53 protein-coding genes (2 of these 53 only partly in view) are annotated in these 56561 nt (G+C 61.3%); 32 read left to right on the top strand and 21 right to left on the bottom strand.

The features are described from left to right. From atpA to glmS, 7 genes are all read left to right on the top strand, one after another. Window positions 1-227 carry the final stretch of a F0F1 ATP synthase subunit alpha gene (atpA, locus tag LOY37_RS27310; protein WP_010222735.1) on the top strand. It extends 1318 nt beyond the left edge of the window, so 227 of the gene's 1545 nt are visible here — the last part of the coding sequence; its start codon lies beyond the left edge, outside the window; the stop codon is at window positions 225-227. Between the two features lie 50 nt (window positions 228-277). Then, a complete protein-coding gene (atpG, locus tag LOY37_RS27305) occupies window positions 278-1138 on the top strand; it encodes a F0F1 ATP synthase subunit gamma (RefSeq protein ID WP_045199412.1) in 861 nt (286 codons plus the stop codon). A 27-nt stretch (window positions 1139-1165) separates the two neighbouring features. Next, complete coding sequence (gene atpD, locus LOY37_RS27300; RefSeq protein WP_045199413.1) at window positions 1166-2542, top strand: F0F1 ATP synthase subunit beta; 1377 nt, start codon at window positions 1166-1168, stop codon at window positions 2540-2542. 44 nt (window positions 2543-2586) lie between these two features. Beyond that, on the top strand, window positions 2587-3006 hold the full coding sequence (locus LOY37_RS27295) for a F0F1 ATP synthase subunit epsilon (protein ID WP_045199415.1): 420 nt from the start codon (window positions 2587-2589) through the stop codon (window positions 3004-3006). 123 nt (window positions 3007-3129) lie between these two features. After that, window positions 3130-4497: a bifunctional UDP-N-acetylglucosamine diphosphorylase/glucosamine-1-phosphate N-acetyltransferase GlmU gene (gene glmU, locus LOY37_RS27290; protein WP_258716084.1), complete on the top strand. Its 1368-nt coding sequence runs from the start codon at window positions 3130-3132 to the stop codon at window positions 4495-4497. 187 nt (window positions 4498-4684) lie between these two features. Further along, a complete protein-coding gene (locus LOY37_RS27285; protein ID WP_045199419.1) occupies window positions 4685-5464 on the top strand; it encodes a DeoR/GlpR family DNA-binding transcription regulator in 780 nt (259 codons plus the stop codon). Further along, entirely contained in the window at window positions 5464-7299 is a 1836-nt protein-coding gene (glmS, locus tag LOY37_RS27280; protein WP_093377784.1) for a glutamine--fructose-6-phosphate transaminase (isomerizing), read from the top strand. Before LOY37_RS27285 ends, glmS begins: the two co-directional genes overlap by 1 nt. A gap of 159 nt (window positions 7300-7458) precedes the next feature. Here the strand turns inward: glmS and LOY37_RS27275 are convergent, their stop codons facing one another. Further along, window positions 7459-8262 carry a helix-turn-helix domain-containing protein gene (locus LOY37_RS27275; RefSeq protein WP_258716083.1) on the bottom strand — a complete coding sequence of 268 codons (804 nt, stop codon included), beginning with the start codon at window positions 8260-8262 and terminating at the stop codon, window positions 7459-7461. Between the two features lie 109 nt (window positions 8263-8371). On the opposite strand from LOY37_RS27275, the gene LOY37_RS27270 reads away from it, so the two are divergent. From LOY37_RS27270 to hcnC, 7 genes are all read left to right on the top strand, one after another. Further along, window positions 8372-8560 (top strand): DUF1656 domain-containing protein, encoded by a 189-nt coding sequence (locus LOY37_RS27270; protein ID WP_123567012.1) that lies wholly within the window; start codon window positions 8372-8374, stop codon window positions 8558-8560. A 10-nt stretch (window positions 8561-8570) separates the two neighbouring features. Beyond that, window positions 8571-9482 carry an HlyD family secretion protein gene (locus tag LOY37_RS27265; RefSeq protein ID WP_195885349.1) on the top strand — a complete coding sequence of 304 codons (912 nt, stop codon included), beginning with the start codon at window positions 8571-8573 and terminating at the stop codon, window positions 9480-9482. Further along, window positions 9482-11491: an FUSC family protein gene (locus LOY37_RS27260; RefSeq protein ID WP_258716082.1), complete on the top strand. Its 2010-nt coding sequence runs from the start codon at window positions 9482-9484 to the stop codon at window positions 11489-11491. The genes LOY37_RS27265 and LOY37_RS27260 overlap by 1 nt, the downstream gene beginning before the upstream one ends. Then, a complete protein-coding gene (locus tag LOY37_RS27255; RefSeq protein ID WP_258716081.1) occupies window positions 11488-11676 on the top strand; it encodes a hypothetical protein in 189 nt (62 codons plus the stop codon). The genes LOY37_RS27260 and LOY37_RS27255 overlap by 4 nt, the downstream gene beginning before the upstream one ends. A 299-nt stretch (window positions 11677-11975) precedes the next feature. Further along, window positions 11976-12290, top strand: coding sequence for a cyanide-forming glycine dehydrogenase subunit HcnA (gene hcnA, locus LOY37_RS27250; protein WP_093377810.1), 315 nt, complete (start codon window positions 11976-11978; stop codon window positions 12288-12290). After that, complete coding sequence (hcnB, locus tag LOY37_RS27245) at window positions 12287-13681, top strand: cyanide-forming glycine dehydrogenase subunit HcnB (RefSeq protein ID WP_213602843.1); 1395 nt, start codon at window positions 12287-12289, stop codon at window positions 13679-13681. The genes hcnA and hcnB overlap by 4 nt, the downstream gene beginning before the upstream one ends. 3 nt (window positions 13682-13684) lie before the next feature. Further along, entirely contained in the window at window positions 13685-14941 is a 1257-nt protein-coding gene (hcnC, locus tag LOY37_RS27240) for a cyanide-forming glycine dehydrogenase subunit HcnC (RefSeq protein WP_093377819.1), read from the top strand. A 62-nt stretch (window positions 14942-15003) separates the two neighbouring features. On the opposite strand, the gene lpdA is transcribed toward hcnC, so the two are convergent. After that, on the bottom strand, window positions 15004-16404 hold the full coding sequence (gene lpdA / locus LOY37_RS27235; RefSeq protein WP_213602845.1) for a dihydrolipoyl dehydrogenase: 1401 nt from the start codon (window positions 16402-16404) through the stop codon (window positions 15004-15006). 209 nt (window positions 16405-16613) lie between these two features. Here lpdA and cfaB point away from each other — a divergent pair, with 209 nt between their 5' ends. Further along, entirely contained in the window at window positions 16614-17798 is a 1185-nt protein-coding gene (gene cfaB, locus LOY37_RS27230) for a C17 cyclopropane fatty acid synthase CfaB (protein WP_093377830.1), read from the top strand. A gap of 6 nt (window positions 17799-17804) precedes the next feature. On the opposite strand, the gene cls is transcribed toward cfaB, so the two are convergent. Next, window positions 17805-19244: a cardiolipin synthase gene (cls, locus tag LOY37_RS27225; RefSeq protein WP_213602847.1), complete on the bottom strand. Its 1440-nt coding sequence runs from the start codon at window positions 19242-19244 to the stop codon at window positions 17805-17807. 127 nt (window positions 19245-19371) lie between these two features. Between cls and LOY37_RS27220 the strand changes: the two genes are divergently transcribed. Beyond that, complete coding sequence (locus LOY37_RS27220) at window positions 19372-19899, top strand: DUF3617 domain-containing protein (protein WP_195885343.1); 528 nt, start codon at window positions 19372-19374, stop codon at window positions 19897-19899. A 6-nt stretch (window positions 19900-19905) separates the two neighbouring features. Here LOY37_RS27220 and folE2 read toward each other — a convergent pair whose 3' ends face one another. Both folE2 and LOY37_RS27210 read right to left on the bottom strand, forming a co-directional pair. Then, entirely contained in the window at window positions 19906-20793 is an 888-nt protein-coding gene (gene folE2 / locus LOY37_RS27215) for a GTP cyclohydrolase FolE2 (protein ID WP_258716080.1), read from the bottom strand. 23 nt (window positions 20794-20816) lie between these two features. Next, window positions 20817-21203: a hypothetical protein gene (locus tag LOY37_RS27210; RefSeq protein ID WP_045199449.1), complete on the bottom strand. Its 387-nt coding sequence runs from the start codon at window positions 21201-21203 to the stop codon at window positions 20817-20819. Window positions 21204-21323: 120 nt separating this feature from the next. Between LOY37_RS27210 and zigA the strand changes: the two genes are divergently transcribed. Genes zigA through LOY37_RS27195 form a run of 3 tightly spaced genes read left to right on the top strand, consistent with a single transcriptional unit; the run spans window position 21324 to window position 24154 of the window. Further along, window positions 21324-22532, top strand: a complete 1209-nt coding sequence (gene zigA / locus LOY37_RS27205; RefSeq protein WP_258716079.1) for a zinc metallochaperone GTPase ZigA — start codon at window positions 21324-21326, stop codon at window positions 22530-22532. Next, a complete protein-coding gene (locus tag LOY37_RS27200; protein WP_258716078.1) occupies window positions 22532-23140 on the top strand; it encodes a DUF1826 domain-containing protein in 609 nt (202 codons plus the stop codon). Before zigA ends, LOY37_RS27200 begins: the two co-directional genes overlap by 1 nt. Window positions 23141-23182: 42 nt before the next feature. After that, complete coding sequence (locus LOY37_RS27195; RefSeq protein WP_258716077.1) at window positions 23183-24154, top strand: GTP-binding protein; 972 nt, start codon at window positions 23183-23185, stop codon at window positions 24152-24154. Here LOY37_RS27195 and LOY37_RS27190 read toward each other — a convergent pair. After that, the gene (locus LOY37_RS27190; RefSeq protein WP_010222780.1) at window positions 24151-24543 is read right to left on the bottom strand and encodes a DUF3301 domain-containing protein; all 393 of its coding nucleotides are present in this window, start codon (window positions 24541-24543) and stop codon (window positions 24151-24153) included. The two genes, LOY37_RS27195 and LOY37_RS27190, sit on opposite strands and share 4 nt — an antisense overlap. Before the next feature lie 119 nt (window positions 24544-24662). Here LOY37_RS27190 and pdxY point away from each other — a divergent pair, with 119 nt between their 5' ends. After that, the gene (pdxY, locus tag LOY37_RS27185; protein ID WP_195885338.1) at window positions 24663-25535 is read left to right on the top strand and encodes a pyridoxal kinase PdxY; all 873 of its coding nucleotides are present in this window, start codon (window positions 24663-24665) and stop codon (window positions 25533-25535) included. A gap of 9 nt (window positions 25536-25544) precedes the next feature. Here pdxY and LOY37_RS27180 read toward each other — a convergent pair whose 3' ends face one another. After that, window positions 25545-26030, bottom strand: a complete 486-nt coding sequence (locus LOY37_RS27180) for an acyl-CoA thioesterase (protein WP_045186257.1) — start codon at window positions 26028-26030, stop codon at window positions 25545-25547. 325 nt (window positions 26031-26355) lie between these two features. Between LOY37_RS27180 and LOY37_RS27175 the strand changes: the two genes are divergently transcribed. Then, the gene (locus LOY37_RS27175) at window positions 26356-28116 is read left to right on the top strand and encodes a cation:proton antiporter (RefSeq protein WP_258716076.1); all 1761 of its coding nucleotides are present in this window, start codon (window positions 26356-26358) and stop codon (window positions 28114-28116) included. Window positions 28117-28250: 134 nt separating this feature from the next. Here the strand turns inward: LOY37_RS27175 and LOY37_RS27170 are convergent, their stop codons facing one another. From LOY37_RS27170 to uvrD, 3 genes are all read right to left on the bottom strand, one after another. Continuing rightward, window positions 28251-28658: an SMI1/KNR4 family protein gene (locus LOY37_RS27170; RefSeq protein WP_258595553.1), complete on the bottom strand. Its 408-nt coding sequence runs from the start codon at window positions 28656-28658 to the stop codon at window positions 28251-28253. Window positions 28659-28769: 111 nt separating this feature from the next. Further along, on the bottom strand, window positions 28770-29618 hold the full coding sequence (locus LOY37_RS27165; RefSeq protein ID WP_045199463.1) for a Tim44 domain-containing protein: 849 nt from the start codon (window positions 29616-29618) through the stop codon (window positions 28770-28772). A 195-nt stretch (window positions 29619-29813) separates the two neighbouring features. Next, window positions 29814-31997 (bottom strand): DNA helicase II, encoded by a 2184-nt coding sequence (gene uvrD, locus LOY37_RS27160; protein ID WP_045199464.1) that lies wholly within the window; start codon window positions 31995-31997, stop codon window positions 29814-29816. Window positions 31998-32220: 223 nt separating this feature from the next. Between uvrD and LOY37_RS27155 the strand changes: the two genes are divergently transcribed. Further along, window positions 32221-35091, top strand: coding sequence for an EAL domain-containing protein (locus LOY37_RS27155; RefSeq protein ID WP_093377881.1), 2871 nt, complete (start codon window positions 32221-32223; stop codon window positions 35089-35091). Here LOY37_RS27155 and zwf read toward each other — a convergent pair. After that, window positions 35088-36530, bottom strand: a complete 1443-nt coding sequence (zwf, locus tag LOY37_RS27150) for a glucose-6-phosphate dehydrogenase (RefSeq protein ID WP_045199468.1) — start codon at window positions 36528-36530, stop codon at window positions 35088-35090. The genes LOY37_RS27155 and zwf overlap by 4 nt on opposite strands. A gap of 104 nt (window positions 36531-36634) precedes the next feature. On the opposite strand from zwf, the gene hexR reads away from it, so the two are divergent. Then, window positions 36635-37501 (top strand): transcriptional regulator HexR, encoded by an 867-nt coding sequence (hexR, locus tag LOY37_RS27145; RefSeq protein ID WP_038616018.1) that lies wholly within the window; start codon window positions 36635-36637, stop codon window positions 37499-37501. A gap of 102 nt (window positions 37502-37603) precedes the next feature. Next, window positions 37604-37822: a PA3496 family putative envelope integrity protein gene (locus tag LOY37_RS27140; protein WP_045199472.1), complete on the top strand. Its 219-nt coding sequence runs from the start codon at window positions 37604-37606 to the stop codon at window positions 37820-37822. Here LOY37_RS27140 and LOY37_RS27135 read toward each other — a convergent pair. Beyond that, window positions 37764-38711, bottom strand: coding sequence for a LysR family transcriptional regulator (locus tag LOY37_RS27135; RefSeq protein WP_162195917.1), 948 nt, complete (start codon window positions 38709-38711; stop codon window positions 37764-37766). The genes LOY37_RS27140 and LOY37_RS27135 overlap by 59 nt on opposite strands. Window positions 38712-38914: 203 nt before the next feature. Between LOY37_RS27135 and LOY37_RS27130 the strand changes: the two genes are divergently transcribed. Both LOY37_RS27130 and oadA read left to right on the top strand, forming a co-directional pair. Then, window positions 38915-40330 (top strand): acetyl-CoA carboxylase biotin carboxylase subunit, encoded by a 1416-nt coding sequence (locus tag LOY37_RS27130; protein ID WP_045199475.1) that lies wholly within the window; start codon window positions 38915-38917, stop codon window positions 40328-40330. Window positions 40331-40431: 101 nt separating this feature from the next. After that, entirely contained in the window at window positions 40432-42240 is a 1809-nt protein-coding gene (gene oadA / locus LOY37_RS27125) for a sodium-extruding oxaloacetate decarboxylase subunit alpha (RefSeq protein WP_093377891.1), read from the top strand. Window positions 42241-42307: 67 nt separating this feature from the next. Here the strand turns inward: oadA and LOY37_RS27120 are convergent, their stop codons facing one another. From LOY37_RS27120 to LOY37_RS27110, 3 genes are read right to left on the bottom strand one after another with little or no spacing between them, the layout of a single operon-like run. Beyond that, window positions 42308-42973, bottom strand: a complete 666-nt coding sequence (locus LOY37_RS27120) for a GNAT family N-acetyltransferase (protein WP_213602854.1) — start codon at window positions 42971-42973, stop codon at window positions 42308-42310. Window positions 42974-42990: 17 nt separating this feature from the next. After that, a complete protein-coding gene (locus LOY37_RS27115) occupies window positions 42991-43437 on the bottom strand; it encodes a GNAT family N-acetyltransferase (protein WP_258716075.1) in 447 nt (148 codons plus the stop codon). 12 nt (window positions 43438-43449) lie between these two features. After that, window positions 43450-44079, bottom strand: coding sequence for an FMN-binding negative transcriptional regulator (locus tag LOY37_RS27110; RefSeq protein WP_045199483.1), 630 nt, complete (start codon window positions 44077-44079; stop codon window positions 43450-43452). A gap of 90 nt (window positions 44080-44169) precedes the next feature. Between LOY37_RS27110 and LOY37_RS27105 the strand changes: the two genes are divergently transcribed. After that, window positions 44170-45699 carry a PLP-dependent aminotransferase family protein gene (locus LOY37_RS27105; RefSeq protein ID WP_258716074.1) on the top strand — a complete coding sequence of 510 codons (1530 nt, stop codon included), beginning with the start codon at window positions 44170-44172 and terminating at the stop codon, window positions 45697-45699. Window positions 45700-45702: 3 nt separating this feature from the next. Here the strand turns inward: LOY37_RS27105 and LOY37_RS27100 are convergent, their stop codons facing one another. From LOY37_RS27100 to aspA, 6 genes are all read right to left on the bottom strand, one after another. Further along, window positions 45703-46803: a polyamine ABC transporter substrate-binding protein gene (locus tag LOY37_RS27100; protein ID WP_258716073.1), complete on the bottom strand. Its 1101-nt coding sequence runs from the start codon at window positions 46801-46803 to the stop codon at window positions 45703-45705. Continuing rightward, a complete protein-coding gene (locus tag LOY37_RS27095) occupies window positions 46800-47846 on the bottom strand; it encodes a histone deacetylase family protein (RefSeq protein ID WP_093377920.1) in 1047 nt (348 codons plus the stop codon). The genes LOY37_RS27100 and LOY37_RS27095 overlap by 4 nt, the downstream gene beginning before the upstream one ends. Before the next feature lie 141 nt (window positions 47847-47987). After that, a complete protein-coding gene (locus tag LOY37_RS27090) occupies window positions 47988-48980 on the bottom strand; it encodes an AraC family transcriptional regulator (protein ID WP_045199493.1) in 993 nt (330 codons plus the stop codon). Window positions 48981-49040: 60 nt separating this feature from the next. Further along, the gene (locus LOY37_RS27085; protein WP_045199495.1) at window positions 49041-50033 is read right to left on the bottom strand and encodes an asparaginase; all 993 of its coding nucleotides are present in this window, start codon (window positions 50031-50033) and stop codon (window positions 49041-49043) included. A gap of 63 nt (window positions 50034-50096) precedes the next feature. Continuing rightward, on the bottom strand, window positions 50097-51506 hold the full coding sequence (locus tag LOY37_RS27080) for an alanine/glycine:cation symporter family protein (RefSeq protein WP_408980675.1): 1410 nt from the start codon (window positions 51504-51506) through the stop codon (window positions 50097-50099). Window positions 51507-51727: 221 nt separating this feature from the next. Continuing rightward, window positions 51728-53152, bottom strand: a complete 1425-nt coding sequence (aspA, locus tag LOY37_RS27075) for an aspartate ammonia-lyase (protein WP_045199650.1) — start codon at window positions 53150-53152, stop codon at window positions 51728-51730. Window positions 53153-53329: 177 nt separating this feature from the next. Between aspA and LOY37_RS27070 the strand changes: the two genes are divergently transcribed. The 5 genes from LOY37_RS27070 to LOY37_RS27050 all read left to right on the top strand — a co-directional run. Beyond that, window positions 53330-54238, top strand: a complete 909-nt coding sequence (locus LOY37_RS27070; protein ID WP_045199499.1) for a LysR substrate-binding domain-containing protein — start codon at window positions 53330-53332, stop codon at window positions 54236-54238. A gap of 202 nt (window positions 54239-54440) precedes the next feature. Next, complete coding sequence (purE, locus tag LOY37_RS27065) at window positions 54441-54932, top strand: 5-(carboxyamino)imidazole ribonucleotide mutase (protein ID WP_038615995.1); 492 nt, start codon at window positions 54441-54443, stop codon at window positions 54930-54932. A gap of 10 nt (window positions 54933-54942) precedes the next feature. Next, window positions 54943-56025, top strand: a complete 1083-nt coding sequence (locus LOY37_RS27060; protein WP_093377936.1) for a 5-(carboxyamino)imidazole ribonucleotide synthase — start codon at window positions 54943-54945, stop codon at window positions 56023-56025. Window positions 56026-56118: 93 nt separating this feature from the next. Beyond that, complete coding sequence (locus LOY37_RS27055; RefSeq protein ID WP_045199503.1) at window positions 56119-56367, top strand: GlsB/YeaQ/YmgE family stress response membrane protein; 249 nt, start codon at window positions 56119-56121, stop codon at window positions 56365-56367. 50 nt (window positions 56368-56417) lie between these two features. Next, window positions 56418-56561 carry the 5' portion of a DUF3299 domain-containing protein gene (locus LOY37_RS27050; RefSeq protein ID WP_045199652.1) on the top strand. 390 nt of this gene lie beyond the right edge of the window, so the window shows 144 of its 534 coding nt (coding positions 1-144); it begins with the start codon at window positions 56418-56420; the stop codon falls past the right edge of the window.

The following is a 56561-nucleotide window of genomic DNA, read 5'->3' as shown; positions in this document are numbered from 1 at the left end:
TGTCCATCGCGGACATGGCGCTGTCGCTGTATGCCGCTGAGCGTGGGTTCCTGACCGACGTTGAAATCGCCAAGATCGGTAGCTTCGAACAAGCACTGATCGCTTACTTCAACCGTGATCACGCCGAACTGATGGCGAAGATCAACGTGAAGGGTGACTTCAACGACGAAATCGACGCTGGCATCAAAGCCGGTATCGAGAAGTTCAAGGCCACCCAAACCTGGTAAGCCGCAGCGGGGGCTTTGCGGCCCCCGCTTGCTAACCTGATAGGTGTTACATGGCAGGCGCAAAAGAGATTCGCAGTAAGATTGCGAGCATCAAAAGCACGCAAAAAATTACCAGCGCCATGGAAAAAGTGGCGGTCAGTAAAATGCGCAAGGCACAAATGCGCATGGCTGCTAGCCGTCCTTACGCGGAGCGTATCCGCCAGGTTATCGGTCATCTGGCCAACGCCAACCCGGAATACCGCCACCCCTTCATGATCGAACGCGAAGTAAAGCGCGTCGGTTATGTCGTCGTGAGCAGTGACCGTGGTCTGTGCGGTGGCTTGAACACCAACCTGTTCAAGGCCCTGGTCAAGGACATGGCGGTCAACCGCGAGCAAGGTATCGAGATCGATCTTTGCGTGGTTGGCAGCAAGGGTGCGGCGTTTTTCCGCAGCTTCGGCGGTAACGTCGTTGCAGCGATCAGCCACCTGGGCGAAGAGCCGTCGATCAATGATCTGATCGGCAGCGTCAAGGTCATGCTGGACGCTTACCTGGATGGTCGTATCGATCGTCTGTCCGTGGTATCGAACAAGTTCGTCAATACCATGACGCAAACCCCAACGGTCGAGCAGTTGATTCCGTTGGTTGCAACCCCGGATCAAGAACTCAAGCACCACTGGGACTACCTCTACGAACCTGACGCCAAAGAGCTGCTGGACGGCCTGATGGTGCGTTACGTGGAGTCGCAGGTCTACCAGGCGGTGGTCGAGAACAACGCAGCTGAACAAGCTGCCCGGATGATCGCGATGAAGAACGCCACCGACAACGCCGGTGACCTGATCAGCGAATTGCAGCTGATCTACAACAAGGCGCGTCAGGCTGCGATCACCCAAGAGATCTCGGAAATCGTCGGCGGCGCTGCCGCGGTTTAACGGTTCAAATATTCAGAGGATCCAGCTATGAGTAGCGGACGTATCGTTCAAATCATCGGCGCCGTCATCGACGTGGAATTCCCACGTGACGCCGTGCCGAGTGTTTACAACGCGCTGAAAGTAGTAGGCGCGGAAACCACCCTGGAAGTTCAGCAGCAGCTGGGCGACGGCGTGGTTCGTACCATTGCGATGGGCTCGACCGAAGGCTTGAAGCGCGGTCTGGACGTTACAGACACCGGCGCAGCCATCTCCGTACCAGTCGGTAAAGCGACCCTGGGCCGGATCATGGACGTACTGGGTAACCCGATCGACGAAGCTGGCCCGATTGGTGAAGAAGAGCGCTGGGGTATCCACCGCGACGCTCCTTCGTTCGCTGACCAGGCAGGCGGCAACGACCTGCTGGAAACCGGCATCAAGGTTATCGACCTGGTTTGCCCGTTCGCCAAGGGTGGTAAAGTCGGTCTGTTCGGTGGTGCCGGTGTAGGCAAAACCGTAAACATGATGGAACTGATCCGTAACATCGCCATCGAGCACAGCGGTTATTCCGTGTTCGCCGGTGTGGGTGAGCGTACTCGTGAGGGTAACGACTTCTACCACGAGATGAAGGACTCCAACGTTCTCGACAAGGTAGCGCTGGTCTACGGTCAGATGAACGAGCCACCAGGAAACCGTCTGCGCGTAGCGCTGACCGGCCTGACCATGGCTGAGAAGTTCCGTGACGAAGGTAACGACGTTCTGCTGTTCGTCGACAACATCTATCGTTACACCCTGGCCGGTACCGAAGTATCCGCACTGCTGGGCCGTATGCCTTCGGCAGTAGGTTACCAGCCGACCCTGGCTGAAGAGATGGGCGTTCTGCAAGAGCGTATCACTTCGACCAAGGAAGGTTCGATCACCTCGATCCAGGCCGTATACGTACCTGCGGACGACCTGACCGACCCGTCGCCAGCGACCACCTTCGCCCACTTGGACGCTACCGTCGTACTGTCCCGTGACATCGCCTCCCTGGGTATCTACCCAGCGGTCGATCCACTGGACTCGACTTCGCGCCAGCTGGACCCGAACGTGATCGGCAACGAGCACTACGACACCGCTCGTGGCGTTCAGTATGTTCTGCAGCGCTACAAAGAGCTGAAGGACATCATCGCCATCCTCGGTATGGACGAACTGTCCGAAGCCGACAAGCAGCTGGTATCGCGCGCTCGTAAGATCCAGCGCTTCCTGTCCCAGCCGTTCTTCGTGGCCGAAGTCTTCACCGGTTCTCCAGGCAAATACGTTTCCCTGAAAGACACCATTGCAGGCTTCAGCGGCATCCTCAAAGGTGACTACGACCACCTGCCAGAACAAGCGTTCTACATGGTCGGCAGCATCGAAGAAGCCGTCGAGAAAGCCAAGAAACTGTAATCCCGGCGCCCCGCAAGGGGCGCTAATCAGGTTGAGGCAAGCAGATGGCTATGACAGTCCATTGCGATATCGTCAGCGCGGAAGGAGAAATTTTCTCCGGTCTGGTCGAGATGGTGATTGCGCACGGCAACCTGGGTGATCTTGGTATCGCTCCAGGCCACGCCCCGCTGATCACTAATCTGAAGCCAGGTCCGATCACGCTGACCAAGCAGGGTGGCGCCCAAGAGGTGTTCTACATCTCTGGTGGTTTCCTCGAGGTTCAGCCGAACATGGTCAAGGTGCTTGCCGATACCGTGCAACGTGCCAGCGACCTGGATGAAGCTCAGGCTCAGGAAGCCCTCAAGGCTGCCGAGAACGCCCTGAACGAAAAAGGCGCGGAGTTCGACTACGGCGCCGCTGCCGCACGTCTGGCCGAGGCCGCAGCCCAGCTGCGTACCGTCCAGCAAATTCGCAAAATGAAGTAACCGGCACTCGCTGATCACTTTCTGTTGCGATTGAGTTAAAGGGTAGCCTCGGCTACCCTTTTTCTTTTTCCGAATTTCTTCTTCTGGTCACAGCGCTGACCTTCCAGGATTGGTAGCCAGTCAATGTCTCTCGATATCGTAATTCTCGCCGCCGGCCAAGGTACCCGCATGCGCTCGGCGCTGCCCAAGGTACTGCATCCGGTCGCCGGCGACTCCATGCTCGGTCATGTTATCCACAGCGCCCGCCAGTTGCAGCCGCAGGGCATTCATGTGGTGATCGGGCACGGTGCGGAGCTGGTACGTGAGCGTCTGGCCGCCGATGACCTTAATTTCGTCCTCCAGGACAAGCAACTGGGTACCGGCCACGCCGTCGCCCAGGCCCTCCCGGCGCTGAGTGCCGAAACCGTACTGATCCTTTACGGCGATGTGCCGCTGATCGAAGTCGATACCCTCAAGCGCCTGCTTGCCAAGGTCACCCCACGGCAGCTCGGCCTGCTGACCGTGACCCTGGATGATCCGACCGGTTATGGCCGTATTGTCCGTGATGCGCAGGGCCAGGTGGCAGCGATCGTCGAGCACAAAGATGCCAGCGACGCACAGAAAGCCATCAAGGAAGGCAACACCGGTATTCTCGCCGTCCCGGGCGCGCGCCTGGCTGACTGGCTGGGCCGTCTGTCGAACAACAACGCCCAGGGCGAGTACTACCTCACTGACGTCATCGCCATGGCTGTAGCCGATGGCCTGGTGGTCGCGACCGAGCAGCCGCTGGACCCGATGGAAGTGCAGGGCGCCAATGACCGTCATCAGCTTGCCGAGCTGGAGCGTCACTACCAGTTGCGCGCAGGCCGCCGTCTGATGGCCCAGGGTGTGACCCTGCGTGACCCGGCGCGCTTCGATGTGCGCGGTGAGGTGACCGTTGGTCGCGATGTGCTGATCGACATCAACGTGATCCTCGAAGGTCGCGTGGTGATCGAAGACGACGTGGTCATCGGCCCGAACTGCGTGATCAAGAACAGCACCCTGCGCAAAGGCGTGGTGGTCAAAGCCAACAGCCATCTGGAAGGCGCGATCATGGGCGAGGGCAGCGACGCCGGCCCATTTGCCCGCCTGCGCCCTGGCAGCGTGCTCGACGCTCGCGCCCATGTGGGTAACTTTGTTGAACTGAAGAACGCCCACCTCGGTGAAGGCGCCAAGGCCGGTCACCTGACTTATCTGGGCGATGCCGAGGTCGGCGCACGCACCAACATCGGTGCCGGTACCATCACCTGCAACTACGATGGCGCCAACAAGTTCAAGACAGTACTTGGCGCAGACGTGTTCATCGGTTCGAACAACTCATTGGTCGCGCCTGTGGATATCCTCGACGGCGCTACCACTGCCGCCGGTTCGACGATCACTCAGAATGTCGAGGCGGCGCAGCTGGCAGTCGGTCGTGCGCGTCAGCGCAACATCGATGGCTGGAAGCGGCCGGAGAAGCTCAAAAAGAGCTGAGTTACTCACAGCTAACAGAAAGGGCCGACTGCATTGTGCATAAGTCGGCCTTTTTCGTTCTGTGGATAAAATTTTGCTGCTATGCAAGTTATTCACAGGAAGATTTTTTCTCCGCTGTTCTTGACGCATCAGCCACTATAGGTTTTGATTGGCATCATTATCTTTCGAATCGAAACTTAAGCGCGCCATGTCGAAACGTAACACCCCCCAACGACGTCATAACATCCTGGCTTTGCTCAATGAGCAGGGCGAGGTGAGCGTCGACGCCCTGGCCAAGCGTTTCGAAACCTCCGAAGTGACCATTCGCAAGGACCTCGCAGCCCTCGAAGCCAATGGCCTGCTGTTGCGCCGCTACGGTGGGGCAGTGACCTTGCCGCAGGAACTGTTTACCGAACAGGGCCAGCCGGTTTCGCTTTATAAACAAGCGATCGCCAAGGCTGCCGTAGGCCGTATCCGCGAACATGCCCGCATCATCATCGACAGCGGCAGCACCACCGCCGCGATGATCCCGCAGCTGGGTCATCAACCGGGCCTGGTGGTCATGACCAACTCGTTGAATGTGGCCCGCGCCCTTAGCGAGCTGGAGCATGAGCCGGTACTGTTGATGACCGGCGGTACCTGGGACCCGCATTCCGAATCGTTCCAAGGCCAGGTGGCCGAGCAGGTACTACGCTCATACGACTTCGACCAACTGTTCATTGGCGCCGACGGCATTGACCTGGCGCGCGGCACCACCACGTTCAACGAACTGCTGGGCCTGAGCCGGGTGATGGCTGAAGTCGCCCGGGAAGTGATCGTCATGGTCGAGTCCGACAAGGTCGGGCGCAAGATTCCCAACCTTGAGCTGCCCTGGAGCAGCGTCAACACCCTGATTACCGATGAGCGCCTGCCCCATGAGGCACGCGTACAGATTGAAGCCCGCGGCATCAACGTGATTTGCGCCGCTATCACCCAGGAGCATGAATAATGTGTGGAATCGTTGGTGCCGTCGCCGAACGTAACATCACAACCATTCTGATCGAAGGTCTCAAGCGCCTCGAGTACCGCGGCTATGACAGCGCAGGTCTGGCCGTCTTCACCCAGCAGGGCAACCTTGAGCGCCGTCGCCGTATCGGCAAGGTCAGCGAGCTGGAAGCCGCCGTTGCCGCCGAACCGCTGGCTGGCAACCTGGGTATCGCCCACACCCGTTGGGCGACTCACGGCGCGCCAACCGAACACAATGCCCACCCGCATTTCTCTGGTCATGAACTGGCAGTGGTGCACAACGGCATCATCGAGAACCACGAAGAACTGCGTGAACAGCTCAAGGGCCTGGGTTACGTTTTCAGCTCCGAGACCGACACCGAGGTGATCGTTCACTTGCTGGCGCACACCCTCAAAACCTTGCCGGACCTGGCCGATGCCCTCAAGGCTACAGTCAAGCAACTGCATGGCGCCTACGGCCTGGCCGTGATCAGTGCCAAGCAGCCTGACCGTTTGCTGGCCGCTCGCAGCGGCAGCCCGCTGGTAATCGGCCTGGGCCACGGTGAGAACTTCCTGGCTTCCGACCAGTTGGCCCTGCGCCAGGTTACCGACCGCTTCATGTACCTGGAAGAGGGCGACATCGCCGAAATTCGCCGCGACCAGGTCACCATCTGGGACGTCGCCGGCACTGCAGTGCAGCGCGAGACCGTGCAGTACCACGAAGGTGCCGAAGCTGCCGACAAGGGCGCCTACCGTCACTTCATGCTCAAGGAAATCCACGAGCAACCAACCGTGGTGCAACGCACCCTGGAAGGCCGCCTGGGCAAGGACCACGTCATGGTCCAGGCCTTCGGCCCGCAAGCTGCCGAGCTGTTCGCCAAGGTGCGCAATGTACAGATCGTTGCCTGCGGCACCAGCTACCACGCCGGCATGGTTGCCCGTTACTGGCTGGAAAGCCTGGCCGGTATCCCTTGCCAGGTCGAAGTCGCCAGCGAGTTCCGCTACCGCAAGGTGGTGGTGCAGCCGGACACCCTGTTCGTCTCGATCTCGCAGTCGGGTGAAACCGCCGACACCCTCGCGGCCCTGCGCAACGCCAAGGAGCTGGGCTTCCTCGGCAGCCTGGCGATCTGCAACGTCGGCATCAGCTCGCTGGTGCGCGAGTCGGACCTGACCCTGCTGACCCAGGCCGGCCCGGAAATCGGCGTGGCCTCGACCAAGGCCTTCACCACCCAGCTGGTCTCGCTGATGCTGCTGACCCTGTCCCTGGGCCAGGTGCGCGGTACCTTGGCCGCCGGTGTCGAGGCCGAGCTGGTGGAAGAACTGCGTCGCCTGCCAACTCGCCTGGGTGAAGCCCTGGCCATGGATGCGATCGTCGAGAAGACCGCCGAACTGTTCGCCGACAAGCACCACACTCTGTTCCTGGGCCGCGGCGCGCAATTCCCGGTAGCCATGGAAGGTGCGCTCAAACTCAAAGAGATCTCCTACATCCACGCCGAAGCCTACCCGGCCGGCGAGCTCAAGCATGGCCCGCTGGCGCTGGTCGACAGCGACATGCCAGTAGTGACCGTGGCGCCGAATAACGAGCTGCTGGAAAAGCTCAAGTCCAACCTGCAGGAAGTCCGTGCCCGTGGCGGCGAGCTGATCGTCTTCGCCGACGAACAGGCAGGCATGAGCAATGGCGAAGGCACCCACGTGATCGCCGTGCCGCACATCATCGACGCCCTGGCGCCGATCCTCTACACCATTCCGCTGCAGTTGCTGTCTTACTACGTCGCTGTGCTCAAGGGCACCGACGTTGACCAGCCGCGTAACCTGGCGAAATCGGTAACTGTCGAGTAACCGTTGCTGCGGTGATGTCCGGATGGTTCTAGAGAATTAAAACTGTCGCGGATGAAGGGAGCCGCCGCTGGCTCCCTTCTTCGACGTGCCCTTCCTATCTCCTGTTGCGCTTGCCGCAACCCTGGTTCGACTCTTGCCGGCCATGTTTTAGCCCGTGTGCTATTTCAGTTTTCGACTCACGATCGCTTCACGAACATAGCGAGCTGGTGATTTTCCAAGCGTTTTGCGAAACATGCTGATGAACGAACTGACTGATTCATAACCCAACGCTTCGGCGGTGCTCTGCACCGATGCGCCCTCGACCAAGTGCTGCAAAGCAACGATTATCTGCCATTGTTTACGCCAATGTCCGAAGCTAAGGCCCGTCTCGTTTTTGATCAACCGTGCAAGGGTCCGCTCACTCATGGCAACCCTGTCTGCCCATTCGGCCACTGTCACACGACTGGCAGGGGCCTCAGCCAAGGCGCTAGCAATCTGCCGCACTTGCGGGCTCTTCGGTAGCGGTAGATAAAACCGCTCAGCAGGTGCCTGTTCCAGAAGCTCAAGTAGCACCCCAGCAAGCCGCGCAATCTGGCCATCGGCAGGATAATCGTTAGGGCCACCTGCCAGATATAAAACCAACTCCAGGATGAGTGGGCTCAATGCCAGAGTGCAGCAATGCTCCGGAAGCTGAGCGATGCCTGGCTCTATGAACAGCAAGCAGATCTTGCCGTTGGCCGTTACGCGGTTGCTATGAACCGTTCCACTTGGAACCCATACGCCAAAGCCTGGCGGCACCATCCATAAGCCATCTTCGATGGTGCAGACGTTTCCCCCTTTCAAGGCCACGATCAGTTGACCCTTGCGGTGGTAGTGGACAGGTACCTCAGTGTCGTTTTGTTGAGACTCGATCAGCAAGGCCACAGCCGGCTGCACAAGTGAATCAGGATCATGAAGATCCAGAGGGAAAGCGGTCGTAGCCATCCAGTGCCACCACTGTCTGAATTTGATTATTTATTGTCTTAATAGTCCATATCGGATTCAAGCTGCATTTTCTACGATGCGCTGACTTGGCCAGCAACAGGTGCGATCCATGCTCAGCGAGTTCTCCTTTGCCAACGTGTACTTCCCGCCACTGTTCATCTACCTGCTGGTAGCAACGGTGCTCTATCTCATTTTGGAAAGGATGACGCGACGTTGGTTGGACCTGATGTGGCATCCCAACCTGCTCCGATTCTTCCTGTCGGTGTCCTTGCTTTCTCTGCTGGTCATCAAATTCTGAAGAGGCGTCGATGAATCACGTAGTGAGATTGTTCAAGTTCCTGGCCACCCTGGTTGTTGGTGCCTTTTCACTCTATTTCGGCCTGTCACTTTGGAATGCTTATGTACTGGCACCATGGACCCGGGATGGCCGCATTAGTGCTCAGGTTATCCGGATCGCTCCCGAGGTATCGGGCAGCATCGAGCGGGTTTGGGTCGGTGATAACCAGTGGGTGCAGAAGGGCGAACTGATGTACAGCATCGATGCTCGAAGCTATGCCCTGGCAGTCGATCAAAAAGCCGCCGAACTGGCCGAGGTCAAGGAGGTGTTCCAGCAGCGCAACGAAGAGCTACGCCGCCGGAAGCTGCTGGTAGGTGTAGTGCCCAAGGAAGAGATCGATAACGCTGTACGCACCCGTGCAATCGCCAACGCTCGGCTGAACATTGCACAGGCCCAGTTGGCACAGGCTCAACTGGAACTACAACGCACCAAGATCTTTGCACCCGTAGATGGCTATGTCACCCAACTGCGTCTGCAACCCGGTGATTATGCCGTTGCAGGTGGCACCAACATGTTCGTTGTCGACAGCAAGAGTTTCTGGGTCACCGGCTATTTCGAGGAAACCAAACTCACAAATATTCCTCTTGGGGCCCATGCCAAGGTCAAGCTCATGGGGTTCTCGCCGCTGCTATCCGGTCATGTGTCGAGCATAGGACGGGGAGTCTCCGATACCAATGAAGTGCGGGCGCAGAACGGTTTACCTCAGGTAAGCCCGACGTTCAGCTGGATTCGACTGGCCCAGAGATTGCCGGTGCGCATTGAAATTGACCACATCCCGGAGGGCGTGGAGCTTGCAGCAGGCATGACCGCAAGTATTGAGGTGGACCAGGCTGGTGCACCAAACCATCGGCGTCTGACTCATTGGCTCCAGGAGTTTCTGTAATGGGCGCCGTAGCTATAGGTAAACGGTTTGGCGCATTGCCCTTGCCCTTTACTTCTTCTACAAGCCTGTATGTCTTGCGCAGTTGCATGGCAGCAGCGCTGGCATTGTGCGTAGGTCTCTACCTGCATCTGGACTCGCCATTCTCCGCGGCCTCTACCGTGCTCCTGCTGGTCAATCCCGTTCAGGGAGCTGTGGTTGGCAAAGGTCTGCATCGTATCGCCGGCACGCTGGTAGGTGCCGTTGCCGCATTCGTTCTGGTGGCGTGTTTCGCCCAGCAAATGATCCTCATGATAGTGGGCGTTGGGATATGGCTTGGGCTATGTGTAGCCGCTATGTCGGTAGTTCGGCATTACTACGCAACTACCGCCGTCGTGGCCGGCTACACCGTTTGCCTGGCGTTAGGGCCAGCCATTACCGAACCTCAGATCAGCTTTGAACACATCGTCTCCCGTGCCACTGCGGTGGTGGTCGGGGCTATTAGTCTGACTCTGGTTACCGTCCTTTTCAGTCGCAAGACAGTCGAGGCTCGCATACGCGACACCGTGGTCAGCTTGTGCGTCAAGGCTGCAGCGTTGATTGCAGAGAAATACGCACAACCTGCAGATGAGCAGGCGCATCGCAAACGCCTTGTCCTCGCGGCAGAGATCAACAAGGTGGACGATCTCCTTGGCCTGGGTCGAGGTGAATCCTGGGTCATCAGTGACAATTTGAAAGCTATCAGGTCTGGCTCGGCTTACCTGCAATCTGCACTGCTGGAACATGAGTTGCCTGCCGACTTGTCAGTACTGGAATCAACAAATGCAGTTTCGGCAACGGGCCTTCAGCTTGCTTCGGTAAGCAGGGCATTAAGCGAACACTCTTTGAGCCTGGCAGAGGCCAAGGTCCGGGTTCGAACCATTCGCGACGAGCTAGCAAGCAAAACAGCTTCGGCTGCCCAAGCGAGTCATCCAGAGCAACGTACCCTCCTTGCGTTCAGGCGCTTGGACGAGCAGTTGGAAGAGTTCGCTTTGGCCCTGGAAGGCTTTTCTTCCCTAGAGCAAGAAACTGCTCATGTTCATCGCCCATTTCGCTTTCATCGCCATTACGCCGACGGCCTGCGTAACGGGATCAGAGCCCTTCTGGCAACTTTGCTGGCAGCCGCTGTCTGGTACATAAGTGGTTGGGACCAAGGCCCGACCCTGCTGGCAGTTCTGGGGCCCTACTGCACACTGATCGCTGCAATGCCCACCCCCGAAAAAGGCACCGAAAGCTTTCTACGGGGGACGCTGTATGCGATTCCCGCAGCGCTCGCTTGCAAGTTCCTCATCCTGCCGCAGATCAATGGTCTGCCACTGCTGCTGGTCAGCCTGAGCCTTTTCTGGTCGTTCGGCATTCACGCCACTACCTTGCCTTCCCGCGCTTTTCAAGGGGTAGCTTTTCTGATCGCCTTCAACACACTGGTATCTACCACTCTCGTACCCGCCTATGACTTCAATGACTTCGCGAATCAGTCTGTTTCATGGATCATCGCTTTGGGTATTTGTCTGCTTGCGTACCAGCTGCTGCCAAAACGAAATGACAGGAATTTCAATGGGCTAGTTGACGCCCTTCATCGCGAGACCCTGGTATTGCTTCGACAGGGTGCCACCGGTAGTGATCACTCATGGCAGGTGCGCCAGCAGCACCGGCTCGCCTCGTTGGCTGCACTGGCACCAGCAACAGTCGATAGCCAGCATCAACACGAGTACCTGGGCAGGTTGTCGCTGCAACTAGCGCGTGAACTGAGGCGGGTGCATGCCGACCTGAAGCATCTTGACCCTCAAGACCCGATCGCGCAGCTCATCGGCGCCGGTTTGAGCCGCCTCGCTCGCTCCCCACAAAGCTACCCCCGGATGATCCTTCAATCACACCGAACCGCAAATTCATTGCGTCGGCTTGGCGCGATGCATTTCGCTGCGATCTTCGATGATCTGGCCTGGTTGTTGGGGCAGTACAGACACGTTCAAAGTAAAAAAGTGAGGTCCTCATGAAACTGCTTAGCTCAATCCTGCTTGCTCTCTTGCTCCTCAGCCCGCTTAGCCAGGCATCAGATGGTGCAGAGGCATTGGAGCGATGGCACCAAAAATTCAAAGAGGAGCGTGGTCAGGACAAAGGTCAGACCGAAAAGAAGCCAATTGCGCCAACGACTTCGAACACCAGTAAAAAAACAGACTGACCTGCGCCACTTCCGGTATTCCAGAACGATCACGTGAATACTCTGCTACAGAAGTTAATCGCGGTTCGAACAGAGATAACGAGCTCCTCCCTTGTGCATTCAAATCGGGCCACCGATTTGAATGCACTTTTTTCTAGAATCGCCCGTTGAGAAACATCGCCCGGATGAGCACGGGCCATCTGCTCTGTTTTGTCGGTTTGTCCGGCAAGCAGACCCATTAGCTGGCCTGGATCAATAGTCCTGACGCGCGCTTGGCTTAGTGTGCGCAGTCCATGTTTCTTTTTCACGGACGAAAAGCTATGCAGACTCTGGAGCGAAAGCTAGATATCCAGCCCCTGTCGCGGGCGGACATGACCATCGAACTCAACGGCCAGGCGGTGGCGGTCGCTGCCGGTGAAACCGTGCTCAGCGTGCTTAACGCCGTGGGCCTGCGCCAGGTGGCGCTTAACGATCACCAACAATTGACCGGCGCTTTCTGCGGCATGGGCGTGTGCCATTGCTGCCTGGTGTCGATCAACGGCCGGCCCAAGCGCCGCGCCTGCCAAACCGAGGTACAGCCGGGCATGCGGGTCGAAACCGGGACCAACCGTTTTGCCGGGCAGGAGGCACCATGAGCTTGCGTCCAGTTATTGTCGGTGGTGGTTCGGCAGGTATGGCAGCGGCGATCGAGCTGGCCAGGCACGGTGTCTCGAGCCTGTTGTTTGATGAAGCCTCACGCCCGGGTGGCGTGGTGTTTCGCGGACCGCTGCGCAGCGGCGTCGACCTGGGCTACCTGGGTGCCCGCTACAGCAAGGCACTGAAAAAACTGCACAAGGACTTCGCCGCCTGCGCCGATCGCATCGACCTGCGCCTGAACAGCCGTGTGGTCGGTGGGGACGAGCAGCGCCTGATGGTACTCGATGGCGAAGAAACCCTGCACGAAATCGATTTTTCCCATCTGTTGCTGTCGGCCGGTTGCCACGAGCGCAACGTCCCGTTTGCCGGCTGGACCTTGCCGGGTGTTATGTTGCTCGGCGGGCTTCAGTTGCAGATCAAAAGCGGTGTGGTCAAACCCCTGGGCAGTACCGTGATCGCTGGCACCGGACCGTTGTTGCCGTTGGTGGCCTGCCAGTTGCACGCGGCCGGGGCGAAGGTTGCCGGCGTCTATGAAGCCTGCCCGTTCAGCAAGATTGCCCGTGAAAGTCTGGCGCTGATGAACAAGCCGCAGCTGTTCCTCGATGGCCTGAGCATGCTTGGCTACATGAAGCTCAACGGCATCCCCATGTACTACGGCTGGGGGATTGTCGAAGCCAAGGGTGAGGGTGAGCTGGCTGAAGTGACTGTGGCGCCCTACGGTGACGATTGGCAGCCGGACCTTTCCCGCGCTCAGCGCGAGCCGGCGCAAACCCTGGCGGTGGGCTACGGCTTTATCCCGCGCACCCAGCTCAGCCAGCAACTGGGCCTGGACCATGGCTTCAACGAAGACGGCTACCTGCGCCCGGAAAGCAACGTCTGGCAGCAAAGCAGCCAGCCGCACATCCACCTGGCCGGTGACATGGGCGGCATCCGTGGTGGTGAGGCGGCAATGCTCACCGGGCGCATCGCGGCTGTTTCGATCCTGCTGCAGCAGGAGGTACTCAACGCAGAAGAGGCGATCGAACTGCGCGAGAAATACCTCGGCCAGCTGGCAGCGATCAAACGCTTTCGCGCCGGGGTAGAGCGCTACACCCACCGCGGCACCAAGCAGATCGAGCTGCCGCAGGCGGACACGGTGATCTGTCGTTGCGAGCATGTCACCCGCAGCGACATCGATCGCGCCCTGGAGCAGGGCGTCGAAGACATGGCCGGGTTGAAGATGCGCACCCGGGTGAGCATGGGCGACTGCCAGGGGCGCATGTGCGTCGGCTATTGCAGCGATCGCCTGCGCGAAGCAACCGGACGCGCCGATGTCGGCTGGCTGCGGCCGCGTTTCCCGATCGACCCGATTCCATTCTCTGCATTCCAGCAACTCGGCACGGAAGCCTGAAGCATGAACAGAACCTATGATGTGGTCATCGCCGGTGGCGGTGTGATCGGTGCGTCCTGCGCCTACCAGCTGTCCAAACGCAAGAACCTGAAGATCGCCCTGATCGATGCCAAGCGCCCGGGCAATGCCACCCGCGCGTCTGCCGGCGGCCTGTGGGCCATTGGTGAGTCCGTGGGCCTGGGCTGCGGAGTAATCTTCTTTCGCATGATGTCGGCCAAGCACAAGCGTGAAGCCCATGGCGCGGCAGTGGCGGTGGATTCGAGCACGCCGCACATCCTGCCGCAGTCGTTCTTCGACTTTGCCTTGCAGTCCAACGCACTTTATCCACAGCTGCACCGCGAGCTGATCGAGCGCCACGGCATGGACTTCAAGTTCGAGCGCACGGGCCTCAAGTACGTGATCTACGACGATGAAGACCGCCTCTACGCCGAGCACATCGTTGCGCAGATCCCGCACCTGGCCGACCAGGTGCGCTGGCTCGACCGCGATGCCCTGCGCCAGGCCGAACCTGCGGTGAGCCATGAGGCCCATGGTGCCCTGGAGTTTCTCTGCGATCACCAGGTCAGCCCGTTCCGCCTGGCCGATTCCTATATGGAGGCGGCGCGCCAGAACGGTGTCGACCTGTTCCACAACACCAACATTACGGGTGTGCTGCATCAGGGTTCGCGGGTCAGCGGCGTGCAAACCGCCGAAGAGGGCACCTTTCACTGCGATACCCTGATCAACGCCGCCGGCGCCTGGGCCGCAGACTTGAGCGAGTGGGCCACGGGCCTGCGGATTCCGGTCAAGCCGGTCAAAGGCCAGATCATCCTCACCGAGCGCATGCCCAAGCTGCTGCAAGGCTGCCTGACCACCAGCGATTGCTACATGGCGCAGAAGGACAACGGTGAGATCCTGATCGGCAGCACCACCGAAGACAAAGGCTTCGACGTCAGCAACACCTTCCCGGAGATCAACGGCCTGGTTCAGGGCGCGGTGCGCTGCGTGCCGGAGCTGGCGCAGATCAACCTCAAGCGCACCTGGGCCGGCTTGCGCCCGGGCTCGCCGGACGAGCTGCCGATCCTGGGGCCGGTCAGCGAAGTCAGTGGCTACGTGAATGCCTGTGGACACTTTCGCACCGGCATCCTTACCTCGGCCATCACTGGCGTGCTGATCGACAAGGTCGTGAACCAGGAAACCCTGCCGCTGGATATCACCCCGTTCCTGGCCTCGCGTTTTGACCTGCTGGCTGTGGAAAACCAACAGGCTGCCCTGGCCTGATTGTGGATAAGCCGGCCTTCAGCCTTGAAGGCCGGCTTCATCCGTTCGACCGGCCTGACTGATCAGACCTGCATCGCCTTGCCGTCGACGTTCATTGCCGCCTGGCGCAGGGCTTCGGAGCGCGTCGGGTGCGGGTGGCAGGTGAGGGCGATGTCTTCAGCCGAGGCGCTGAACTCCATGGCCACGCAATACTCACCGATCATCTCACTGACGCTTGGGCCAACCAGGTGCACGCCCAATACTTCATCGGTACGGGCATCTGCGAGGACCTTGGCGAAGCCTTCGGTCTCGTGGTTGATCTTGGCCCGGCTGTTGGCGCTGAAGGGGAACTTGCCGACCTTGTACTCGCGGCCTTCGGCCTTGAGCTGCTCTTCGGTCTTGCCGACGCTGGCCAGTTCCGGACGGGTGTAGATGACCGCCGGAATCAGGTTGTAGTTGACCTCGTGGGCCTTGCCGGCAATCTGTTCGATGCAGGAGATAGCCTCGTCCTCGGCCTTGTGCGCGAGCATCGCTCCGGAGGTGACATCGCCAATTACCCACACGCCCGGGACGCTGGTGCGGTGGTGCCGGTTGGCGAGCATGCCGCGCTTGTCGGTTTCCAGGCCGACGCTTTCCAGGCCAAGGCCCTGGGTATAGGGGCGCCGGCCGATGGCAACCAGTACGTAGTCGGCCTCGAGGGTTTCGGCGCTGCCGCCTGCGGCAGGCTCCAGGCTCAGGTTCACCCCTTGCGCTGAAGCGCTGGCCTGGGTGACCTTGCTGCCGAGCTTGAACTTCATGCCTTGCTTGGCCAGGGCGCGTTGCAGGGTTTTTGCCGCTTCTTCATCAGTACCGGGGCAGATGCGATCGAGGTACTCGACCACGGTCACCTGGCTGCCCAGCCGGCGCCACACCGAACCCAGCTCCAGGCCGATGACCCCGGCGCCGATTACCACCAGGTGCTTGGGCACTTCACTCAGGGCCAGGGCGCCGGTGGAGTCGATGATGCGCTGGTTGTCGATGGTCACGCCAGGCAGCGGCGTCGGTTCGGAGCCAGTGGCAATGACGATGTCCTTGGCCTCCAGCTCAGTTACCGCGCCCTGGTCGTCGGTCACCTTGACCCGACCAACTCCATCGAGCTTGCCCCAGCCCTTGATCCAGTCGACCTTGTTCTTGCGGAACAGGAACTCGATACCCTTGGTCAGGCCGCTGACGCTCTCATCCTTCTGCTTCATCATCTGCGCAAGGTTGAGGGTCGGTTTGACCTCGATGCCGAGGTTGGCGAACTCGCTGCCAACCGCCGCCTCATACAACTCGGAGGCATGTAGCAGGGCTTTGGACGGCATGCAACCGACGTTCAGGCAGGTGCCGCCGAGGGTCGAGCGACCTTCCACGCACGCCACGCTCAAGCCCAGTTGACCGGCACGAATAGCCGCGTTGTACCCACCAGGCCCGCCGCCAATGATTACTACATCATAGGTTTTCATTGTTGTACTCCAGGATGAAGAATCGACGATGGCGCCAAGACTAATCTGCAAATCGCTCGATTGTATACAATAAATCGTAGGTTCCAGCCCCCGGCGCAAGGTCTGCAACGGGCTAGATAGGCTCAGACTATGGTCGGCATAAGCTGAAAGTTCCGGCAGATGAACTACCCTTTTGGGCAGACGTCCGATGAAAAAAGGAGGCTCATTTCATGCTTGCGCAACTTCCACCTGTTCTGCAAAGCCTGCGACTGCCACTGCGACTCAAACTTTGGGATGGCAATGCGTTCGATCTGGGGCCCAAGCCGCAGGTGACCATCCTGGTCAAGGACCCGCAGCTGATTACTCAGTTGACCCATCCAAGCCTGGATGAGTTGGGGGCAGCGTTCGTCGAAGGCAAGCTGGAACTGGAGGGCTCCATCAGTGAGGTGATCCGCGTCTGTGACGAACTTAGCGTGGCTTTGCTCAAGGATGAAGAAGACGATCAGCCGGTGCGCACCGAGCATGACAAGGCTACCGATGCGGCAGCAATTTCCTACCACTACGACCTGTCCAACGCGTTCTACCAGCTGTGGCTGGACAGCGACATGGCCTACTCCTGCGCCTATTTCAAATCGCCCACCAACACCCTGGAGCAAGCCCAGCAGAACAAGTTCGAGCACTTGTGCCGCAAGCTGCGCTTGAAGAAGGGCGACTACCTGCTGGATGTCGGTTGTGGTTGGGGCGGGCTGGCGCGCTATGCGGCCAGGGAGTTCGGTGCCAAGGTGTTCGGCATCACTCTGAGCAAAGAGCAGCTCAAACTCGGCCGTGAGCGGGTCAAGGCCGATGGCCTGGAAGGGCAGGTTGAGCTGCAGATACTCGATTATCGCGACCTGCCCCAGGACGGTCGCTTCGACAAGGTGGTGAGTGTCGGCATGTTTGAACACGTGGGTCATGCCAACCTGGCGCTGTATTGCCAGCGCTTGTTTGGCGCCGTGCGCGAAGGTGGCCTGGTGATGAACCATGGCATCACCGCCAGGCACACCGACGGGCGACCGGTCGGGCGCGGCGCGGGCAGCTTCATCGAGCGCTACGTGTTCCCCCATGGCGAGCTGCCGCACCTGTCGATGATCAGTGCACGCATCAGTGAAGCGGGGCTGGAGATTGTCGACGTCGAAAGCCTGCGCCTGCATTACGCGCGCACCCTCGAGCACTGGAGCAACCGCCTCGAAGCACAGCTGGACAAGGCTGGCGCGCTGGTGCCAGAGAAAGCCCTGCGCATCTGGCGCCTGTACCTGGCTGGTTGCTCCTATGCCTTTGCCAGGGGCTGGATCAATTTGCACCAGATCCTTGCGGTCAAACCCTTTGCCGATGGCAGCCACGATTTGCCGCTGACCCGCGAAGACTTCTACCGTTAAAGCACCTTACAGAATCGGCGAAATCAGCCGCGCGATACGCATCCCCAGCTGCTGCAGGCGATGTGTATCGCGGCTGTCTTCGGCGGTGATTTCCCGGGATTGGTCGAAGTCATGGCTGAGCATCGCTTCGACCTGATCGGCAAATGCGCGGTCTACGGTCAGCAACATGATCTCGAAGTTGAGGCGAAACGATCGGTTGTCGAGGTTGGCGCTGCCGATGGCGCTGATCTCGTTGTCGATCAGCACCACCTTCTGATGCAGGAATCCAGGTTCGAAACGAAACATCCGCACCCCGGCGCGCACCGCCTCAAAGGCGAACAGGCTGGAGGCGGCGTAGACGATACGGTGGTCTGCACGCGAAGGAATCAGGATGCGCACATCTACCCCGCGCAACACTGCAAGGCGCAGGGCTGCGAACACCGCTTCGTCAGGGATGAAGTAGGGGCTGGTGATCCACAGGCGTTCGCGCGCCGAGTGGATGGCTTCGACGAAGAATAGCGAGCAAGTTTCTTGCGGATCGGCCGGCCCGCTGGCCAATACCTGGCAGAGCACGCCATCTTCCGGGTAGGTGTCCGGCAGGATCAAGGGCGGCAGTTGGCGCGACGCCCAGAACCAGTCCTCGGCGAACGATTCCTGCAGGCAGGCCAGCACTGGCCCGCTGACCTGGACGTGAGTATCACGCCAAGGGGAGAGCTTGGGATTGCCACCCAGGTACTCATCGCCAACGTTGTGGCCACCCAGAAAACCCTGCAGGCCATCGACCACGACGATTTTGCGGTGGTTGCGAAAGTTGACCTGGAAGCGGTTGAACCAGCCGCGGCGGGTGGCGAAAGCGCGGATATTGACGCCGCCTGCACGCAGCTTGTGGCTGTAGGCAGAGGGTAGGGCATGGCTGCCGACGCTGTCGTAGAGCACGTAGACCTTGACGCCTTCGGTGGCCTTTTTCAGCAGCAGGGCCTGTAGCTGCCGCCCCAGTTCATCGTCGTGAATAATGAAAAACTGCACCAGCACCGTGTCGCGTGCGCCGGCAATGGCGTGAAAGATGGCGTCGAAAGTAGCCTTGCCGTCGATCAGCAAACGCACCTGATTGTTGGCCAGGCACGGCATGCGTCCCAGCTTGGGCATCGCCCGCAGCGCGCCATAAGATTCTGAATTGCGGGCTGCCAAGGCCTCTTCGACCCAGGGTCGCCAGTTGAGATCGGCCATGGCCACATGCATTTCACGGTTGGCCTGGCGCCGGGCCTGGATGTAGGCGTCGAAGGTACGGCTGCCAAACACCAGGTAGGGAATAAGGGTGAAGTAGGGAATGAACAGCAGCGATAAGGCCCAGGCAATTGCCCCCTGGGCGGTGCGTACGGTGAACACCGCGTGCAAGGCGGCGATTGCCCCGAGCAAGTGAATCACGCCAATGAGGTAACCGAAGAAGTACGGGCTGTGGTAATCCATACGCATCCTGCTGTCCGAAGGCTCTACCCCTAACAGAGCATGTTCATGGCAGCACTTGCAACCGAAAGCACAAATTGACGTCTAAGCTGTGTTCCAGCTTGGGGCTGGAGTTTCGAGGAGTCACTACATGAAAAATCGTCTGCCGCTGCTGGCACTGATGTTCGGTCTGGCAAGCCCGTTGGTGCATGCGCAGATGTTGCAACCTGGCCTTTGGGAGCTGACCACCAGCAACATGCAGGTTGATGGCAAGCCGCTTCCAGACATGGGCTTCATGCTCGGTCAGTTGAAGAACCTGCCGCCGGAGCAACGGGCGATGATCGAAGGTGGCCTGGCCAAGCAAGGGATCAGCGTCGCCGGTCAAGGTGTGCGCTCTTGCCTGACGCCGGAGCAGGTAAAAACCAATGACATCCCGCTGCAGGATCCCAAGTCTGGCTGTACCCAGAAGATCACCGAGCGCACCGGCAATGTCTGGAAGTTCACCTTCAGCTGCCCGAAAGCCCAAGGCAATGGGGAAGCCACGTTCGTCAGCGATCGTGAGTTCACAACCCAGGTCAACGGTACCTTCAACGCGTCCGGTGTGCAGCAGCAGGGCAGTATGAACACCCGGGCAGTGTGGCTCGGTAATGACTGCGGTACGGTTAAACCGCGTAGCTGAAGCGCCTCACCATCGCCATTGGCTGTGAGCGACTGCGTCGTGGGCATGCAAGCTTTCGGCATGCTCCACACGCAGGTTGAAGCCGCTGAGCCACGGCAGGGTTTTCAGCGCCACATTCAAGCGCCGGGCGGCATCTTCACAGAACATTAAATTCTGCCCGTTGGCCAAGGCAAAGGCTTGTTCGTCGGCGCGCTTTACCGCAGTTTGAACAGCGGTGCCCAAGGCGCTCTCGGCCTGGTTGATCAGCGTTTCTATCGGCAGTTCGTTAACCCCTGGGCGCAGACGAACCTGCAGCTTTGCCGCACTGCGTTGGCTATGGGGCGTGGCCACAATACCCTCGGCACTACCCAGCCAACTCAAGATCGCTTCATGGCTCAAGCTGCGATTGCCAAAGTCGCTGATGAATTGCTGTTGAATCAGCTGCCGAGCCAAGGCGGCTGAGCAGGGGCAGGTGGAGGAATACGCCACATCGACAAATAGTTCCACGTGGAACACTCCGTCTTTAATCTGCGCATCCAGAGTAACCGGATAGGCTTTCCAACCTGCCAAGGGGCTGATTAGCGCAGGGCGTTTGAGCATCAGTTCGAATCGCAGGGTCAGGAACGCACTGGCGGAAAGGCCTATGTGGCTGTCGAGAAAACCCTGCAGAACTTCATTGATCAGCGCCGGACTCAAGGGTTGATGTTCCAGGGCTTCCAGCGCCAGGTACAAGCGTGACATGTGAATGCCCCGGGAGGCGCCATCATCAAGGCTGACGCCCGCGTCGGCTGTTGCTGGCAATATCTGCCCATCGATCTGCAGCGGCAGGGCAATGCCACACATGCCGACCCAATCCAATGGCAACTGGGAAGTGGTGGCTTGGGCAGCGATGTCAGGAAGGGTGAAAGCGCTCATCAGGGGTTCACTTTTCAAGAAGGCTATTGGCAGCCGCTCAGACGATTGCAGCGCAGATTGAAACGCTGCCCGCTGGAACTGGAGACCTTGTTCAAGGTGGTCCAGCCCACACGCTGGCTGTATCCGACCCAGGTTTCGCCATTGCTCGCCACGCCTGTGAAGAAAGTCAGCTGGCCATAGCGGCTATTGGTTTGTGCCCACAGCCGGCGGCCCTCCATTTCGAAGCCGCGCAGGTAGGTGGTGCTGCCCTGGGTTTGCACGCTGTAGTAATTGCCCTGGGCATCGCTGCAGGCAAGCAAGGTTGCACTGCGGGTACAAAGTGCCAGGCCGTTGCTGAGGGGCGCGCCGTTTGCAACGGCGGATTCGCACAGCAGCAATGCAGCGAAGGCAAAAAGGCAACGTGATTTCATCTTCCAGGTCGGCCTTTGGTCATGTTCTGAGCGAAGTGGGTTGGCGAGATTGTATTGTTATAATATAACATTGCGCAATGCATCGTTCGAATGCACTCGCCCCGATGAGGATAGCCCCCCATGCCCAACCGTCTTCCCGTCACTGTGCTTTCCGGCTTTCTGGGTGCCGGCAAAAGTACTCTGCTCAATCACGTGCTGAAAAACCGCGACAACCTGCGGGTCGCGGTGATCGTCAACGACATGAGCGAAATCAACATCGATGCCAGCGAGGTGCAGCGCAACGTCAGTCTCAACCGCGCCGAAGAAAAGCTGGTGGAGATGAGCAACGGCTGCATCTGCTGCACCCTGCGCGAAGACCTGCTTGAAGAGGTCGCACGCCTGGCCCGCGAGGGGCGTTTTGATTATCTGTTGATCGAGTCCACCGGCATCTCCGAGCCGTTGCCGGTCGCCGAAACCTTTACCTTTCGTGACGAGCAAGGCCGCAGCCTGGCCGATCAGGCGCGCCTGGACACCATGGTCACGGTGGTCGATGGCTTGAACTTCCTGCGTGATTATCAGGCGGCCGAGAGCCTGGCCAGCCGCGGCGAAACCCTTGGTGACGAAGACGAGCGCTCGATCAGTGACCTCTTGATTGAGCAGGTGGAGTTCGCTGACGTGATTCTGTTGAGCAAGATCGATCTGATCAGCAGCGCCGAGCGCGAAGAGCTCAGCGCGATCTTGCGCAGCCTTAACGCCCAGGCGCAGATCGTGCCGATGGTCATGGGTCAGGTAGCGCTGCAGCAGATCCTCAACACCGGTCTGTTCGACTTCGACCGCGCCGCCCAGGCGCCTGGCTGGCTGCAGGAACTGCGCGGCGAACACGTGCCGGAAACCGAGGAATACGGAATTGCCGCGACCACCTGGCAAGCGCGCCGGCCGCTGCATCCACAGCGCTTTTACGATTTTATCCACAGGCCCTGGGACAACGGCCGGTTGCTGCGCTCCAAGGGCTTCTTCTGGCTCGCCAGCAAGCACCAGGATGCCGGCAGTTGGTCGCAGGCCGGCGGCATGATGCGCCACGGTTTTGCCGGGCGCTGGTGGCGCTTCGTACCCCGTGAGCAGTGGCCGCAGGATGAGCAGAGCGGCGCGCAGATCTTCAAGAACTGGACTGCAGAGTGTGGTGATTGCCGCCAGGAGCTGGTATTCATCGGTCAGAATATCGACTTCGCTCGGCTCGATGCCGAGCTCTCGAGCTGCCTGCTCGACGATGCAGAAATGGCCGCAGGCGTGAACAGTTGGCGGCAACTGCCCGACCCGTTCGGCCCGTGGTTTGACGAGGACGCGGCGTGATGCGCCAGGCCTTCGGCGACACGCCTCAAGTGCTCACCGAGGCGTTGCAGGATGGCGTCAATCTCGCGGTATGGCAGCGCCGCTTGCCGGTGCAGATCGAAGACTATGCCCGCTTGCTGCTGTCGCTGAACCAGCCACTGGGTGAAAGCCGGGTCATCGAGCTGGATGAGCAACAACAGTTGCCGGACCTCAGTGGCTTGCTGGGCGGGTATGCGGACCTGGAAGGCCATGTGGCGTTTGTTACCGACGTTGCCTGGCTGGTGGCTGCCTACGCCTGCTTGCTCGACGCCCGACGAGTCGGCTTGCGCCTGCAGGCGCTGGGCAACGCCATGTGCCCGCGGTTTCATGTCGATCACGTCCCTCTGCGTTTGCTGAGCACCTACGCCGGGCCGGGTAGTGAATGGCTGGGAGAAGGTGCAATCGACCGTACGCAGCTGGCTCGGGAGCAACCGCATGCCGAGGCAATCCGCCAATTGGCCGAGGGTGAGGTGGCCTTGCTCAAGGGCGAGAAATGGCTTGGTAATCAGGGAGGCGGGCTGGTCCATCGTTCGCCGGCCTTGGCCAATGGTGAGCGGCGTTTGATCCTCAGCCTTGACTGGATGGCCTGATATAACGGCATAGTGACGAAAATTTCAGGCACTCTCCGTCCCATGCTGCAGAACATTCCTACCCACGTGATTGCCGGCCCGCTCGGCGCCGGCAAGACCAGCCTGATTCGCCAGTTGCTGGCGCAGCGGCCCGCCGATGAGCGCTGGGCGGTGCTGATCAACGAGTTCGGCCAGATCGGCCTGGACGCAGCGCTGCTGGCAACCGATGACGATGGGATTGCCCTGGGAGAGGTGGCCGGCGGTTGCTTGTGCTGCGTCAACGGCATGCCATTCCAGGTCGGCCTGGGTCGCCTGTTGCGCAAGGCCAAGCCGCATAGGCTGTTTATCGAACCATCCGGGTTGGGCCATCCGTTGCAGTTGTTGCAGCAACTGCGCTTACCGCCCTGGCAGGGGGTGCTGGCGGTACAACCGGCGGTACTGGTGCTCGATGCCGAGCAGCTGGCTGCGGGTGTTGCCTTGCCGCAAGCTCAGCACTCGACCCTGGCCAGCGCCGGGCTGCTGGTGCTGAACAAATCCGCTGGTCTGGACGAACAACAGCGCTTGTGGATAACTTCCCGGCTGGCGGATACTCGCCTGTACTGGACCGATTTCGGCCATCTGCCGTTGTCCGAAGTGCCGATGGCAAGTGCTCCGCCAAGCCATTCCCTGGCTGTGGATAAACTGGCATCAGCCAGTGTTTCTGCAGTCATAGGCAGCCTGTGGACAAATCCGCAGGAGCCAATTTGCAGCATCCAGGAGGCGGCGGAGGGCTGGAGCATTGGTTGGCGCTGGCACCCGGCTCAGGTGTTTGATCGTGCCCGCATCGAGCAATTTCTGCGGGAGTTGGACTGGCGCCGGGCCAAGGCAGTTATCCACAGCCTGGACGGCTGGCAAGCGCTCAATGCCCTGGGCGGACAGCCGTCCTTGCTGTGGAGCCGCAGCGAATGGCGGCGTGACTCGCGGCTGGAGCTGATTTTCGCCGAGCCGCAAGCTCCTGAAGCGCTAAAACAGGCCATGCTGGCCTGCCGCGTCTAGTTACGCCAGCGGTTATGGTCCTGACGCCACTGGTTCATCTCGACCACGTTATCGTGGTGTTGCGGCGTCTTGATCTCGAACGGGTAGGGCGCCAGTTCGATCTGCATGGTGTGCGCCCCGAACTGGGTGACGGTACCGGGGTGGCGCTGTTCGCCGGTCACGGTGAATTCGAAGTTGTACACCCGGGCCAGGCGTTTGCGGCCGTTGGCATCGCGAACAAAGCCGATGCGCTTGAGCGCGACATTGCCATCGAGCAGCTCCAGGTCGAGCTTGGCGCAGTGCTGCTTGACCCGCTCCAGAGCCTTTTCACGCAAGCCGTGGTTATGCCACAACCAAGCGCCTGCCGTGGCCAGCAGCATCAGCACGAAGAGATTTCCCAGGGTCAACATTTACATATGCTCCAACGAGGTATGCCCAGCTTAACTGCCTCCCCGGTCTGTCGTACAGGTGGCATTTAGCGCCATACTGCGCGCCTTGTTTTTCATTCCTACGCTTTCGGAAGACCTGCATGAAACGTACACCGCATCTGCTCGCCATCCAGTCCCACGTGGTTTTCGGCCATGCTGGCAACAGCGCCGCAGTGTTTCCCATGCAGCGGGTCGGGGTGAAGGTCTGGCCGCTCAATACCGTGCAGTTCTCCAACCATACTCAGTATGGCCAGTGGACCGGAGAAGTGCTTGCTCCAGCGCAAATACCTGCACTGGTAGAAGGGATTGCGACGATCGGTGAGCTGGGCAACTGCGATGCGGTGTTGTCCGGCTACCTGGGCAGTGCCGAGCAGGGGCGGGCGATCCTCAGCGGCGTGGCCCGGATCAAGGCGGCCAACCCGCGCGCCTTGTACCTCTGCGACCCGGTGATGGGCCATCCCGAGAAGGGCTGTATCGTTCCGGCCGAGGTCAGCGAGTTTCTGCTCGAAGAAGCGCTGGCCCGTGCTGATGTGCTGTGCCCGAACCAGCTGGAACTGGACAGCTTCTGCGGGCGCCGTGCCGAGTCGTTGCAAGACTGTGTCGACATGGCCCGCAGCCTGCTGGAGCGCGGCCCGAAAGCGGTGCTGGTCAAGCACCTGGCGTACCCAGGGCGTGGCGCGGAAGATTTCGAGATGCTGCTGGTGACCGGCGAAGGGAGCTGGCACATCCGCCGCCCGCTGCTGGCATTCGCCCGCCAGCCGGTAGGCGTTGGTGACCTGACATCAGGCTTGTTCCTGGCGCGCTTGCTGCTCGGCGATGACTGGCTAGCGGCGTTTGAATTCACCGCCGCCGCGGTGCACGAAGTGCTGCTGGAAACCCAGGCCTGTGCCAGCTACGAGCTGGAACTGGTGCGGGCGCAAGATCGCATCGTGCACCCGCGGCTGCGCTTTGCGGCGCAGCCTCTGGCCTTTTAACGGGCGGTCTTAAAGGGCGTCGCCCTTGAGTTCCTGGTAGCGCTTTTCCAGCTCCTGACGGATCAGCCGGCGCTGTTTACCCTGGAGGAAACGGCGCTTCTCTTCGCTGCTTTCAGGCTGGCGCGGCGGCACCGCAACCGGCTTGCGGTCGTCGTCGACGGCGACCATGGTGAAGAAGCAGCTGTTGCTGTGGCGCACCGAACGCTCGCGAATATTCTCAGTGACCACCTTGATGCCGACTTCCATCGAGGTGTTGCCGGTGTAGTTGACCGAAGCGAGGAAGGTCACCAGCTCGCCGACATGCACCGGCTCGCGAAAGACCACCTGGTCGACCGACAGGGTCACCACATAACGACCGGCGTAGCGGCTGGCGCAGGCATAGGCCACTTCGTCGAGGTATTTGAGCAGCGTGCCGCCGTGGACGTTGCCAGAAAAGTTGGCCATGTCCGGGGTCATCAGGACGGTCATCGACAGCTGGGCGTTTCCAGGTTCCATAGTGTGCTCACGGTAAGGTTGCGCTGAGGCGGGGTGGCGATTGCTGTTCACGCTTCTTTCCCCCAATACGATTCCCATCTAAGTAGACGGGACGCTGACAGCGGCCTTGCCGTCACGCTATTTGTGCCATTTGCGGCGATGCTTTGGTCGATCTGTTTCTTCATATTGCACCGGCTTTTCGCGACAAGCGGCGGTGTTAACCTGAAGAAGCCCATGCAAGGTGGGCATTCCTACATTTAAAACGCTATGTACCCGCAACTCAATCAGACAATTCATCGGGTGAGTTGCGGCTTGTCTCTGGATACCAGGTAAGGAGTCCCACGCCGTGCATGCCATCAGCTTTATCCAGGATTTGGCAGTGATCATGCTGGTTGCCGGGGTGGTGACTATCCTGTTCCACCGTTTCAAACAGCCGGTAGTGCTTGGCTACATTGTTGCCGGCTTCATCATCGGCCCGCACACCCCGCCGTTCGGCCTGATTCACGACGAAGAGACGATCAAGACCCTGGCCGAGCTCGGCGTGATCTTCCTGATGTTCTGCCTGGGCCTGGAGTTCAGCCTGCGCAAGTTGTTCAAGGTCGGGGCCACGGCGTTCATCGCCGCGTTCCTGGAAATCGTGCTGATGATCTGGATCGGCTTCGAGATCGGCCGCTGGTTCGGCTGGAACACCATGGATTCACTGTTCCTCGGCGCCATCCTGGCGATTTCCTCGACCACCATCATCGTCAAGGCGCTCAACGACCTGAAGATGAAGAACGAGCGTTTTGCCCAACTGATCTTCGGCGTGCTGATCGTCGAAGACATCCTTGGCATCGGCATCATCGCCTTGCTCTCGGGTATTGCCGTGAGTGGCACGGTGAGCTCGGGTGAGGTGTTTTCCACGGTCGGCAAGTTGTCGCTGTTCATGATCGTTGCCTTGGTCATCGGCATTTTGCTGGTGCCGCGCCTGCTGGCTTACGTGGCCCGCTTCGAAAGCAACGAGATGCTGCTGATTACCGTTTTGGGCCTGTGTTTCGGCTTCTGCCTGCTGGTGGTCAAGCTTGAATACAGCATGGTCCTGGGCGCCTTTCTGATTGGCGCGATCATGGCCGAGTCGCGCCAATTGCTGAAGATCGAGCGCCTGATCGAACCGGTACGCGACCTGTTCAGCGCCATCTTCTTTGTCGCCATCGGCTTGATGATCGATCCGTCGATCCTGGTCGAGTACGCCTGGCCGATCGTGGTCATCACCATTGCCGTGGTGCTGGGCAAGATGCTGTCCTGCGGCATGGGCGCCTTTATCGCCGGCAACGACGGACGTACCTCTCTGCGGGTCGGGATGGGGCTTTCACAAATTGGCGAGTTCTCGTTCATCATCGCCGCACTGGGCATGACCCTGCAGGTCACCAGCGACTTCCTGTACCCGGTGGCGGTAGCCGTTTCGGCCATCACCACGCTGCTTACCCCGTATCTGATTCGCGCCGCCGACCCGCTGTCGTTGAAGCTCGCCAAGGTCGTGCCGGGGCGCCTGTCGCGGGTGCTGTCGCTGTACGGCGAATGGCTGCGCAGCATCCAGCCCCATGGCCAAGGGGCATTGCTGGCGTCGATGATCCGGCGGATTCTGCTGCAGGTGGGGGTGAACCTGGCGCTGGTGGTGGCGATCTTCTTCAGCGGTGGTTATTTTGCCGCGCGCATCGGTGACTACCTGAGCGAATGGGTCAGCGATGTCGGCCAGCAGAAGGCCTTGATCTGGGGCGCGGCGCTGATGCTGTCGCTGCCTTTCCTGATCGCTGCGTACCGCAAGCTCAAGGCGCTGTCGATGCTGCTGGCGGAGATGGGGGTCAAGCCGGAGATGGCCGGGCGCCACACCCAGCGGGTTCGACGGGTGATTGCCGAGGTCATTCCGTTGCTGTCGCTGTTGGTGATCTTTTTGCTGCTGTCGGCGCTGTCGGCCAGCATTCTGCCCACCAACGAGCTGCTGTTGCTGATCGTGGTAGTCGCGGCAGTGGTGGTGGCGGTGCTGTGGCGCTGGTTCATCCGTGTGCATACACGCATGCAGATCGCCTTGCTGGAGACCCTGGAAAACAACCAGGAAAACCACCACTAAGAGGCGCTTCCTGCGCGGGGCGGTTCGAATGTCCGAGGGGATGGAGCGGTAGCGAAGCGCCACGCGCGGGAAGGCGTGGCGATTCTACGAGCATTAATAGCCAAGAGCCATTATTTTATGCGGGTCTTTCTCATTCAGCTTTCCAGCCAGACATCCCGCGCCCAGTGCCAGACCGATTCCCAGCTGTCTTCGGTAACGATCTCTTCTTCGCCCGACCACAGCACCACGGTGCCGTCTTCTTCGACGCAGTAAAAGTCGTCGCCGTCCTGGCAGATCGGGATCAGGTCGCGCGGCACGCCGGCGTCCCAGGCATTGGCTGCCACGTCCGGCAAGTAGGTATGCGACTGCGGGTCGGTGACGGTGACCGGCTCCAGGCTGCCGTAGACCACGTCGCTGACCGTCAGCAGGAATTCCTTGAAGACGAACGGAATGTTGATGAACAACTCTTCTTCGATTTCGACCAGTTGGTCTTCGTCCGGCAACTCCAGCGGCACCGGTACCGGTTCATTGGCTTCTCGGAGCTGTTCGATGACTTCTTCCACGGTTCTATCCTCTAACCTTTACGACACGCTGCGCGTTATACCCTAGTAGCCTGCTGCGCTAAAAGCAAAACCCCGGGACAAGCCCGGGGTTTTTTGTGCAATGCCTCAAGATCAGCCGTTCTGACGGATCCCGGCAACCAGCCAAGGCTGGTTCTCGCCCGGCGCGCGTTCCATGTTCCAGCTTTCGCTGAACGGTTCGCCCTGGTCGAAGCGCGAAGTCTTCGATACACCGCTGAAGGTCAGGGTGGCGATGGTCTTGTCGGCGCGGTCGTCGACACCTTCAAGCTGCACATTTAGGTCGTCGATGTAAGTGGACTGGAAGGCATCACCCAGGTCAGCACGCTCCTGCTTGAGGAACTGCAGCATCTGCGGGGTGACGAACTCGGCGATCTTGTCCATTTCGTTGGCGTCCCAGTGCTGCTGCAGCGACTGGAAGTGGTTGCGGGCAGCCGCCAGGAAGCTCTGCTCGTTGAACCAGGCCGGGGCGTTGATTACCGGACGGGCGGCGGCAGGTGCAGCCGAACCACCGAAGATCGACGGCTGCGCAGGCTGGTGCGCTTCACGCTGGAAAGGCGCGTGGCCGGCGGCGGCCATTTGTGGCTGCTGCTTGCGGCGACGGGCGGCGATGAAGCGGAACGCCAGGAAGGCAATCAGCGCCATGATCAGGATGTCGAAGATCTGCATGCCCTGGAAGCCGTCGCCCATGAACATGGAGGCCAGCAGGCCACCGGCGGCGAGGCCGGCCAGCGGGCCGAGCCAGCGCGAAGCACCGCTGGCGGCGGCAGGTGCGCGACCTGGCGCGGTTGGCGAGGCAGCCGGGGTAGCCGGGGCTGCCTGGCGGGTCTGGTGGGTCGGCGCGGCGCCCGAGCTCTTGCCGCCGCCGAAGCGTTTGGCGTTGGCGTCGAGACTCATCGTCAGGCCGATGCACAGCGCCAAAGCGATGCTAAGAAAACGTTGCATAGAAGGGTATTCCCGTTTTGTGGATTGCACGCGCGTCATGGTGCACAGGTTGTAGGACACATGACCAGCGCCATAATGTTTCCAGCTTTTGCCTGAATGATCTGAATACGCTGTAGGAGCGGGCTTGCCCCGCGATTGCGGCGTGCAAGTCACATTGCATCGCGGGGCAAGCCCGCTCCTACAGGATTTTCTGCTTTACAGCGCTTCGAGCTTGGCGTAACCGAGCATCAGCCACTTGCTGCCTTCGGCAAAGTTGACCTGGACCCGGGCCTGGGCGCCGGAGCCTTCGAAGTTGAGGATCACACCTTCGCCAAATACCGCATGCTGCACCCGCTGGCCAAGGTTGAAGGCGGTCTGCGGGATGTTGGCGTTGGCGAACAGGCTGCTCGAGTTCTGCTGCTGACCGGAGCCGAACGGGCGGCTGACGCTGTTGGACAAGCGCACTTCCTGCACCAGGCCGGCCGGAATTTCGCGTACGAAGCGCGAGACCTTGTTGTAGGTCTCGCTGCCGTACAGCCTGCGGGTTTCGGCGTAGGTCATCACCAGCTGCTGCATGGCGCGGGTGATGCCGACATAGGCCAGGCGGCGTTCTTCTTCAAGACGGCCGGGCTCTTCCAGGCTCATCTTGTGTGGGAACAGGCCTTCTTCCATGCCGACCAGGAAGACGTGAGGGAATTCCAGGCCCTTGGCACTGTGCAGGGTCATCAGCTGGATGCTGTCTTCGTGCTCGTCGGCCTGGGCGTCGCCGGCTTCCAGCGAGGCATGGCCGAGGAAGGCCGCCAGTGGCGACAATTCGGCGTCTTCTTCGCTGTTTTCGAAGTTGCGCGCGGCGCTGACCAGTTCCTCAAGGTTTTCTACCCGGGCCTGGCCTTTTTCGCCTTTCTCTTCCTGGTGATAGACGATCAGCCCGGACTGCTCGATAACCGTCTGGGTCATCAGGTGCAGGGGCATCTCCAGGACTTTGGCGGCAAGGTTCTCGATCATTTCCATGAACGCGCCCAAGGCACTGGCGGCACGGCCTTTGAGCGCCTTGTTGGCGATCAGCAGGCTCATCGACTCCCACATCGAAACCTGGGCGTGGCGCGCGTGCTCGCGAATCGCTTCGACGGTTTTCTCGCCGATACCGCGCGGCGGCACGTTGATGACCCGCTCAAGGGCGGCATCGTTGCCGCGGCCTTCGAGCAGGCGCAGGTAGGCCATGGCGTTCTTGATCTCGGCGCGTTCGAAGAAGCGCTGGCCGCCATAGATGCGATAAGGAATGCGTTCGCGCAGCAGTGCTTCTTCAAGCACCCGCGACTGGGCGTTGGAGCGATAGAGGATGGCGATGTCGCTGCGTGCCAGGCCGGTCTTGAGTGCGCTTTCGATGCTCTCGACCACGTAGCGGGCTTCGTCGTGTTCGTTGAAGGCGGCGTACAGGCTCAGCGGTTCGCCATCGCCGCCATCGGTCCACAGCTCTTTGCCCAGGCGCCCGCTGTTGTTGGCGATCAGGGCGTTGGCCGCCTTGAGGATGCCGGCGGTGGAACGGTAGTTCTGCTCCAGGCGGATCAGCTCGGCGTCAGGGAAGTCGGCGGTGTACTGGTGGATGTTCTCGATCTTGGCACCGCGCCAGCCGTAAATCGACTGGTCGTCATCGCCGACCACCATCAGGCTGTCGCCGCCCTTGGCCAGCAGCCGCAGCCAGGCGTACTGCACGGCGTTGGTATCCTGGAATTCGTCGACCAGCACATGGCGGAAGCGCCGCTGGTAGTGCTCGAGCAGGCCGGGGTGGTCGCGCCACAGGTCCAGGGCGCGCAGCAGCAGCTCGGAGAAGTCGATGACGCCGGCGCGCTGGCAGGCTGCCTCGTAGGCTTCATAAATGCTGCGCATGGTGCCCAGGAACAGGTCGCCGCTGGCTTGGATATGTTGCGGGCGCAGGCCTTCGTCTTTCTGGCCGTTGATGAACCACTGTGCCTGGCGCGCCGGCCAGCGCTGTTCATCCAGGCCCAGCTCGCGGATTACGCGTTTGACCAGACGCTGCTGGTCGTCGCTGTCGAGGATCTGGAAGTTCTGGTTCAGCCCTGCCTCTTGCCAGTGCGCGCGCAACAGGCGGTGCGCCAGGCCGTGGAAGGTGCCGACCCACATGCCGGCCGGGTTGATGCCCATCAGCTGTTCGATACGCTGGCGCATCTCGGCAGCGGCCTTGTTGGTGAAGGTCACCGACAGGATCGAGTGCGGCGAGGCCTGCACCACCTGGATCAACCAGGCGATGCGGTGCACCAGCACACGGGTCTTGCCGGAGCCGGCACCGGCCAGGACCAACTGACGACCGACCGGCGCAGCTACAGCCTGGCGTTGGGCGTCGTTGAGAGAGTTCAACAGGAGAGAGAGATCATCGCGCATCCGGCCATTTTAGGGGCGCAGGCGACCCTTGGGCAAATATACAGTAGAAAAACTTGGCGCTGACGACCGGCCGGTCACCGGCTGCAGCCCAAGGCCTGCGTGCTTGAGCACCTGCCGTCGGGAAATGCGATGAAATAATTATGATCCAGAGCAGTTTGGCCCAGGGGCTTGCTTGTGTATGCTCCGTGCACGTTTAAGGCTAACCATTACAAGAACACCGCCTATGACACTCGGTTCCGACTCCCTGAGCGCCCCAGCCCAAGCGCGCCGGAGTATTCGCAAACACTTCGCACCGCAACTGGCTGTCGAGCGCACCCGCCTGCTGTATCAAGGCTCGTTGCTGCCGACCCTGTTCATGCTGCTCAACGGCCTTGTCTGTGCCTGGCTGCTATGGAACCCGGCGCGTTACCTGCTGGTCAGCGTCTGGGTGGTCTGGCTGATGGCGCTGGTGGCGTTGCGGGTGATCCAGGTGGCCGCTTTCGATGCTGCCATGCCCGACCGGCAAGCCCAGCCGACCTGGTGGCGGATGTTTTTGCTCGGTTCGGCCTTCAGCGGCCTGACCCTGGCCAGCGCGGCGATTGCCCTGGTGCCGGTGGACAACTTCGTCCAGCAGGCCTGGGTGTTTGGCCTGCTGGGGGCGGCGACGCTTTCGGCCAGCGTTGCCTATGCCGTCAGCCTGCCAGCGTTTCTCAGTTTTACCTTGCCCTGCCTGCTGCCGCCGATTGCTTTCCTGTTCTGGAGTGGCGACGAACAGCAGCGCGGCTGGGGCTGGCTTGGGCTGATTCTGTTGATTGCGCTGTCGGTGGTGGCCTGGCAGGTCAACCGGCTGATCGAACGCGGATTGCTGCGACGCTTTCAGAATCAGGAGCTGATCGAACACCTGCAAGCGGCGCAAAGCCGCAGCGAGAGCCTCAACCAGGCATTGGCCGAGGAGGTCGAACAGCGCCGGTTGATCGAGGAACAGCTGCGTGAGGCGCAGGTTGGGCTGGAGTCGCGGGTGGCCCAGCGCAGCCAGGAACTCGATGTCGCCAACCAGGCCCTGAGCAAAAGCGAGCAGCGCCTGGCCCTGGCGCTAGAGGCCAGCGAGCTGGGGCTTTGGGACTGGAACCTGGACACCGACGAGATCCACCACACGCAATTGCGCGAGCTGTTTGGCCTGGAGCCTGAACAAGTCCAGGAAATGCTCGCGCACCTCAAGCCACGTTTGCATCCCGATGACGTGCCGCTGCTCAAGCGTACCCTGGTCGAACACCTCAAGGGCCGCAGCGAGGACTACCGCATCGACTACCGGGTGCGCCACCGCCAGGGCCATTGGTGCTGGATTGAGGACCGTGGCCGGGCGGTGGAACGTGATGCCAGCGGGCGGGTGCTGCGCATGCTCGGCACCCGCCGGGAAATCAGCGCGCAAAAAGCCCAGGAGGAACAGCAGCGTCTGGCCGCCACGGTGTTTGAAGCCGCCAGTGAAGGCATTGTGATTCTTGACCCTGACTACGTACTGCTGGCCGTCAATCAGGCCTTCTGCCGGGTTACCGGCTACAGCCGCGAAGAACTATTGCAAGGGCGGTTGCTGGAGCTGGCGTGCAGCCTTGATGCTCGTCGACATTCACAGGCTATCGAACTGGCCCTGGAGCAACAGGGCAGCTGGCAAGGCGAACTGGTCGAGGCGCGCAAGAACGGTGAGCTTTATCCTCAGTGGCTGCAGCTTAACGGTGTACGTGATGCCCGCGGCAACCTGACCAGCATCGTCGGCTTCTTTACCGACCTGTCGGCGCGCCGTGAGTCTGAAGAGCGCCTGCGCTACCTGGCCCACTATGATGAACTGACGGGCCTGGCCAACCGCGCCTTGTTCCGCCTGCGCCTGCACGAGGCCGGCGAGCGCCTGCGTCAGAGCGGTCGCGGCCTGGCCCTGCTGCACATCGACCTGGACCGCTTCAAGCTGCTCAACGACAGCCTTGGCCATGAAGTTGCCGACCATTTGCTCAAGCAGATGGCCCAGCGCATCAGCAATGCCATGCCCGAGGCCGACACCGTGGCGCGGCTTTCCGGCGACGAGTTTGCCGTGCTGTTCGATGCCTACAGCAACCTGTCGAGCTTGGTGCGAGTGGCTAGCCGCCTGCTCGACAAGCTACGCGTGCCCCTGCGGGTCGATGGTCACGAGCTGGTGATCAGCGCTTCGGTGGGCATTAGCCTGCTGGCCGACACCTCGCGGGATGTCACGGTGCTGGTCAGCCAGGCCAATACCGCCATGCAGCACGCCAAGCACCTGGGTGGCGACAACTTCCAGTTCTACACCGAGAGCCTGCAGGCCAGCACCCTGCAGCGCCTGCAGCTGGAAAACCACCTGCGCAAGGCCATCGAAGAGCGGCAACTGCAGGTCTACTACCAACCCAAGCTGTGCCTGGCCACCGGCCGCCTGCATGCGGCCGAGGCGCTGGTGCGCTGGCAGCATCCGCAGTGGGGCATGGTGCCGCCGTCGGACTTCATCGGCCTGGCCGAAGAAACCGGGCTGATTGCACCGATGGGCGAGTTCGTCCTGCGCCAGGCCTGCTGGCAGGCTTGCGAGTGGCAGCGCATGGGCCTTGCGCCGATTCGCGTGTCGGTGAACCTGTCGGTGTATCAGTTGCGCCAGGGCAAGCTGGTCAGCCTGGTGCGCCAGGTTTTGGAAGAAAGCGGCCTGGCCCCGCACTTGCTGGAACTGGAACTGACCGAGAGCCAGTTGCTCGACAGCGTCGAGCACATCATCGCTACCTTCCGCCAATTGCATGAGCTGGGGGTGAAGCTTGCGATCGACGACTTTGGCACCGGCTATTCATCGCTCAGCTACCTGAAGCGTTTCCCGGTGGACTACGTGAAGATCGATCAGGCCTTTATCCGGGGGCTGCGCGAGGGCAGCGAGGACGCGGCGATCACCCGGGCAATCATCGCCATGGCCCAGAGCCTGGACCTGCAGGTGGTTGCCGAGGGCGTCGAGACCGCTGAACAGCTGGACTTCCTGCGCAAGCAAGGCTGCAACGAAGTGCAGGGCTACCTGATCAGCCGGCCGGTGCCGGCGCAGGAACTGGCCGGTTTACTGGCCAGCCGCTACAGCTTTTAAAGGTGCCAGGCGCGGCCCTGGTGGGCCAGCAGGCTGTGGGCCTGGTCCGGGCCGTTACTACCGGCGTGGTAGGGGCGCGGGGCCTGGAAGTGTTCCTGCCAGCCGTTAAGGATCGGGTCGATCCAGGCCCACGCCGCCTCGACCTCGTCACGGCGCATGAACAGCGTCGAGTCGCCTTCGAGCACATCCAGCAACAGCCGCTCATAGGCGTCCCAGCGACGGGTCTGGCCGAATACCTGGGCCAGGTTGAGGTTCAGTTCCACCGGCTCCAGGCGCATGCCCTTGCCGGGGGTCTTGGTCATCATCTGCAGGCTGATGCGCTCGTCGGGTTGTAGCTGGATCAGCAGCTGGTTGGCCTGATCGCCGTCGAACAGGCGGTGGGGTACCGGCTTGAACTGAATGACGATCTGCGACGAGCGCTTGGCCAGGCGTTTGCCGGTGCGCAAGTAGAAGGGCACGCCGGCCCAGCGCCAGTTGTTGATGTGGGCTTCTACGGCGACAAAGGTCTCGGTATCGCTGTCGTTGTCGACATCTTTTTCGAAGTAGTAAGCCGGTACTTCCTGGCCGCCGATCTTGCCGGCGCTGTACTGGCCGCGCACGGTCTTGTCCTGCACGTCCTGGCCGGTGATCGGTTGCAGGGCCTTGAGGATCTTCACCTTTTCGTCACGAACCGCTTCAGCCTCGAATTGTGCCGGCGGCTCCATGGCCACCAGGCACAGCAGCTGCAGCAGGTGGTTCTGCAGCATGTCGCGGGTGGCGCCGGCGCGGTCGTAGTAGGCGCCACGGTTTTCGACGCCGAGGGTTTCACAGACGCTGATCTGCACATGATCGACCTGGTTGTTGCGCCACACCGGCTCGAGCAAGGCATTGGCAAAGCGCAGGGCCATGAGGTTCTGCACCGTTTCCTTGCCCAGGTAGTGATCGATACGAAACACCTGCGACTCGGCGAACACCGCGCCGAAGGCCTCGTTGATCGCCGTGGCTGACTCCAGCGAGTGGCCGATGGGTTTTTCCAGGACGATGCGCGCATCGTGATCGGCAAGCCCGGCGATTTTCAGGTGGTTGGCAATCGGCACGAACAGGTTCGGTGCGGTGGCCAGGTAGTAGATCCGGGTCAGGCCGCCGGCTTCACCGAGAAAGCGCGCCAGGCGGACGAAATCGGCGCTTTGCGAGGCGTCCATGGGGAAGTAGTCCAGGCGCGCCGAGAAACGCGCCCAGACATCCTCGTCGAAGTCGGCACGGGCAATCTGTGCCCGGCAACGGCGTTCGGCGAGTTTGAGGAATTGATTACGTGGCAGATTGCTGCGGGCCAGGGCGATGATGCGCACGGCGGGGTGCAGGCGAGCCTCGCGATACAGGTGGTAGAGCGCCGGAAGCAGTTTATGCAGGGCCAGGTCACCGGTGCCGCCGAACACCATGATGTCGCAAGGGATAGTCAATACCACCACTCTCCTAGTTCGTTTAGCTGGGCGGGTCGCCGGTCATGTAGTATAACTACAAGAAAGCTACAACCCGGTCAGTCGATCATAACCGAGTCCTGCCCTTGAATCTGTTGCAACACATCGCCCAGTCGCGCCATCTGCTACGCAAATCGGAACTCAAGGTTGCCGATCACGTGCTGCTTGATCCAGCGGCCGTCATGCATAGCTCCATGGCCGACCTTGCCCACAGCGTCGGCATCAGCGAGCCGACCATCGTGCGTTTTTGCCGTGCGATCGGTTGTTCCGGTTTCCAGGACCTCAAGCTCAAGCTGGCCCAGAGCCTGGCGGCGGGCGCGAGTTTCGGCCAGTTCGCCATTCATGAAGACGACTCGGTTGCCGACTACAGCCTGAAGATCTTCGACACCACCCTGCATACCCTGATGGAAGTGCGCGAGCACCTCGATCCACAGGCTTTGCAGCGTGCGGTATCCGCCATGGCCCAGGCCCAGCGTGTCGAGTTCTACGGTTTTGGTGCCTCCGGCGCGGTAGCGGCCGATGCCCAGCACAAGTTCTTTCGCCTGCTGCTGACGGCGGCGGCGTATTCCGACCCGCACATGCAGGCGATGTCTGCGGTCACCCTCAAGCCTGGCGATGTGGCCATCTGCATTTCCCAGTCGGGGCGCTCCAAAGACCTGCTGATCACCGCCAACCTGGTGCGTGAAAGCGGCGCTACGCTGATCACCCTGTGCCCGAGCCAGACGCCGTTGGCGGAGCTGTCGACCGTCAACTTGGCCATCGATGTGCACGAAGACACCGAAATCTACACCCCGCTGACCTCGCGCATTGCCCACCTGGTGGTGATCGACGTGCTGGCCATGGGCGTGGCCATGGCCCGCGGGCCGAGCCTGGTCAACCACCTCAAGAGCGTCAAGCGCAGCTTGCGCAGCCTGCGCCTGTCGCCCAAGTCGATCAAGGCGATGGACGACTGAGACCTGTAGGCGCGGGTTCATTGATTTGTCATTGGCCCGCCGCCAAACCGTAATGCCACGACGTCAGGCTGAAGCTCCCGCACTCGATAAGGGAGATATGCAATGGCTCGTGAATTCGATGGCTCGTACCAACCCAACGCCAAATCCCGCAAACAGCAGGAAAAAGACCAGCGCCGCATGGAGTTTCGCCGCGCGATCGAAAGCTACTCCGAGCAGCGCCGTCTGCTGCAGGACATCACCGACTACCCCGACTTGCAGGCCGTCAGCGTGTGGCAGGTATCGGCGGCAGAATCCCCGAGAAACGCTCAACAAGCCCGCTGATCTGTGCACGTTCGCTGCGAATGAACGCTAGAAAGGCCAGGGCCACCGGCGATTGCCGCTTGGCCTTGGACTGCACCACACACCAGCTGCGGTACAGCGGCAGCTCTTCGACCGGCAGCTCGCGCAGCACGCCGGTGGCCAGTTCCAGGTTCAATGCATGGCGGGTCAGCAGGGCGATGCCCAGGCCGGCAATCACGCACTCGCGCTGGGCATCGGCCGAGGCCACTTCCAGCGTCTGAGTGAAGTGCACGCGCTTTTCCTTGAAGTACTCTTCGCAAGCCTTGCGTGTGCCCGAGCCCTGTTCGCGTACCAATAGCGTGTGCGGCTCAAGGTCTTGCAAACGCAGGCTGTCGAGCTTGCACAGCGGATGATCGGGCGGCGCCACGGCAACGATCGGATTGTTGAGGAACGGCAGGAACTCCAGGCCCATGTCCTGGGGCACCATGGACATAATGATCAGGTCATCACGGTTGTCCGAGAGGCGACGTATGGCCTGGGCGCGGTTGACCACCGTGAGGGTAAGATTGACCTCGGGGTGCAAACGCTTGAAGGCCGCGAACAGATGCGGGACGAAGTACTTGGCGCTGGATTCGACCGCCAGCTTCAATTGCCCCTGCAGCGAGCCCTGCATGTCGGAGAGCTGCATGTCGAGGCTCTCCAGGCGCCCGAAGATATCGCGGCTGGCGCGTTGCAGCGCTTCAGCGGCTTCGGTCAGGTAGAGCTTCTTGCCGACATACTCGAACAGCGGCTGGCCGACCAGTTCTTCCAATTGGCGGATCTGTAGACTAACGGCGGGTTGCGTCAGGTTCATCTCCTCGGCTGCCCGGCTGTAGGAACGCAAATCACAGACCTCATTGAAGATCTGAAGTTGACGCAATGTCATACGCATCAATGACTTACGCATTTCTCTCAAGCCCCGGCAAAACCTTGTAACAGCACTATAAGCTTTTGCTTATGCACACCCTAATAAATATTGATTTTTGTTTATCCAGAGACAGCGCTAGGGTAAAGATGCGACTGGCCAGCGACGATTGGTCACGCGCCGACCGGCGTTGCCGGCTCGTTTGTTCTAGCGGCCTTGGGAATACTCCAGTGATAAAAAAGATCCTGATCGCCAACCGCGGTGAAATTGCTGTTCGAATCGTGCGTGCCTGCGCCGAGATGGGCATCCGTTCCGTGGCGATCTACTCCGACGCCGACCGCCATGCCTTGCACGTCAAACGTGCCGACGAGGCCCACAGCATTGGTGCCGAGCCCCTGGCCGGCTACCTCAACCCGCGCAAGCTGGTGAACCTGGCCGTGGAAACCGGTTGTGATGCGCTGCATCCCGGTTATGGTTTTCTGTCTGAGAACGCTGAACTTGCGGACATCTGTGCCGAACGCGGTATCAAATTCATAGGCCCGGCGGCTGAAGTCATTCGCCGCATGGGTGACAAGACCGAAGCCCGCCGCAGCATGATCAAGGCCGGTGTGCCGGTGACCCCGGGCACTGAAGGCAACGTCGCCGATATCCACGAAGCGCTGCTCGAAGGCGACCGCATCGGTTACCCGGTGATGCTCAAGGCCACTTCCGGCGGTGGCGGCCGCGGTATTCGCCGCTGCAACAGCCGTGAAGAGCTGGAGCAAGCCTTCCCGCGGGTAATCTCCGAAGCGACCAAGGCCTTCGGTTCTGCGGAAGTGTTCCTGGAAAAATGCATCGTCAACCCGAAACACATCGAGGCGCAAATCCTCGGTGACAGCTTCGGTAACGTCGTCCACCTGTTCGAGCGCGACTGCTCGATCCAGCGCCGCAACCAGAAGCTCATTGAAATTGCCCCAAGCCCGCAACTGACCCCTGAACAGCGTGCCTATATCGGCGACCTGTCGGTGCGCGCGGCCAAGGCCGTGGGCTACGAGAACGCCGGTACCGTGGAGTTCCTGCTCGCCGATGGCGAAGTGTACTTCATGGAGATGAACACCCGGGTGCAGGTGGAACACACCATCACCGAAGAAATCACCGGTATCGACATTGTTCGCGAGCAGATCCGTATTGCCTCCGGCCTGCCGCTGTCGGTCAAGCAGGAAGACATCCAGCACCGCGGCTTTGCCCTGCAGTTCCGGATCAACGCCGAAGACCCGAAGAACAACTTCCTGCCCAGCTTCGGCAAGATCACCCGTTACTACGCCCCCGGCGGCCCCGGCGTGCGCACCGACACGGCGATCTATACCGGCTACACCATTCCACCGTTCTACGACTCGATGTGCCTGAAACTGGTGGTCTGGGCGCTGACCTGGGAAGAAGCCATGGACCGCGGTCTGCGGGCCCTGGACGACATGCGTGTGCAGGGGGTGAAGACCACGGCTGCCTATTACCAGGAAATCCTGCGCAATCCGGAATTTCGCAGTGGTCAGTTCAATACCAGCTTCGTTGAAAGCCATCCGGAACTGACCAACTACTCGATCAAGCGCAAACCCGAAGAGCTGGCCCTGGCCATCGCCGCCGCCATCGCCGCACATGCGGGCTTATGAATAAGCCAGCTGCAAGTTGTTAGCTGCAAGCGACAAGTCAGAGCCGATCGGCTTTTTCTTGCGGCTTGTAGCTTGAAGCTTGCCGCTATGAGGAGATAAGAATGTCCAAGAAGATCTTTGTCACTGACACAATCCTGCGCGACGCCCACCAGTCCCTGCTGGCCACCCGCATGCGTACCGAAGACATGCTGCCGATCTGCGACAAGCTCGACAAGGTCGGCTACTGGTCGCTGGAAGTCTGGGGCGGCGCGACCTTCGACGCCTGCGTGCGCTTCCTCAAGGAAGACCCGTGGGAGCGTCTGCGCAAACTGCGTGCGGCACTGCCCAACACCCGCCTGCAGATGCTCCTGCGCGGGCAGAACCTGCTGGGCTACCGCCACTACAGCGATGACGTGGTCAAAGCCTTCGTCGCCAAGGCGGCGGTCAACGGCATTGACGTGTTCCGCATCTTCGACGCCATGAACGATGTGCGTAACCTGCGCGTGGCCATCGAAGCGGTCAAGGCCGCTGGCAAGCACGCCCAGGGCACTATTGCCTACACCACCAGCCCGGTACACACCATCGACGCCTTCGTCGCCCAGGCCAAGCAGATGGAAGCCATGGGTTGCGACTCGGTGGCCATCAAGGACATGGCAGGCCTGCTGACTCCCTTCGCCACCGGCGAGCTGGTCAAGGCGCTGAAGGCCGAGCAGTCGCTGCCGGTGTTCGTCCATTCCCACGACACCGCCGGCCTGGCTGCCATGTGCCAGCTCAAGGCGATCGAGAACGGCGCCGACCATATCGACACCGCCATCTCCAGCTTCGCCTGGGGCACTAGCCACCCGGGCACCGAGTCGATGGTCGCGGCCCTCAAGGGCAGCGAGTTCGACACCGGCCTGAGCCTGGAATTGCTGCAGGAAATCGGCCTGTACTTCTATGCCGTGCGCAAGAAGTACCACCAGTTCGAAAGTGAATTCACTGCCGTCGACACCCGTGTGCAAGTCAACCAGGTACCGGGCGGGATGATTTCCAACCTGGCCAACCAGCTCAAGGAGCAGGGCGCGCTCAACCGCATGAACGAAGTGCTGGCGGAAATCCCGCGGGTGCGCGAAGACCTCGGCTTCCCGCCACTGGTGACCCCGACCTCGCAGATTGTCGGTACCCAGGCGTTCTTCAACGTGCTTGCCGGCGAGCGCTACAAGACCATCACCAACGAGGTGAAGCTGTACCTGCAAGGCGGTTACGGCAAGGCTCCGGGTGTGGTCGACGAAAATCTGCGGCGCCAGGCCATCGGTAGCGAAGAAGTCATCGACGTGCGCCCGGCCGATTTGCTCAAGCCGGAAATGGCCAAGCTGCGCAACGACATCGGCGCCCTGGCCAAGTCGGAAGAAGACGTACTGACCTACGCCATGTTCCCCGACATCGGGCGCAAGTTCCTCGAAGAGCGTGAGGCCGGCACCCTGACCCCTGAAGTGCTGCTGCCGATTCCGGAAGCCGGCGCCGTGGCCTCGGCCGGCGGCGAAGGCGTGCCGACCGAATTCGTCATCGACGTGCACGGCGAGACCTACCGGGTGGATATCACCGGTGTTGGCGTCAAGGCCGAAGGCAAGCGCCACTTCTACCTGTCCATCGACGGCATGCCGGAAGAAGTAGTGTTCGAGCCGCTCAACGAGTTTGTCGGCGGTGGTAGCAGCAAACGCAAGCAGGCCAGCGCACCGGGCCATGTCAGCACCACCATGCCAGGCAACATCGTCGATGTGCTGGTCAAGGAAGGCGACATGGTCAAGGCCGGCCAGCCGGTGCTGATCACCGAGGCCATGAAGATGGAGACCGAGGTGCAGGCGGCAATCGCCGGCAAGGTCACCGCCATTCACGTGGCCAAGGGCGACCGGGTCAACCCGGGCGAGATCCTGATCGAGATCGAGGGCTGATTTTCAGGCCCTCATCTACAAGCGGTTAACCTCTGGGGGGCGTATGCCTCCCTTTTTTTGCCTGCTCCTACCGGCACGCCTCCAAGGTCTGTACCTGTCCCTCGGGCCGCTGGTTATCTGCCGCCAACCAACGTTCGAACCCCGCCGCAATCGCCGGCCATTCATCATCGGTAATCGAGAACCAGGCGGTGTCGCGGTTTCGGTCCTTGATCACCATATGCTTGCGAAACACGCCTTCGAAGGTGAAGCCAAAGCGCAGCGCGGCGCGCTTGGAGCGGGCGTTGTCGTTGTTGCATTTCCATTCCAGGCGGCGGTTGCCCAGCTCGAACGCCAGTTTGCCAAGCAGGTACACCGCTTCGGTGCCTTTAGGTGTGCGCTGCATGGCAGCACCAAAGGCGATATGACCAATCTCGATGCGGCCCTGTTCGGGCACGATCGACATCAGGCTGAGGATGCCCTGGGTCTGGCCGCTGGCCAGGTCAATGACGCTGTAGAACAGCGGATCGCTGCTGGCGGCATTGGTGTCGAGCCAGTGATCGAAGTCTTCGCGCTCGGTGAACGGACCGTAGGCCAGGTAGTCCCACAGTGTGCGGTCGGCCTGGGAGCCCTGGAACACTTCCCAGAGGTCTTCGGTGTCGCGCTTGGGGTCGAGTTTTTCCAGGCGCACGAAGCGCCCGGTCAATGTTGCAGGTTGCGGGCGCTTGGCCGGATGCCAGTGCAATGGGCTGCTCATGGGGTGGCTCCTCTGGCTTACAGCGGTTTGCGAAACTGGATGAAGCCGGGCCGCTCGGCGACCTGCTCGTACAGGCTGATGGCCGTGGCGTTGGTTTCGTGGGTCAACCAGTGCACCTTGGCGCAACCTGCCGCCTTTGCCGTAGCGTAGACGTATTCGATCAGCTGGCGGCCGATACCCAGGCCGCGTTGCTCACTTTGCACGTAGAGGTCCTGCAGGTAGCAGGAGTTCTCGATGCTCCAGTTGGAGCGGTGATAGATCCAGTGGACCATGCCCAGTGCCTTGCCGTCGACCCAGGCCAGGGCGGCGTTGGTCGGCTCGGCCGGGTCGAGCATGCGCGCCCAGGCCACGGCGCTGACCTCGTCATCGATACGGGTTTCGTAGAATTGCTGATAGGCCTGCCACAGCGGTAGCCAGGCGCTGTGATCGGCGGCGGTGACAGGGCGGATGGTGACGTTAGGCATAGGTGTGTTCCTTCAAGGTTGGCCCATCAGGGCGGCCAATTGGTTGTCCAGAGGGTCGTTGCTGTTGGCCAGGCCGGTGCGCACGCCTTCGATGTCGATGGCCGAACGGTTCTGGCTGAGTTTGCGTGTGCCTTGCAGGCGCTCGATGGGCAGGGCGAAGCCGACGATTGCCTTGAGCATGCCGGCCATGTAGTCGGCAGGCGCTTCGTCCACCGACCAGGGTTTGGCCTGGCGTTGTTCGTGGTGATCACTCAGGCGGCGGACGATCTCCAGCAGACGCTCGGCGTCATGGAAAACCTCGGCCTTGCCCCAGGCGTGCACAGCCACGTAGTTCCAGGTCGGAACCGTGCGCGGGTCGTCGACCTTGCTGGGGTAGTAGCCAGCGCTGACATACGCATCGGGCCCGGCGAATACCAGCAGCGCCTCGGCGCCGTTGGCCAGATCCTGCCATTGCTTGTTGGCGCGGGCGAAGTGGCCGTACAGGGTGCCGTTGCTGCCCTGTTTGCGATCCAGCAGCAGCGGCAGGTGACTGGCCTGCAAGCCCTGTTCACCGTGGGTGACCAATACGGCCAGGCGCGTTTGCTCGATCTGCTGGTGCAGACGCTCGAGGTCGGTTTCCTTGTAGCTCGAAGGTGTGAACATGTGGATTGTCCTTGGCGAATGGCTCAATCCTAGGCAGGCTATTGGACTAAGGTAAGAGCCATTTCCAGCTAATTTCATAGGTCCATTGTCATGAGCGAGCGCCCCTTCACCTTGCCGTTCGACCCGACTGGTATCGTCCTTGATCGCCGCCAGGGGCTCAGCCGCCAGCTTTACCAGGCGCTTCGCATGCGCGTGCTGGACGGTCGCCTGAGCAGTGGCACGCGCTTGCCGGCCAGCCGTGATATGGCTGCGGCGCTGTCGTTGTCGCGCAACAGCGTGGTGCGTGCCTACGACCAGTTGTACGCCGAAGGCTATATCGAAAGCCGGGTCGGCGATGGCACCTATGTCAGCCAGCTGCCAAAACTATCCACAAAAGTATCCACAGGGTTATCCCTGGGTTTTTCCACAGGGTTATCCACAAAAACAGCAAATAGCACTGTGGATTCATCCAGCAAACTTATCCACAATGGTCCTTGCAACCGCCTGGAAAGCCACCATTTACCGCCACCGAAAAGTGGTCCGCCACGGGCTTTTCGCGTCGGTTTGCCGGCGTTCGATTTGTTCCCGTTCGACGTCTGGGCCAAGCTGCAGGCGGGTTTCTGGCGCAATCCCGATCCGGCCGCGCTGGGGTATGGCGATCCTGCCGGCGAACCGCAGCTTCGTGAGCTGATCGCGACCTATTTGCGTCGATCTCGTGGACTTTCCTGCACGGCTGAACAAATTGTGATCACCAGTGGCGCACAGCAGGCCATCAGCCTTTGTGCACAGCTGTTATTGGAGCCTGGCGAAGTAGTGGCTGTGGAAAACCCCGGTTACCGCGCTGCTGGAAACGCCTTCGCCTTGACCGGGGCAAAAGTGCAAGGCGTGGCGGTCGACGATGAGGGCCTGGACTGCGCTGCGCTCAATGCCGTGGAACATTGTCGCCTCAGCTATGTGACGCCATCGCACCAGTATCCGACCGGCGTCACCATGAGCCTGGCCCGTCGTCTGCAGTTGCTGGCCTGGGCCGAGCGCAAGGACGGCTGGATCATCGAAGATGACTACGACGGTGAGTACCGCTACAGCGGCGACCCGCTAGCGCCTCTGGCGGCGCTGGATCGCAGTGGGCGGGTGTTGTATGTCGGCACCTTCGGCAAGATAGCCTTTCCGGCGCTGCGCCTGGGTTACCTGGTGCTGCCCAGGCAGTTGGTGCAGGTGTTTTCCCGCTGCCGGGCGCTGGCCGTGCGCCACTCTGAAATAGGCACTCAGGCAGTGATGGCCCAGTTCATGGCCCAGGGGCATTTTCAACGGCATATCCGGCGCATGCGCCGAGCTGCCTTGAGCCGGCGTAATGCGTTGAAAGCGGGCTGGCCAATGGACGTTAGCGGCGTCGGCTCGATGCCAGAGGTTGCGGCTGGATTGCATGTGAAAGTCGAGGTCGACAGTTATGCCCGTGAGCAGGATTTGATCGCCCGAGCCGAAGCGGTGGGTGTTGAACTCAATGCCCTCAGCGATTTCTGGCTGCCTGACTCGACCGTCCCTGTGGATAAACGTGCCGGCCTGGTACTGGGTTTCGCCGCTGTCGACGAAGCCGCTACTGCCGACGCGCTGACCCGCTTGCGGCGGGCCTGGCGTCGGTGATGGTCAGGTCCCGGCCTTGATCTTGGTCCAGGCACGGGTGCGCGCTCGCTCGGCATCGCGCGGTAGTGGCTTGAGGGTATAAAGCTTGGCCATGGCTTCTTCGGGGGGGTACAGGTTGGGGTTATTGCGGATGGCCGGGGCAACCCGTTCGGTGGCGTCCTTGTTCGGGTTGGGGTAACCGACAAAGTCGCTGATGGGCGCGATCACCTTTGGCTGCAGCAGGTAGTTGATGAAGGTGTAGGCATCTTCCGGGTTGGCCGCGCCTTTGGGGATTGCCAGCATGTCGAACCAGATTGGCGCACCTTCCTTGGGCAGACGCATGTCGACGACCACGCCGTTCTTCGCCTCGCTGGCGCGGTTGGCGGCCTGGGAGAAGCTGCCGGAGTAGCCGACCGCTACGCAGATGTCGCCATTGGCAATATCCGCCATGTATTTGGAGGAATGGAAGTAGGTGACGTGCGGGCGGATTTTCAGCAGTAGCGCTTCGGCCTTTTTGTAATCAGCAGGTTTCGTGCTGTTCGGTGGCAGGCCGAGGTACTGCAGGGCCAGTGGCAGGATTTCAGAGGGTGAATCAAGTAAGGCTACGCCGCACTGCTTGAGCTTGGCGATGTTCTCCTCCTTGAAGATCAGGTCCCAGCTGTCGACCGGGGCGTTGTCGCCTAGCGCCGCCTTGACCTTGGCCGGGTTGAAGCCGATCAGCACGGTGCCGTACATGTAGGGCACGGCGAACTGGTTGCCGGGGTCGTTGGCCTCGATCAGCTTCATCAGCTTCGGGTCCAGGTGCTGCCAGTTCGGCAACTTGCTGCGGTCCAGGGGGTGGAATACCCCGGCTTCGATCTGCTTGGCCAGGAACACGTTGGACGGCACCACCACGTCGTAGCCGGAGTTGCCGGTCAACAGCTTGGCTTCCAGGGCTTCGTTGGTGTCGAAGATGTCGTAGATGAGTTTGACCTGGCTGTCTTTCTGGAAGTCCACCAGGGTTTGCGGGGTGATGTAGTCGAACCAGTTGTAGACCCGCAGGGTGCGTTGTTCGGCAGCTTGCAGGCTACCGGCGAGCAGGGTGCTGCACAGCAGCGGGGCGAGCAGGCGCTGGAGTCGGGTCATGCTTGAGCTTCCTGTTGGGCGCGTTCGAAACCTTCGAGTACGTTCACCGCGTTGATGCCGATTTCCTCGACCGCATAACCGCCTTCCATGACGAACAGCGTCGGCTTGCCGAGGCGGGCAATGCGTTCGCCCATCTGCAGGTAGTCGGGGCTGTCGAGCTTGAACTGGGAAATCGGATCGTCCTTGAAGGTATCCACGCCCAAGGAAATTACCAGCACGTCCGGGCCGTAGGCGGCGATGCGCTCACAGGCCTCGTCCAGGGCCTTGCTCCAAGTCGGCCAGTCACTGCCGGCTGGCAGCGGGTAGTTGACGTTGTAGCCCAGACCCTCGCCTTCGCCGCGCTCGTCGGCATAGCCGAGAAAGAACGGGAATTCGGCCTGCGGATCACCATGGATCGAGGCGAAGAACACATCGCTGCGCTGGTAGAAGATTTCCTGGGTGCCGTTGCCGTGGTGGTAGTCGACATCGAGGATAGCCACCTTGCGCCGGCCCTGGTCGAGGAACGCCTGGGCGGCGATGGCGGCGTTGTTCAGGTAGCAATAACCCCCCATGACGTCGCTGGCGGCGTGGTGCCCGGGTGGCCGGCAGAGGGCGAAGGCGCTGTGGGCGCCGGTCTGGATTGCCGCCTGGGCGGTAAGGGCTACTTGTGCGGCGCTGTAGGCCGCTTGCCAGGTACCCGCGGTGATGGGCGCGCCAGCGTCGAAGCTGTAGTAGCCAAGCTCGCCATGCAGGCCGCTGGGTTTGACGCTGCGCAGGGTGCGCGCCGGCCAGGTGAAGGGCAGCAGGTCGCCTTCGTGGCCCAGTTGGGTCCAGCGCAGCCAGGCGCCTTCGAAGAAGTTCAGGTAATCGGCGCTGTGCACCCGCAGCAAGGGCGCGCGGCCAAAATCGGCAGGGCCCTTGATGGCCCCCAGTTCACGGGTCTTTACCCGGTCCAGGACATGGTCGGCGCGCGAGGGCATTTCGAAGCAGGGCATCAGTTGCCCGTCGATCAGCTCGCAGCGGCCGTGGTGCAGGCGGTGGTCATCGGAATAGATCGTCAGCATGTTGTTGTTCTCCGGGTCACTGGCGTCGCTCCATTGTTGGTGGCACGGGCCTGCTGCAGAACGACGGAAACGGCCAAAAGGGGATCGATATGGCCAACCTGACTGTCCGGATTTCGCCCCCCGGCGGTGCAAGCGCGATGTTCAGGCGCGGAAGTGACTCGGCGCCACCCCGCTCCAGCGCATGAAGGCGTGGCGAAAGCTGGCGGTCTCGCTGAAGCCGAGTAGTTCGGCGATGCGGTAGATGGGCAACTGATCTTCGGCCAACAGTTGCTTGGCGCGCTCGAAACGCAGTTCATCGAGCAGCTGTTGATAACTGCTGCCCAGCTCCTGCAGGTGCCGGCGCAAGGTGCGCGACGAGCAGTTCATTTGCCGCGCCAGGCCCTCGAGGCCGGGCGCCGCATCGAGTTGTTCGAGCAGCAGTTGGCGGATCCGCCCGAGCCAGGCCTGGCGGCCGGTGAACTCCAGGTTAAGCCGCCGGCAGCGCTCGCTCATGGCCTGGTGAGTGATCTGGTCGGCCAGCGGCAGGGGCTGGTCCAGCCATGTGCGGGCGAAGGCGAAGGCATTGTCGGTGGCCTCGAATCGCAATGGGCAGGCAAAGCTGTCGCCGTACAGTGCATGGTAATCCGGCATTGGGTGGGCGAAGCGTGCAGCCGTCAGCGGCAATGGCTGGCCAAGCAGGTCGTCGCAGATGACTTTCAGCGAGGTCAGACAGAACTCGGCGTTGAATGCAGCCAATTGCGGGTCTTCGCGATAATCGCTGGCGCTGAACCAGACCCGCTCGCCATCCTCGACCAGACGCAGCTGAAAAAGTGTTCCCAGTAGCGCCGGGTACTGCATCGCCAGGCGCAAAGCGTCACCTAAGGTGGCACTGGAGAGCAGGGCGTAACCGAGCATGCCGTAGCAGGAAACATGCATGCGCCGGCCCAGCTCCAGGCCTACTTCGCGGCGTCGGGCCACCGCATTGGCACACACCAGCATCTCTTGGCGGGTGGTGATGCGCGAGTCGGCGCGGCCCAGGTCTGCCGGGCTGATGCCGCTGCCGGCCAGCAGCGCTTCAGCGCCGGGGCCCTGGCCTTGAAAGGCTTGCAGAACCAGCGACACAGCGTTGAGGGTGGTGAGGTGTGAATGGAGCATGCTCGGCTTCTTTCGACAGGTTGGCCGAGCAAATCGAGCAATTTGTATGCCTTGAGCCGCTTACAGCAATTCCCCGCAAAGGTCCTGCTCCACCAGGTGCCTTACCTCGCCAACCGGCAAGCCGCTGCCCAGCAGCAACTGCAACTTGCCAAGCAACGCTTCGCGGGTCATGCCGCCACCCGACAGCACGCCGGCCTGACGCAAGCGGCTGCCGGCCTCATAGACATCCAGTTCGACCCCGCCTTCATGGCACTGGGTGATGGCGACCACGACCACACCGCTTGCCTGAGCCTCGCCCAGAGCGGCGAGAAAGTCGGGGTTGTCGGAGGGGCCGGTGCCACTGCCAAAGCATTCCAGGATCAAGCCCTGGGCACCGCTGGCGAGCGCGGCCTGCACCATTGGCGCGCCGATCCCCGGCACCAGAGGCAGCACGGCGACATTGGCGACTTGCTTGGGCTGGCGATAATCGAGCGCTGCAGGCCCGGGCATCGTTGCGTCAGCGCCGGCAAAGCGCTTGAGGGTAACGAACGGATGCCGGCCAAAGCTGCGGACCTTGGCGGTACGGTGCGGGGCTAGCAACTCTCCGTGAAAATACAGCTGCACACCCGGCGCGACGCCGGTGGCCAGGGCTTGTAATGCGCCGGTGAGGTTCTCCCAGGCATCGCTGTCGGCGACCCCGGCCGGCAGCATCGAGCCGGTGAACAGCACTGGGGCCTGCAAGCCCAGCAGCTGGAAGCTCATGGCGGCGGCGCTGTAGGCCAGGGTATCGGTGCCATGCAATACCAGCACGGCATCGCAACCTTGGCTGTCGACGGCGTCGATGATCGCCGCACGCAGGCGCTGCCAGTACTGCGGGGTCATGTTGGCGCTGTCGATCAGCGGCAGCAGTTCACGGAACTGCCAGGTGGGAATGCCGGCCTGGCCGGCCAGTTGCGCGCGCATCCGCTGTTCGAAGCCGGACGCCGGAGCCAGGCCGTTGGCGCTGGCTTGCATGCCGATGGTGCCGCCGGTGTACAGCACCATGATGTTGCGGGCCGGTTGCGCAATTGCCATTCGCCTGTCTCCGTGGTCGGCTTGGGTTAAGCCGACCACAGTACGCGAACACCGGGCTGGCTGTCAGCGCTTGGTGTCTTCGACCTTGGCAGGCCAGGCGTTGGTGTCCAGGTCGAGGTCGGCGAACTTGGCCGAATCGAACACCGGCGTTTTTATCCCGGCTGCGCGCTGGTCGTCGTAATCGCGCAGTACGCGCATGGCCACCTTGAACAGCAGGGCCAGGGCGATCAGGTTGACGAAGGCCAGGCAGGTCATGGTGATGTCGGCGAACGCGAACACCGTGCCCAGGTTCTGCACCGCGCCCCAGAAGATCAGCAGCAACACCAGGGCGCGGTAGCCGATCAGGGCTTTGCGGTTGTCGCCGACCAGAAAGCGCAGGTTGCTCTCGCCCAGGTAGTAGTTGTAGAGGATCGAGGTGAACACAAACAGCGCCAGGGCGACGCTGATGAAGATCCGCCCCCAGTCACCGACCACCGCCGCCAGCGAGTTCTGGGTCAGGGCAATGCCGTCGCCTTCGAAGCCCGGGGTGTAGAAGCCCGACAGCAGGATCAGCAAGGCGGTGCAGGTGCAGATAATGAAGGTGTCGAGGAACACCGAGAACGCCTGGACCACGCCCTGGGCAATCGGGTGGTCGACTTCGGCCACGGCGGCGACGTTGGGTGCGCTGCCAAGGCCGGCTTCGTTGGCGAACACGCCACGTTTGACGCCCATGATGATGGCGCTGCCAACCAGGCCACCGAAGGCCTGATCGAGGCCGAAGGCGCTCTTGACGATGGTCATCAGCATGTCCGGCACCTGGTCGAACTGCAGCACGATCACGTACAGGGTCACGGCGATGTAGGCCAGGGTCTTGACCGGTACCAGCAGGTCGGCGACGGCGGCGATGCGCTTGATACCGCCGATGAACACCAGGCCCAGCAGCACCGCCAGGGCGATGCCGGTGTAGGTGGTGTCGAACTGGAAGGCGTTGTTCAGCGAGTGGGTCACGGCGTGGGCTTGCAGGCCGTTGAAGGCGAAACCGAAGGTCACCAGCAGCAGGAAGGCCATGACCATGCCCAGCCAGCGTTTGCCCAGGCCGTGCTCGATGTAATACGACGGGCCGCCGCGGTACTGGCCTTCGCTGTCGCAACGCTTGTACAGCTGGCCGGGGGTGCATTCGATGAAGCTGCTGGACATGCCGACCAGCGCGGTCACCCACATCCAGAACACCGCACCGGGGCCGCCAAGGGTCACGGCGATACCGACCCCGGCAATGTTACCGGCACCGACCCGGCCGGCCAGGCTGAGCATCAGCGCCTGGAACGAGCTCAGTTGCTCGCTGCTGCTGCGCAGGCTGTCGCGAAACACCGCGAACATGTGGGTGAAGTACCGCAACTGAACGAAACGCGAGCGGATCGTGAAGTAACTGCCCAGACCGACAATGAGCACGATCAGTACCTTGCCCGAGAGGAAGTCGTTGATGACTTCAAGCATGGAGTGTTCCTCGCTTTTGATGACTTTGCTGCGTGTAGCGCCAGGGTGCTGGCACGCAAGAGGGCGGGCACTATACCGATGCGAGCGCCGCGCGTCTGCCTTGGCGTGGCGGATATGCCATCTGAAAGGGCATAAAAAAAGGGCCCGGGGAATGATCCCTGGGCCCTCAAAAGGTGAGAGGTGTCTAGTCCCTCGACCTGGTGAGCGTGTTACAGCATCGGTTACGCCTTGAGCGGCACCAGACGCGGAGCAATCATGTTTTCCGGACGCAGGATGTCGTTGAGCATCTCTTCGTCCAGCAGGCCTTCCTCGCGGACCAGTTCCAGCACGCCACGGCCGCTTTCCAGGGCGATGGCAGCGATACGGGTGGCGTTTTCGTAGCCGATGTACGGGTTCAGGGCGGTGACCAGGCCGATCGAGTGCTCGACCAGTTCACGGCAGCGCTGTTCGTTGGCGGTGATGCCGACGATGCAGTGCTCGCGCAGCATGTCCATGGCGCGTTGCAGCAGGCGGATCGAGTCGAAGATCTTGTAGGCGATCAGCGGCTCCATGACGTTCAGCTGCAGCTGGCCACCTTCGGCGGCGACGGTCAGGGCCAGGTCGTTACCCATGATGGCGAAGGCCACCTGGTTGACCGCTTCCGGGATTACCGGGTTGACCTTGCCTGGCATGATCGAGCTGCCTGGCTGACGCGCTGGCAGGTTGATTTCGTTGATGCCGGTACGTGGGCCGCTGGACAGCAGGCGCAGGTCGTTGCAGATCTTCGACAGCTTGACCGCGGTGCGCTTGAGCATGCCCGAGAACAGGACGAAGGCGCCCATGTCCGAGGTGGCTTCGATCAGGTCGGCAGCCGGGACCAGCGGCTGGCCGCTGATGGTGGCCAGGCGCTGAACGGCCAAGAGCTGGTAGCCAGGGTCGGCGTTGATGCCGGTACCGATGGCGGTACCACCCAGGTTGATTTCAGTCAGCAGCTCTGGCGCCAGCGAACGCAGACGGTTGAGGTCTTCGGTCATGGTGGTGGCGAAGGCGCGGAATTCCTGGCCCAGGGTCATCGGCACGGCGTCCTGCAGCTGGGTACGGCCCATCTTCAGTACGTGGTCGAATTCCTGGCCTTTGGCAGCGAAGGCCTGGATCAGGCTGTCGAGGCTGGCCAGCAGGGCGTCGTGACCCAGCAGCAGACCCAGGCGGATCGCAGTCGGGTAGGCGTCGTTGGTCGACTGCGCCATGTTCACGTCGTTGTTCGGGTGCAGGTACTTGTACTCGCCTTTCTGGTGGCCCATGGCCTCCAGCGCGATGTTGGCGATGACTTCGTTGGCGTTCATGTTGGTAGAAGTACCAGCACCGCCTTGAATCATGTCGACCACGAACTGCTCGTGGTAGTCGCCGCGGATCAGACGGGCGCAAGCCTCGCTGATGGCAGCGTGCTTGGCATCGCTCAGGTGACCCAGCTCGCGGTTGGCGTCAGCAGCAGCCTGTTTGACCATGGCCAGGGCCACAACCAGTTTAGGGTAGTGCGACAGCGGAACGCCGGAGAGGTGGAAGTTGTTGGCAGCACGCAGAGTCTGGATACCGTAGTAGGCATCGGCAGGAACTTCGAGGGTGCCAAGCAGATCTTTTTCGACACGGAACGATGCAGCAGCGGACATGATGGATATCATCTCGATTTTGACCCGGCACATGCCGGAATGGCGCCAATCCTAGGCCCGCGCCGATTTTGCGGCCAATGCTGTTGCACGCTAACCTATGCACAAACGGCATACGGGTTGATGTGACGCCAACTGCCGATCGAGCGTGTTCAATTTTGGTGCATGCCTGGAGAGCCCATGAACCTTGAGAGCAAATGGCTGGAAGATTTCAGTGCCCTGGCCGCCACCCGCAGCTTTTCCCAGGCCGCCGAGCGCCGCTTTGTCACCCAGCCGGCCTTCAGCCGACGCATTCGCAGCCTGGAAGCGGCATTGGGGCTGACCCTGGTCAACCGCTCGCGCACGCCGATCGAGCTGACGGCGGCGGGGCAATTGTTTTTGGTGACGGCGCGTACGGTGGTTGATCAGCTGGGCGAGGTGCTGCGCCATCTGCATCACCTGGAAGGCGGGCAGGGCGAGGTGATCCAGGTGTCAGCGGCGCACTCGCTGGCGCTGGGGTTCTTTCCGCGCTGGATCGCGCAGTTGCGCAACGACGGCCTGAACATCGCCACGCGTTTGGTCGCGACCAACGTCGGCGACGCTGTGCATGCCCTGCGCGAAGGCGGTTGTGATCTGATGCTGGCGTTCTACGACCCCGATGCCGCCTTGCAGATGGATGCGGAGATCTTCCCCTCGTTGCACCTGGGTCACACTGAAATGCTGCCCGTGTGCGCCGCCGATGCCGACGGCAAGCCGCTGTTCGACCTGGAAGGCGAGGGCAGCGTGCCGCTACTGGCCTATAGCGCCGGGGCGTTCCTTGGGCGTTCGGTCAATCTGCTGCTGCGCCAGCGCAACCTGCGCTTTACCACTGTCTATGAAACGGCGATGGCCGACAGCCTCAAGAGCATGGCCCTCGAAGGCCTGGGCATCGCCTGGGTGCCGAGGCTGTCGGCGCGGGCCGAACTTGAACGCGGTGAGCTGGTGATTTGCGGCGGTAGCCAGTGGCACGTACCGCTGGAAATCCGCCTGTATCGCTGCGCCCTGGTGCGCAAGGCCAACGTGCGCCTGCTGTGGCGCAAGCTGGAGGGTGGGCCGGCGACGCCGGCTTGACCCGAAAGTCAGCCAAAGCCCCGAAAAATAAGGCCGACAGTTGGTCGTCGGAGTGCATTAAGCGCACCGCTTTGCGATATACTGCGCGGCCTTCGGTCGGTTTCACCCGGCCCTAATTCGTATAACAAGCCACGCCGGTTGTCCCCGCGTGGCTTGTTGTTTTTTGACGCGCCTGCGGGCGCCCAAGAGAAGAGGCTCGACGATGAGTGCACTGGTTGGCGTGATCATGGGCTCCAAGTCCGATTGGTCCACCCTTAGCCACACCGCCGATATGCTGGAAAAACTCGGCATTCCCTACGAGGTCAAGGTGGTCTCTGCCCACCGTACCCCGGACCTGCTGTTCCAGTATGCCGAAGAGGCCGAAGGCCGTGGCATCGAGGTGATCATCGCCGGCGCCGGTGGCGCTGCCCACCTGCCAGGCATGTGCGCGGCCAAGACCCACCTGCCGGTGCTGGGCGTACCGGTGCAGTCGTCGATGCTCTCGGGTGTCGATTCGCTGCTGTCGATCGTGCAGATGCCGGCCGGCATTCCGGTTGCCACCCTGGCGATCGGCAAGGCTGGCGCGATCAACGCCGCGCTGCTCTCGGCGAGCATCCTCGGCGCCAAGCACCCGCAGTTCCACACTGTGCTCAAACAGTTCCGCGCTGAGCAGACAGACAACGTTCTGGACAATCCAGATCCGCGCCAGGCTTGAGGTCAAAAGCATGAAAATCGGTGTAATCGGTGGCGGCCAGCTGGGCCGCATGTTGGCCCTGGCAGGTACTCCGCTGGGCATGAACTTCGCTTTCCTCGACCCGGCTCCGGACGCCTGCGCGGCGCCCCTGGGCGAGCACCTGCGCGCCGATTACGGTGACCAGGACCACCTGCGGCAGTTGGCCGACGAAGTTGACCTGGTGACCTTCGAGTTCGAAAGCGTCCCGGCAGAAACCGTGGCCTTCCTTTCGCAGTTCGTGCCGGTCTACCCGAGCGCCGAGTCGCTGCGTATCGCCCGCGATCGCTGGTTCGAAAAGAGCATGTTCAAGGACCTGGGCATTCCCACCCCGGCTTTCGCCGATATCCAGTCGCAAGCGGACCTGGAGGCCGCCGTTGCCAGCATCGGCCTGCCTGCCGTGCTCAAGACCCGCACCTTGGGTTATGATGGCAAAGGTCAGAAAGTGCTGCGAACTGCCGCAGATGTTGTGGGTACTTTCGCCGAACTGGGCAGCGTGCCGTGCCTGCTCGAAGGCTTCGTGCCGTTCACCGGCGAAGTGTCGCTGATCGCCGTGCGTGCACGCGATGGCGAAACCCGCTTCTACCCGCTGGTGCACAACACCCACGAGAACGGCATCCTGCGTTTGTCGGTGGCCAGCGAAGACCACCTGCTGCAGGGCCTGGCCGAAGACTACGCCGGTCGCGTGCTCAAGCAGCTCGACTACGTCGGTGTGCTGGCCTTCGAGTTCTTCGAAGTCGATGGCGGCCTTAAAGCCAACGAGATCGCCCCGCGGGTGCACAATTCCGGGCACTGGACCATCGAAGGCGCCGAGTGCAGCCAGTTTGAGAACCACCTGCGCGCCGTTGCCGGCCTGCCGCTGGGTTCGACCGCCAAGGTCGGCGAAAGCGCCATGCTCAACTTCATCGGCGAAGTGCCGGCAGTCGACCAGGTGATCGCCATCGACGAATGCCACCTGCACCACTACGGCAAGGCCTTCAAGGTCGGTCGCAAGGTTGGCCACGCCACCCTGCGCTGCGACGACCTGACGACCCTGGAGCAAAAAATCCAGCAAGTCGAAGCCCTGATCAAGGGCTGAAGGGAACCTTCCCGCCCCGCTGTCCCTCTGATGGCAGGATGCCAAAGCGCTGACTAGGCTTTGGCATGCGCCATTCAACTCAGAGGGATTGCCATGGGTATCATCGGAACCATCTTCATCGGCCTGATCGTCGGTCTGCTGGCACGCTTTCTAAAGCCTGGCGACGACAGCATGGGCTGGATCATGACCATTCTGCTGGGCATTGCCGGTTCGCTCGCCGCGACCTACGGCGGCCAGGCGCTGGGCATCTATCAGGCTGGAGAGGGTGCAGGTTTCCTCGGCGCGCTGGTGGGCGCGATTATCCTGTTGGTGATCTACGGGCTGGTCGTCAAAAAGAGCTGACGGCAGGCTAGAATGCTCGGCACCGAATTCCTTCGTTGCCGAGCTTTTTCATGCGCCGTGTATTACTGCTTTCTCTGTTGCTGCTGAGCGGCCTGGCCCGGGCTGAGTTGCCGGAAACCGACTGGCTGGAGCTGATGCCCAAGTCGGACCAGAAAGCCCTCGAGCAGATGCCCGAAATCGACCACAACTCCCCG

Source organism: Pseudomonas sp. B21-012, from assembly GCF_024749305.1.
Taxonomy (GTDB): Bacteria; Pseudomonadota; Gammaproteobacteria; order Pseudomonadales; family Pseudomonadaceae; genus Aquipseudomonas.
This window is presented reverse-complemented; position numbering and strand designations above follow the sequence as displayed.

Coding starts and splice junctions, on each gene's coding strand:
- LOY37_RS27265 (WP_195885349.1), top strand. CDS start 8,571: ATGAATCACGTAGTGAGATTGTTCAAGTTCCTGGCCACCCTGGTTGTT.
- LOY37_RS27120 (WP_213602854.1), bottom strand. CDS start 42,973: ATGAGCAGCCCATTGCACTGGCATCCGGCCAAGCGCCCGCAACCTGCA.
- LOY37_RS27140 (WP_045199472.1), top strand. CDS start 37,604: ATGGCTCGTGAATTCGATGGCTCGTACCAACCCAACGCCAAATCCCGC.
- LOY37_RS27165 (WP_045199463.1), bottom strand. CDS start 29,618: ATGCAACGTTTTCTTAGCATCGCTTTGGCGCTGTGCATCGGCCTGACG.
- hcnC (WP_093377819.1), top strand. CDS start 13,685: ATGAACAGAACCTATGATGTGGTCATCGCCGGTGGCGGTGTGATCGGT.
- LOY37_RS27085 (WP_045199495.1), bottom strand. CDS start 50,033: ATGGCAATTGCGCAACCGGCCCGCAACATCATGGTGCTGTACACCGGC.
- pdxY (WP_195885338.1), top strand. CDS start 24,663: ATGAAACGTACACCGCATCTGCTCGCCATCCAGTCCCACGTGGTTTTC.
- atpD (WP_045199413.1), top strand. CDS start 1,166: ATGAGTAGCGGACGTATCGTTCAAATCATCGGCGCCGTCATCGACGTG.
- oadA (WP_093377891.1), top strand. CDS start 40,432: ATGTCCAAGAAGATCTTTGTCACTGACACAATCCTGCGCGACGCCCAC.
- LOY37_RS27275 (WP_258716083.1), bottom strand. CDS start 8,262: ATGGCTACGACCGCTTTCCCTCTGGATCTTCATGATCCTGATTCACTT.
- atpG (WP_045199412.1), top strand. CDS start 278: ATGGCAGGCGCAAAAGAGATTCGCAGTAAGATTGCGAGCATCAAAAGC.
- LOY37_RS27115 (WP_258716075.1), bottom strand. CDS start 43,437: ATGCCTAACGTCACCATCCGCCCTGTCACCGCCGCCGATCACAGCGCC.
- glmU (WP_258716084.1), top strand. CDS start 3,130: ATGTCTCTCGATATCGTAATTCTCGCCGCCGGCCAAGGTACCCGCATG.
- glmS (WP_093377784.1), top strand. CDS start 5,464: ATGTGTGGAATCGTTGGTGCCGTCGCCGAACGTAACATCACAACCATT.
- LOY37_RS27095 (WP_093377920.1), bottom strand. CDS start 47,846: ATGCTGACGATCTATTCCGATGACCACCGCCTGCACCACGGCCGCTGC.
- LOY37_RS27135 (WP_162195917.1), bottom strand. CDS start 38,711: ATGCGTATGACATTGCGTCAACTTCAGATCTTCAATGAGGTCTGTGAT.
- LOY37_RS27110 (WP_045199483.1), bottom strand. CDS start 44,079: ATGTTCACACCTTCGAGCTACAAGGAAACCGACCTCGAGCGTCTGCAC.
- LOY37_RS27180 (WP_045186257.1), bottom strand. CDS start 26,030: ATGGAACCTGGAAACGCCCAGCTGTCGATGACCGTCCTGATGACCCCG.
- lpdA (WP_213602845.1), bottom strand. CDS start 16,404: ATGAAAACCTATGATGTAGTAATCATTGGCGGCGGGCCTGGTGGGTAC.
- LOY37_RS27200 (WP_258716078.1), top strand. CDS start 22,532: ATGCGCCAGGCCTTCGGCGACACGCCTCAAGTGCTCACCGAGGCGTTG.
- LOY37_RS27220 (WP_195885343.1), top strand. CDS start 19,372: ATGAAAAATCGTCTGCCGCTGCTGGCACTGATGTTCGGTCTGGCAAGC.
- LOY37_RS27070 (WP_045199499.1), top strand. CDS start 53,330: ATGAACCTTGAGAGCAAATGGCTGGAAGATTTCAGTGCCCTGGCCGCC.
- LOY37_RS27270 (WP_123567012.1), top strand. CDS start 8,372: ATGCTCAGCGAGTTCTCCTTTGCCAACGTGTACTTCCCGCCACTGTTC.
- LOY37_RS27190 (WP_010222780.1), bottom strand. CDS start 24,543: ATGTTGACCCTGGGAAATCTCTTCGTGCTGATGCTGCTGGCCACGGCA.
- LOY37_RS27100 (WP_258716073.1), bottom strand. CDS start 46,803: ATGACCCGACTCCAGCGCCTGCTCGCCCCGCTGCTGTGCAGCACCCTG.
- aspA (WP_045199650.1), bottom strand. CDS start 53,152: ATGTCCGCTGCTGCATCGTTCCGTGTCGAAAAAGATCTGCTTGGCACC.
- LOY37_RS27055 (WP_045199503.1), top strand. CDS start 56,119: ATGGGTATCATCGGAACCATCTTCATCGGCCTGATCGTCGGTCTGCTG.
- LOY37_RS27090 (WP_045199493.1), bottom strand. CDS start 48,980: ATGCTCCATTCACACCTCACCACCCTCAACGCTGTGTCGCTGGTTCTG.
- LOY37_RS27260 (WP_258716082.1), top strand. CDS start 9,482: ATGGGCGCCGTAGCTATAGGTAAACGGTTTGGCGCATTGCCCTTGCCC.
- LOY37_RS27285 (WP_045199419.1), top strand. CDS start 4,685: ATGTCGAAACGTAACACCCCCCAACGACGTCATAACATCCTGGCTTTG.
- cls (WP_213602847.1), bottom strand. CDS start 19,244: ATGGATTACCACAGCCCGTACTTCTTCGGTTACCTCATTGGCGTGATT.
- hcnB (WP_213602843.1), top strand. CDS start 12,287: ATGAGCTTGCGTCCAGTTATTGTCGGTGGTGGTTCGGCAGGTATGGCA.
- LOY37_RS27060 (WP_093377936.1), top strand. CDS start 54,943: ATGAAAATCGGTGTAATCGGTGGCGGCCAGCTGGGCCGCATGTTGGCC.
- cfaB (WP_093377830.1), top strand. CDS start 16,614: ATGCTTGCGCAACTTCCACCTGTTCTGCAAAGCCTGCGACTGCCACTG.
- uvrD (WP_045199464.1), bottom strand. CDS start 31,997: ATGCGCGATGATCTCTCTCTCCTGTTGAACTCTCTCAACGACGCCCAA.
- LOY37_RS27295 (WP_045199415.1), top strand. CDS start 2,587: ATGGCTATGACAGTCCATTGCGATATCGTCAGCGCGGAAGGAGAAATT.
- LOY37_RS27255 (WP_258716081.1), top strand. CDS start 11,488: ATGAAACTGCTTAGCTCAATCCTGCTTGCTCTCTTGCTCCTCAGCCCG.
- LOY37_RS27210 (WP_045199449.1), bottom strand. CDS start 21,203: ATGAAATCACGTTGCCTTTTTGCCTTCGCTGCATTGCTGCTGTGCGAA.
- folE2 (WP_258716080.1), bottom strand. CDS start 20,793: ATGAGCGCTTTCACCCTTCCTGACATCGCTGCCCAAGCCACCACTTCC.
- purE (WP_038615995.1), top strand. CDS start 54,441: ATGAGTGCACTGGTTGGCGTGATCATGGGCTCCAAGTCCGATTGGTCC.
- LOY37_RS27080 (WP_408980675.1), bottom strand. CDS start 51,506: ATGCTTGAAGTCATCAACGACTTCCTCTCGGGCAAGGTACTGATCGTG.
- LOY37_RS27105 (WP_258716074.1), top strand. CDS start 44,170: ATGAGCGAGCGCCCCTTCACCTTGCCGTTCGACCCGACTGGTATCGTC.
- LOY37_RS27155 (WP_093377881.1), top strand. CDS start 32,221: ATGACACTCGGTTCCGACTCCCTGAGCGCCCCAGCCCAAGCGCGCCGG.
- hcnA (WP_093377810.1), top strand. CDS start 11,976: ATGCAGACTCTGGAGCGAAAGCTAGATATCCAGCCCCTGTCGCGGGCG.
- zigA (WP_258716079.1), top strand. CDS start 21,324: ATGCCCAACCGTCTTCCCGTCACTGTGCTTTCCGGCTTTCTGGGTGCC.
- LOY37_RS27195 (WP_258716077.1), top strand. CDS start 23,183: ATGCTGCAGAACATTCCTACCCACGTGATTGCCGGCCCGCTCGGCGCC.